This window comes from Cupriavidus sp. MP-37 (assembly GCF_020618415.1).
GTDB lineage: Bacteria > Pseudomonadota > Gammaproteobacteria > Burkholderiales > Burkholderiaceae > Cupriavidus.
Genome location: NZ_CP085344.1, coordinates 3,539,600 through 3,597,270 on the forward strand (window position 1 = coordinate 3,539,600; position 57,671 = coordinate 3,597,270).

The 57,671-nt window shown below is 69.1% G+C and carries 43 protein-coding genes (1 of these 43 cut by a window edge); 27 read left to right on the forward strand and 16 right to left on the reverse strand.

Annotated features, from left to right (window positions below):
- Positions 1–495, reverse strand: partial view of a phosphoenolpyruvate--protein phosphotransferase gene (gene ptsP, locus LIN44_RS16315; protein ID WP_227312954.1) — the start only. The gene continues 2,103 nt to the left of window position 1, outside the view; the window shows 495 of its 2,598 coding nt (coding positions 1–495); its start codon is at positions 493–495; the stop codon falls past the left edge of the window.
- A 390-nt stretch (positions 496–885) separates the two neighbouring features.
- Here ptsP and LIN44_RS16320 point away from each other — a divergent pair, with 390 nt between their 5' ends.
- Positions 886–1,608, forward strand: coding sequence for a GntR family transcriptional regulator (locus LIN44_RS16320; protein ID WP_227312955.1), 723 nt, complete (start codon positions 886–888; stop codon positions 1,606–1,608).
- On the opposite strand, the gene LIN44_RS16325 is transcribed toward LIN44_RS16320, so the two are convergent.
- The 3 genes from LIN44_RS16325 to LIN44_RS16335 form a co-directional block, all read right to left on the reverse strand.
- Positions 1,590–1,778 carry a hypothetical protein gene (locus LIN44_RS16325; protein ID WP_227312956.1) on the reverse strand — a complete coding sequence of 63 codons (189 nt, stop codon included), beginning with the start codon at positions 1,776–1,778 and terminating at the stop codon, positions 1,590–1,592. The genes LIN44_RS16320 and LIN44_RS16325 overlap by 19 nt on opposite strands.
- A 77-nt stretch (positions 1,779–1,855) precedes the next feature.
- On the reverse strand, positions 1,856–2,497 hold the full coding sequence (locus LIN44_RS16330) for a LysE family transporter (protein WP_227312957.1): 642 nt from the start codon (positions 2,495–2,497) through the stop codon (positions 1,856–1,858).
- An 88-nt stretch (positions 2,498–2,585) separates the two neighbouring features.
- Positions 2,586–3,188, reverse strand: a complete 603-nt coding sequence (locus tag LIN44_RS16335; RefSeq protein WP_227312958.1) for a hypothetical protein — start codon at positions 3,186–3,188, stop codon at positions 2,586–2,588.
- A 248-nt stretch (positions 3,189–3,436) separates the two neighbouring features.
- Here LIN44_RS16335 and LIN44_RS16340 point away from each other — a divergent pair, with 248 nt between their 5' ends.
- The 3 genes from LIN44_RS16340 (at position 3,437) to LIN44_RS16350 (ending at position 6,782) form a co-directional block, all read left to right on the forward strand.
- The gene (locus LIN44_RS16340) at positions 3,437–3,871 is read left to right on the forward strand and encodes a thioredoxin fold domain-containing protein (RefSeq protein WP_227312959.1); all 435 of its coding nucleotides are present in this window, start codon (positions 3,437–3,439) and stop codon (positions 3,869–3,871) included.
- 105 nt (positions 3,872–3,976) lie between these two features.
- Positions 3,977–4,510 carry a TlpA disulfide reductase family protein gene (locus LIN44_RS16345; protein ID WP_227312960.1) on the forward strand — a complete coding sequence of 178 codons (534 nt, stop codon included), beginning with the start codon at positions 3,977–3,979 and terminating at the stop codon, positions 4,508–4,510.
- A gap of 175 nt (positions 4,511–4,685) precedes the next feature.
- A complete protein-coding gene (locus tag LIN44_RS16350) occupies positions 4,686–6,782 on the forward strand; it encodes an ATP-dependent helicase (RefSeq protein ID WP_227312961.1) in 2,097 nt (698 codons plus the stop codon).
- Positions 6,783–6,894: 112 nt separating this feature from the next.
- On the opposite strand, the gene LIN44_RS16355 is transcribed toward LIN44_RS16350, so the two are convergent.
- Positions 6,895–8,007 carry an IS481 family transposase gene (locus tag LIN44_RS16355; RefSeq protein WP_227312018.1) on the reverse strand — a complete coding sequence of 371 codons (1,113 nt, stop codon included), beginning with the start codon at positions 8,005–8,007 and terminating at the stop codon, positions 6,895–6,897.
- A 265-nt stretch (positions 8,008–8,272) separates the two neighbouring features.
- Entirely contained in the window at positions 8,273–10,129 is a 1,857-nt protein-coding gene (locus tag LIN44_RS16360; RefSeq protein ID WP_227312962.1) for a phosphoenolpyruvate carboxykinase (GTP), read from the reverse strand.
- 530 nt (positions 10,130–10,659) lie between these two features.
- Between LIN44_RS16360 and LIN44_RS16365 the strand changes: the two genes are divergently transcribed.
- The 17 genes from LIN44_RS16365 to LIN44_RS16445 all read left to right on the forward strand — a co-directional run bounded on the left by LIN44_RS16365 (position 10,660) and on the right by LIN44_RS16445 (position 35,091).
- Positions 10,660–11,685 (forward strand): D-2-hydroxyacid dehydrogenase family protein, encoded by a 1,026-nt coding sequence (locus LIN44_RS16365; protein ID WP_227312963.1) that lies wholly within the window; start codon positions 10,660–10,662, stop codon positions 11,683–11,685.
- Positions 11,686–11,999: 314 nt separating this feature from the next.
- A complete protein-coding gene (locus LIN44_RS16370) occupies positions 12,000–13,172 on the forward strand; it encodes an MFS transporter (RefSeq protein ID WP_227312964.1) in 1,173 nt (390 codons plus the stop codon).
- A gap of 164 nt (positions 13,173–13,336) precedes the next feature.
- Positions 13,337–13,975: an MOSC domain-containing protein gene (locus LIN44_RS16375; RefSeq protein WP_227312965.1), complete on the forward strand. Its 639-nt coding sequence runs from the start codon at positions 13,337–13,339 to the stop codon at positions 13,973–13,975.
- 261 nt (positions 13,976–14,236) lie between these two features.
- Positions 14,237–15,472: an efflux RND transporter periplasmic adaptor subunit gene (locus tag LIN44_RS16380; protein WP_227312966.1), complete on the forward strand. Its 1,236-nt coding sequence runs from the start codon at positions 14,237–14,239 to the stop codon at positions 15,470–15,472.
- Between the two features lie 3 nt (positions 15,473–15,475).
- Positions 15,476–18,682, forward strand: a complete 3,207-nt coding sequence (locus tag LIN44_RS16385; protein WP_227312967.1) for an efflux RND transporter permease subunit — start codon at positions 15,476–15,478, stop codon at positions 18,680–18,682.
- Between the two features lie 409 nt (positions 18,683–19,091).
- The gene (locus LIN44_RS16390; protein ID WP_227312968.1) at positions 19,092–21,371 is read left to right on the forward strand and encodes a TonB-dependent hemoglobin/transferrin/lactoferrin family receptor; all 2,280 of its coding nucleotides are present in this window, start codon (positions 19,092–19,094) and stop codon (positions 21,369–21,371) included.
- Positions 21,372–21,391: 20 nt separating this feature from the next.
- A complete protein-coding gene (gene cobN / locus LIN44_RS16395) occupies positions 21,392–25,408 on the forward strand; it encodes a cobaltochelatase subunit CobN (RefSeq protein WP_227312969.1) in 4,017 nt (1,338 codons plus the stop codon).
- A 39-nt stretch (positions 25,409–25,447) separates the two neighbouring features.
- A complete protein-coding gene (locus tag LIN44_RS16400) occupies positions 25,448–25,957 on the forward strand; it encodes a MotA/TolQ/ExbB proton channel family protein (protein ID WP_227312970.1) in 510 nt (169 codons plus the stop codon).
- Positions 25,954–26,301: a DUF2149 domain-containing protein gene (locus LIN44_RS16405; RefSeq protein WP_092315451.1), complete on the forward strand. Its 348-nt coding sequence runs from the start codon at positions 25,954–25,956 to the stop codon at positions 26,299–26,301. Before LIN44_RS16400 ends, LIN44_RS16405 begins: the two co-directional genes overlap by 4 nt.
- A 40-nt stretch (positions 26,302–26,341) precedes the next feature.
- Positions 26,342–27,148 carry a ChaN family lipoprotein gene (locus tag LIN44_RS16410; protein ID WP_227314420.1) on the forward strand — a complete coding sequence of 269 codons (807 nt, stop codon included), beginning with the start codon at positions 26,342–26,344 and terminating at the stop codon, positions 27,146–27,148.
- Positions 27,149–27,733: 585 nt separating this feature from the next.
- On the forward strand, positions 27,734–28,702 hold the full coding sequence (locus LIN44_RS16415) for a tripartite tricarboxylate transporter substrate binding protein (protein ID WP_227312971.1): 969 nt from the start codon (positions 27,734–27,736) through the stop codon (positions 28,700–28,702).
- 264 nt (positions 28,703–28,966) lie between these two features.
- Entirely contained in the window at positions 28,967–29,440 is a 474-nt protein-coding gene (locus LIN44_RS16420) for a tripartite tricarboxylate transporter TctB family protein (RefSeq protein WP_227312972.1), read from the forward strand.
- A gap of 28 nt (positions 29,441–29,468) precedes the next feature.
- Positions 29,469–30,983, forward strand: coding sequence for a tripartite tricarboxylate transporter permease (locus LIN44_RS16425; RefSeq protein ID WP_183284855.1), 1,515 nt, complete (start codon positions 29,469–29,471; stop codon positions 30,981–30,983).
- A 114-nt stretch (positions 30,984–31,097) separates the two neighbouring features.
- Positions 31,098–32,156, forward strand: a complete 1,059-nt coding sequence (locus LIN44_RS16430) for an AbrB family transcriptional regulator (protein WP_227312973.1) — start codon at positions 31,098–31,100, stop codon at positions 32,154–32,156.
- Between the two features lie 52 nt (positions 32,157–32,208).
- The gene (locus LIN44_RS16435) at positions 32,209–32,622 is read left to right on the forward strand and encodes a PaaI family thioesterase (protein ID WP_092315439.1); all 414 of its coding nucleotides are present in this window, start codon (positions 32,209–32,211) and stop codon (positions 32,620–32,622) included.
- A 17-nt stretch (positions 32,623–32,639) separates the two neighbouring features.
- Complete coding sequence (locus tag LIN44_RS16440; RefSeq protein ID WP_227312974.1) at positions 32,640–33,536, forward strand: patatin-like phospholipase family protein; 897 nt, start codon at positions 32,640–32,642, stop codon at positions 33,534–33,536.
- A gap of 67 nt (positions 33,537–33,603) precedes the next feature.
- The gene (locus LIN44_RS16445) at positions 33,604–35,091 is read left to right on the forward strand and encodes an NAD(P)/FAD-dependent oxidoreductase (RefSeq protein WP_227312975.1); all 1,488 of its coding nucleotides are present in this window, start codon (positions 33,604–33,606) and stop codon (positions 35,089–35,091) included.
- 178 nt (positions 35,092–35,269) lie between these two features.
- Here LIN44_RS16445 and LIN44_RS16450 read toward each other — a convergent pair whose 3' ends face one another.
- Both LIN44_RS16450 and LIN44_RS16455 read right to left on the reverse strand, forming a co-directional pair.
- Positions 35,270–36,727 carry a sensor histidine kinase gene (locus LIN44_RS16450; RefSeq protein ID WP_227312976.1) on the reverse strand — a complete coding sequence of 486 codons (1,458 nt, stop codon included), beginning with the start codon at positions 36,725–36,727 and terminating at the stop codon, positions 35,270–35,272.
- A 1-nt stretch (position 36,728) separates the two neighbouring features.
- On the reverse strand, positions 36,729–37,403 hold the full coding sequence (locus LIN44_RS16455; protein ID WP_115663486.1) for a response regulator: 675 nt from the start codon (positions 37,401–37,403) through the stop codon (positions 36,729–36,731).
- 200 nt (positions 37,404–37,603) lie between these two features.
- On the opposite strand from LIN44_RS16455, the gene LIN44_RS16460 reads away from it, so the two are divergent.
- Entirely contained in the window at positions 37,604–38,806 is a 1,203-nt protein-coding gene (locus LIN44_RS16460; RefSeq protein WP_370641587.1) for an ABC transporter substrate-binding protein, read from the forward strand.
- A gap of 15 nt (positions 38,807–38,821) precedes the next feature.
- Here the strand turns inward: LIN44_RS16460 and LIN44_RS16465 are convergent, their stop codons facing one another.
- Positions 38,822–39,565 carry a TetR family transcriptional regulator gene (locus LIN44_RS16465; protein ID WP_227312977.1) on the reverse strand — a complete coding sequence of 248 codons (744 nt, stop codon included), beginning with the start codon at positions 39,563–39,565 and terminating at the stop codon, positions 38,822–38,824.
- A 618-nt stretch (positions 39,566–40,183) separates the two neighbouring features.
- On the opposite strand from LIN44_RS16465, the gene LIN44_RS16470 reads away from it, so the two are divergent.
- The 3 genes from LIN44_RS16470 to LIN44_RS16480 all read left to right on the forward strand — a co-directional run bounded on the left by LIN44_RS16470 (position 40,184) and on the right by LIN44_RS16480 (position 46,149).
- Positions 40,184–41,434, forward strand: coding sequence for an efflux RND transporter periplasmic adaptor subunit (locus LIN44_RS16470; protein WP_227312978.1), 1,251 nt, complete (start codon positions 40,184–40,186; stop codon positions 41,432–41,434).
- A gap of 72 nt (positions 41,435–41,506) precedes the next feature.
- On the forward strand, positions 41,507–44,659 hold the full coding sequence (locus LIN44_RS16475; RefSeq protein ID WP_227312979.1) for an efflux RND transporter permease subunit: 3,153 nt from the start codon (positions 41,507–41,509) through the stop codon (positions 44,657–44,659).
- A 2-nt stretch (positions 44,660–44,661) separates the two neighbouring features.
- The gene (locus LIN44_RS16480; RefSeq protein WP_227312980.1) at positions 44,662–46,149 is read left to right on the forward strand and encodes an efflux transporter outer membrane subunit; all 1,488 of its coding nucleotides are present in this window, start codon (positions 44,662–44,664) and stop codon (positions 46,147–46,149) included.
- A gap of 115 nt (positions 46,150–46,264) precedes the next feature.
- On the opposite strand, the gene LIN44_RS16485 is transcribed toward LIN44_RS16480, so the two are convergent.
- The 7 genes from LIN44_RS16485 to LIN44_RS16515 all read right to left on the reverse strand — a co-directional run bounded on the left by LIN44_RS16485 (position 46,265) and on the right by LIN44_RS16515 (position 54,558).
- Complete coding sequence (locus LIN44_RS16485) at positions 46,265–47,104, reverse strand: OmpW family protein (RefSeq protein WP_227312981.1); 840 nt, start codon at positions 47,102–47,104, stop codon at positions 46,265–46,267.
- A gap of 81 nt (positions 47,105–47,185) precedes the next feature.
- Complete coding sequence (locus tag LIN44_RS16490; RefSeq protein ID WP_227312982.1) at positions 47,186–48,460, reverse strand: DUF2957 domain-containing protein; 1,275 nt, start codon at positions 48,458–48,460, stop codon at positions 47,186–47,188.
- A 36-nt stretch (positions 48,461–48,496) separates the two neighbouring features.
- Entirely contained in the window at positions 48,497–49,855 is a 1,359-nt protein-coding gene (locus tag LIN44_RS16495) for a DUF2957 domain-containing protein (protein ID WP_227312983.1), read from the reverse strand.
- A 149-nt stretch (positions 49,856–50,004) separates the two neighbouring features.
- The gene (locus LIN44_RS16500; RefSeq protein ID WP_227312984.1) at positions 50,005–50,934 is read right to left on the reverse strand and encodes a DUF1571 domain-containing protein; all 930 of its coding nucleotides are present in this window, start codon (positions 50,932–50,934) and stop codon (positions 50,005–50,007) included.
- A 177-nt stretch (positions 50,935–51,111) separates the two neighbouring features.
- Positions 51,112–52,074, reverse strand: coding sequence for a TetR/AcrR family transcriptional regulator (locus tag LIN44_RS16505; protein WP_227312985.1), 963 nt, complete (start codon positions 52,072–52,074; stop codon positions 51,112–51,114).
- Positions 52,075–52,349: 275 nt separating this feature from the next.
- A complete protein-coding gene (locus LIN44_RS16510; protein ID WP_227312986.1) occupies positions 52,350–53,945 on the reverse strand; it encodes a GMC family oxidoreductase in 1,596 nt (531 codons plus the stop codon).
- A gap of 7 nt (positions 53,946–53,952) precedes the next feature.
- Complete coding sequence (locus LIN44_RS16515) at positions 53,953–54,558, reverse strand: hypothetical protein (RefSeq protein WP_227312987.1); 606 nt, start codon at positions 54,556–54,558, stop codon at positions 53,953–53,955.
- Positions 54,559–54,683: 125 nt separating this feature from the next.
- Here LIN44_RS16515 and LIN44_RS16520 point away from each other — a divergent pair, with 125 nt between their 5' ends.
- Positions 54,684–55,775, forward strand: a complete 1,092-nt coding sequence (locus tag LIN44_RS16520; RefSeq protein ID WP_227312988.1) for an AraC family transcriptional regulator — start codon at positions 54,684–54,686, stop codon at positions 55,773–55,775.
- A gap of 257 nt (positions 55,776–56,032) precedes the next feature.
- The gene (locus tag LIN44_RS16525; protein ID WP_227312989.1) at positions 56,033–57,628 is read left to right on the forward strand and encodes an NAD(P)/FAD-dependent oxidoreductase; all 1,596 of its coding nucleotides are present in this window, start codon (positions 56,033–56,035) and stop codon (positions 57,626–57,628) included.
- Positions 57,629–57,671 lie beyond the last annotated feature (43 nt).

Here is a 57,671-nt window from a genome sequence, read left to right on the forward strand (position 1 = left end):
CGCCGCGGTTTGTGCCAGGTCGGCTGTCCGCACCTGCAGCACCGCGGGGCCGCCGGCCTCGGCCAGGCCGGCATCGGCGCGCGCGGCGACGGCGAAGGCATTGCCGTTGGCCACCACCATCACCGTCACCAGGCTGCGCGCCTGGCACGCCACGCGCTCGACCTCGAAGCGGATCAGCGGGTCGCCCCGGCGCACCGCCGCCCCCTGCGCCACACACGGCGCAAAGCCGTCGCCGCGCAGCGACACGGTATCGATGCCCACGTGCAACAGCACCTGCGCGCCGCAGGGCGCCTGCAAGGTCAGCGCATGGCCGGTCGCGGCCAGGTGCAGCACGACGCCGTCGCAAGGCGCCAGCAGGGTGTCGCTCAGCGGATCGATGGCGACGCCGTCGCCGAACAAACCTCCGGCAAAGACCGGGTCCGGCACTGCCGCGAGAGGCAGCAGCACGCCGCGCAACGGAGCGTGCAGCAACAGGGTTTCGCTCGTCTCAGCCATTCTGCTTCCAGGATTCGCTGCGGCCAGTGCGGGATGCGGCGGCGCCAGCGTGAGGGGAAAGATAAACGGCTCAAGACAACAAGCATACCAGTGTAAACCACTAAGATTTAAAGGTATTAAATTGGCATGCAATGAGCGCGCGACGGCAGTATCACATGCATGCCACCGGGCAAAGTTTGATCCAACACATAGGTTGCTTGGGAATGGCATTTTCCGACCGGCCTGCCACGCCCGTGCGCCGTACTGGTGCCTCAACCTTTGCCATACCAATTGGCGGAAATGCTCCGCATGACGTACGCGTTACCCGCTCCGCACAATTTCCCCGCGCGGGCGTGCAGATGTCCTAAAGTGGTATCATCAGCACCTGATTTGGTACCTATGAGGAGTCGCATGGATCAACGGCTGCAGGCCCTCCGGCCGGATGAGGCGGACGCCACGCCGATCTACCTGCAGGTGGCGCGCAAGCTCACCGCCGCGATCCAGGCGGGGCAATGGCGCGTGGGCGATGCGCTGCCGTCGGAGCGCACGCTGGTCGATTCGCTGGGGATTTCGCGTGTCACTGCGCGCCACGCGCTGCAGGTGCTGGCCGAGGAAGGCACCATCACGCGCAACCGCGGCGCGGGCACCTTTATCGCCCCTCGCCCCGAACCCAGGCCGGCGCGGCTGGACAACTTCAGCGAACTGGCGCGCCGGCGCGGCATGACGCCGGCGAGCGAGCTGGTGGCGTTCGAGCGCCGCTGCGCCACAGCGCAGGAAGCCGCGGAACTGGCCCTGCCCGAGGGCGACGAGATCGTCAGGCTGACGCGGCTGCGCAAGGCTGACGGACAGATCTACTGGATGGATGTGACCACGCTGGCGCTGGCGGTGCTGCCCGACGCCAGCGCCATCGGCGAATCGCTCTACGCCTATCTGGAACGAATCGGCAAGCCGGTGCTGCGCGTCACCGAGACCCTGCGCGCGGTCGTCGCCAACGCGGAGCTGGCCGCGCGCCTGGGGATCGCGCCGGGCGAGCCGCTGCTGCATATCCGCCGCACCGGCTACACCCATGGCGACAAGCCGGTCGAACTGACCGACGCGTACTGCCTGAACGACTTCTACGAGCTCAAGCAATAGCGCCCGGCGGCGCCGGCCACGGGCGGCTCCACCGGCGGCGGGGGCGGGTCTTCCTCTGGCGGCAACGGCAGGTCGGGGGGCACGCCCGGCGGCGCTGGCTCTTCCACCGGGGGCACGGTATGGCGCGGCTGCAGGCGCGCACCGGCGAGGGGGTTCAGCGAGGCGGGCATGCGCGGTCTCCGTGGCGGGGTTTCCTCCTCATTGAAGCAAACCCCGCCCGCACGCGCCAGTGCGGATGCCGCCCCGCTCAGGCGTGCTGGCGGCGCACGAAGAACAGCGCCGCGCCCACCGCCATCAGCACGCTGCCGAAAAACCGGTTCTGCCACAGCACCGCGCGCGCATTGCGGAACAACCCCTGCATGCGCGACGCCAGCAGCGCATAGCCATGCATCACCACCAGGTCGACGCCGCACATGGTGGCGGCCAGGATCGCCAGCTGCGGCGCCAGCGCCCGGTTCGGGTCGATGAACTGCGGCAGCACCGCAACCATGAAGATGATGCCCTTGGGGTTGGTCACATTGGTCAGCAAGCCGGTGGCAAAGCGCCGGCGCCGGCTCATCACGGCCACGCGCGCGGGGCCGCCGTCCTGCGCGGCATCCACCTCCACCCGGGCGCGCCATTGCTGGATGCCGAGATAGATCAGGTACAGCGCGCCGATGGTCTTGACCACCATGAAGGCCTGCTCCGAGGCCAGCAGCAGCGCCCCCAGCCCGCCGCCGGCCACCAGCAGCACGATCACCAGCCCGGCCTGCAGGCCGAAGATGGTGGTGGTGGTCCTGCGCAGCCCGTACGACAGGCCATGGCTCATCGACAGCACCGCGCCCGATCCCGGCGACACGGCGATCACCCAGCACGCGGCGAAATAGGCCAACCAGACTTCCCAACGCATTGAAATTCTCCTTTGACGGCAACCATGCCCGGCAGCGCACTGCCCGGGGCACCTGTGATTCGCTGCGGCGCCGCGGCGCCGATGCGAATCAGAGCGGGTGGAACCCGCCCAGGAACTGCTCCACCTGCTCGGCCTGGCGCGCGTCGCGCGCGGCCGCGCCGGATTCCAGCACCACCGCCTGGAACACGCGCGTGCCCACCGCCACCAGCCGCGCGCTGAGCCGGCGCGGCGACTGGTCCTGCGGCGACACGCCGCTGGCCTGCACTTCCAGCCCGGCCAGCGGGCGGCCCGGCCGGTCCGCGCTCATGATGGTGACCGGCCGCGTGCGCGGCGCGCCCGACAGCGTGCCCAAGTTGGCCAGCAGGCCGGCCTGCATCGCCACCAGGGCCTCGCGCCGCAGCGCTTCATCGTCGGCGGGCAGCGTGACCACGCCCACGGCGAAGAGGGTGTCGTCGACGCGCGCCGCTTCCATCGTCATCGGCAGCTTGCGCCCGGCAATGGTCACGTCGCGCGCGGCGCTGGTGGGCTTGCCGGGATAGAGCGCGGCATAGCCGCCCTCGCCCGACTGGATGGTGCGCCAGTCATAGCGCGGCGAACAGGCGCACAGGGCCAGCGCGAGCAGCGCGGCGCAGCACGTCCGGGACCAGCGGGGCGCGGCAGGTTGGCTCAGCGGGGGCGGCACGGAACGCATGAAGAATCGGGGCGGAACGGCATGGGCGGGATCGGCGCGCGCGGCGCGATGCCGGCGCGCGGAAACCGGTATTATCCCGGAAGCGGCGCGCCAGTGCTTGCGGCGCCGCCTCCGCCGCACCAACCTCCGCCATGCCCGCCTCCTGCCCCGCCCGACCCGCCCGACCCGCCCGACCCGCCCGACCCGCCCGACTCGCCTTAGCCAGCACGCGACTGCCCTGGCTTGCCGCGGGCGCGCTGCTGGCCGCCGTGGCCGGCGTTTTTGGCGTCCCGGCCGCTGCCAGCCCGCCCCACCTGCCGCCGGCGACCGACCTCGCCGCCCACGGCGCCGACGCGGCGCGCCGCGGCGAACCGCTGGTGGTGCTGGTATCGATGCCGGGCTGCGGCTATTGCGACGCGGTGCGCCGCAACTACCTGGGACCGCAGGCCGCCGCCGGCGAGATCGCGGTGCGCGAACTCGACATGACCGCCGACACCCCGCTGCGCGCTGCAGATGGCAGCCTGACCACGGCCCGCGCCTGGGCCCGGGCGCACCAGGTCAAGGTGGCGCCCACGGTGCTGTTCCTGGACCGCCAGGGCCACGCCGCCGCGAGCCCGCTGCGCGGCATGCAGCCCGACTTCTACGGCGCCTACCTGGAACAGGCGCTGGCGCAGGCCCGCGCCGCCGTCGCCGCGCGCAAGTGACGCAAGCGCGGCGGCGGATTGCCGCAAGGCGGTTCCGCACAGCGCGCGAACGCCTGCCGCATTAGAATGTCCCACTGCTGACCGAACCTGCCGAGCCGCCTTCCCATGACCACGACCCCTGCCCCCAAGACCTCCCGCAAGCCCTGGCCCATCGTCGCCGCCGTGGTGGTACTGGCATTGCTGGGATGGTTCGGCTACCGCGCGCTGTCGCCGTCCGGTACCGCGCCGGCCGCCACCTTCACGCTGCTGTCCGGTGAAAAGGTCAGCACCGCCGACCTCAAGGGCAAGGTCTACCTGGTCAACTTCTGGGCCACCAGCTGCGCCACCTGCATCAAGGAAATGCCGGACATGGTCAAGACCTACGAGCAGTTCAAGGGCAAGGGGCTGGAGTTCGTCGCGGTGGCAATGAACTATGACCCGCCGATGTACGTGATGAACTTCGCCCAGACGCGCGGGCTGCCGTTCAAGGTGGCGATGGACACCGACGGCAGCGCGGCCAAGGCCTTCGGCAACGTGGGCCTGACGCCGACCACCTTCGTGATCGACAAGGAGGGCCGCATCCTCAAGCGCTACGTCGGCGAGCCCGAGTGGGACGCGCTGCACAAGCTGCTCGACGGCGCGCTGGCAAAGTCCGCGTAATACCGGCCGCAATACCGGCCGCAATACCCGGCGCTGCCAACAGACGATAAAAGGTGCTCATCGAGCACCTTTTTTTGTGGGATGGCGCGATCCTGCGCGTAGCGGGTTGCGCAGGCGGGCTGTATGGATATACAGTTGGCGCCAGTCTTTCCAAGCCCTTCCGCCCGCCCCGCCCGTGACCCTGGACCTTGCCCCCGCCACCGCAGCCACCGCAGCTGACGCCGAAGCGCTCCCCGCCTACCTGTCGCGGCTCAATCCGGAGCAGCGTGCCGCGGTCGAGCACGGCAGCGAGTCGCCGCTGCTGATCATTGCCGGCGCCGGCTCGGGCAAGACCAATACCCTGGCGCACCGGGTCGCCCACCTGGTGCTGGGCGGCGCCGATCCGCGCCGCATCCTGCTGCTGACATTCTCGCGCCGCGCGGCCGCGGAGATGGGACGGCGCGTCGAGCGCATCGTCGACCAGGCGCTCGGCACCAGTACCGGCGCGGGGCGCGCGGCGCTGCAGTGGTCCGGCACCTTCCACGCCATCGGCGCGCGGCTGCTGCGCGAATATGCCGAGACCCTGGGCCTGTCGCCAGCCTTCACCATCAGCGACCGCGGCGACGCCGCCGACCTGATGCATGTGGTGCGCCACGACCTGGGCCTGTCCGAGACCGCCAGCCGCTTCCCGAAGAAGGAAACCTGCCTGTCGATCTATTCGCGCGTGGTCAACACCCAGGCGCCGCTGGCAGACGTGCTCAGGCAGCAGTTCCCGCGCTATGCGATGTGGGCCGACGCGCTGCGCACGCTGTTCGCCGGCTACGTCGAGGCCAAGCAGAAGCAGCACGTGCTCGACTACGACGACCTGCTGCTGTACTGGGCGCAGGCCATGGCCGAGCCCGCCATCGCGCAGGACATGGGCGCGCGCTTCGACCATATCCTGGTCGACGAATACCAGGACACCAACGCGCTGCAGGCGTCGATCCTGCTGGCGCTGCGTCCCGATGGCCGCGGCCTGACCGTGGTCGGCGACGACGCGCAGTCGATCTATGCCTTCCGCGGCGCCACCGTGCGCAATATCCTGGATTTTCCCGCGCAGTTCACGCCGGCGGCGCAGCAGGTCACGCTGTCGCAGAACTACCGCTCGACGCAGCCGATCCTGCAGGCCGCCAACGCGGTGATCGGGCTTGCGGCCGAACGCTATACCAAGGACCTGTGGTCCGAGCGCCAGTCGGCCGAAAAGCCCGGCATCATCGTCGTCAACGACGAGGCCGACCAGGCCCGCTACGTGGTCGAGCAGGTGCTGGCGCGGCGCGAGGCCGGCCTGGCGCTGATGGCGCAGGCGGTGCTGTTCCGCGCCGCCGACCACAGCGCGCAGCTGGAGATCGAGCTGGCGCGGCGCAATATCCCGTTCGTGAAGTTCGGCGGCCTCAAGTTCCTGGAATCGACCCACGTCAAGGATGTGCTGGCGGTGGTGCGCTGGCTCGAGAACCCGCGCGACCGCATGGCGGGCTTCCGCACGCTGCAGCTGCTGCCCGGCATCGGCCCCAAGACCGCGGCACGCGTGCTCGATGCCATGGCGCTGGCGACCGAGCCGCTGTTCGCACTGCAGGAATTCGAGCCGCCGCCGGCCGCCGCGCCCGCGTGGGCCGAGCTGCTGGCGCTGGCACGCGCGCTGATGGCGCCGACGTCGCCGTGGCCATCGGAATTCGAGCAGGTGCTGGCCTGGTACACGCCGCACCTGGAACGCCTGCACGACGATGCCCCCGCGCGCCAGGCCGACCTGCAGCAACTGGAGCGCATCGCCGCCACCTACGGCGCGCGCGAGCGCTTCCTGACCGAGCTGACGCTGGACCCGCCCAGTGCCTCGAGCGATGAATCCGGCGTGCCCTCGCGCGACGAGGATTACCTGATCCTGTCGACCATCCATTCGGCCAAGGGCCAGGAGTGGAAGGCGGTGTACGTGCTGAATGCCGTCGACGGCTGCATGCCGAGCGACCTGGCCACGGGCACCACCGAAGAGATCGAGGAAGAGCGGCGGCTGCTGTATGTGGCGATGACGCGGGCCAAGGACCACCTCGACGTGATCGTGCCGCAGCGCTTCTACGTGCACCAGCAGGTGGGATTCGGCGACCGCCATGTATATGCGTCGCGCACGCGGTTCATACCGAACCGGGTGATGCCGAACTTCTACAGCCGCTCGTGGCCGCCGCCGATGCCGGGGGAAGGCGCGGTGAAGCCGGCGCTGGCGCCGGTGGACCTGGCGGGGCGGATGCGGAATATGTGGCGGTGAGGCTCGCGAAGTTCGCGCACCTGCCGGTTTTCTCCCCTCTCCCGCAAGCTGTATGGACCGGGGACATGGGTAACACATGTGCCAGGACATGGGTAACAGTCCAGTCTCCAGTTTAATTGGCCTCCTGTAGGTCTATTGTGGCCACCTTCTGATGGCAGAAGTAGACATCAAAGGTGCCGTCCAAATCCACGCGAGGGCGCAGCGCTACGGGCGTTCCGACCAAGGCTCGTCCGACCCGGAACGTCTTTCCTCGGAAGCAGATGCGCCCGCCGTCGCCTACCTTTCGCACGATGTCATCGCTGCCGTACTCGATAGGCGGGAGCTCGCGCGGCATCGTCCGTGGACTAGGCGCATAGCGGCTTGCGGGTGTCTCCATATCCAGGGCGTGGTGTGGGCGCTTGAAGTTGTACACGTGGCGCCAATGGCTGAAGTGATGCTGCGCATCGTCCAGATCCCGGAAGCGCTGGTTGGCCAACAGCTCTGCCTGCATGGTTCGATGGAAGCGCTCGTCCTTACCGTTGGTCTGCGGATGGCGAGGTCGGCTATGACTGAGCCGCACCCCCAGGCGGATCAGCCAAGCACCCAACGTGGTAAGTGCACGGGGCACTGGAGAACCCCAGGGCGGGCCGTTGTCTGCATTGATGCGCTCGGGCAGCCCATAGCGCGCAAAAGCCTTCTCTAACGCTTCCTGTACGGATTCAAACTGTTCGTTGCCCAAGGCCCTGAGCAGCACATTGAACCGGGAGTGATCGTCCAAGACCGTGAGTGGGTGGCACCGCTGCGTGTCGGTAGCGAAGTGGCCTTTAAAGTCAATTTGCCATAGTGCATTGGGCCGGTCGTGCTCGAAGCGCTGCCAGGCTGTAGCGGCCGAGCTGGCGGCCGGATCGATCAAGCCATGGCGGCGCAGCACCCAATTGACTGTGCTCGGGGCGATTTGGACGCAGTGGTCACGCTCCAGTACGCGTGCGATCTTGCGGGCGCCCCAGGCCGAATGTTCGGCTCGGATCGCTAGCACGCCCTCTTCGACGGCAGCTGGAGTTCGGCCGGGAGAGCTATGTGGCCGCCGAGTTCGGTCGTCCAGATCCTCTCGGTTCAACCACTTGTAACCGGTCTTGCGACTGATGCAGAAGCGGCGGCAAAGCTCCGCAATATTGGCGTCCGCCTGGCGTGCCAGGCGGACGAACTCTTCTCTTTGCTGCTTCACGGTGTTTTGGCTCCAGGGCAACGTTGTCCTCCCGCTGACTAAGCGGGAAAAGTGTTACCCATGTCCTGGCACACCTGTTACCTATGTCCCCGGTCTATACACTCATGGGGAGAGGGTCGGGGTGAGGGGTGGTCTAGCTAGGTGCCACATCAAGCGGGGCCTGCTGTTTTAACCCACCAGCGTCAGCCTTTGACCCTCCTGCCCTCACCCCGCCCCTCTCCCGCAAGCGGGAGAGGGGAGCAAACCGGCGCGATGCTGGCTGCTTCTCAGAAGCAGACCCCGCGCATCACCCCTCCAGCCGCTTGCCCAGCGCCGCGCGCGCTTCCATCAGCGCTTGCGGCAGGTGGTGCTTCAGCTGCGTGAACAGCTCGTCATGCAGCGCCAGCTCCTTCTGCCAGGCATCGCGGTCGATCGAGGTCACCTGCTCGAACTGCGCCGGCGAGAACTCGACGCCGTTCCAGTTCAGGTCCTGGTATCGCGGCGAGGTGCCGAACACGTGCTCGGCGCCCTGCCCCTTGCCTTCGACGCGGTCGATCATCCACGACAGCACGCGCATGTTCTCGCCGAAGCCCGGCCACACGAAGTTGCCGTCGGCGTCCTTGCGGAACCAGTTGACGCAGTAGATCTTCGGCAGCCTGGCGCCCGCGGCCTCGAGCTTCTTGCCGAGTTCGAGCCAGTGGCCGAAGTAGTCGCTCATGTTGTAGCCGCAGAACGGCAGCATCGCGAACGGGTCGCGGCGCACCACGCCTTGCTGGCCGGCCGCCGCCGCGGTGGTCTCGGAGCCCATGGTGGCGGCCATGTAGACGCCTTCGGTCCAGTTGCGCGCCTCGGTCACCAGCGGCACCGTGGTCGAGCGGCGGCCGCCGAAGATGAACGCATCGATGGGTACGCCGGCCGGGTTGTCCCAGTTGTCGTCGATCGACGGGCATTGCGACGCGGGCGCGGTGAAGCGCGCGTTCGGGTGCGCGGCCTTGGCGCCGGTGGCCTTGGCGATTTCGGGGGTCCAGTCCTTGCCCTGCCAGTCGATCAGGTGCGCGGGCGCTTCCTTGGTCATGCCTTCCCACCACACGTCGCCGTCGTCGGTCAGCGCCACGTTGGTGAAGATGACGTTTTCCTTGAGCGTCGCCATCGCGTTGTAGTTGGTCTTCTCGCTGGTGCCGGGCGCCACGCCGAAGTAGCCGGCTTCCGGGTTGATCGCGTAGAGGCGGCCGTCCTTACCCGGCTTGATCCAGGCGATGTCGTCGCCGATGGTGGTGACCTTCCAGCCCTCGAAACCCTTGGGCGGGATCAGCATGGCGAAGTTGGTCTTGCCGCAGGCCGACGGGAAGGCGGCGGCGACATGGTATTTCTTGCCCTCGGGCGAGGTCACGCCGAGGATCAGCATGTGCTCGGCGAGCCAGCCCTGGTCGCGGCCCATGGTCGAGGCGATACGCAGCGCGAAGCACTTCTTGCCCAGCAGCGCATTGCCGCCATAGCCCGAGCCGAACGACCAGATCTCGCGCGTTTCCGGGAAATGGACGATGTACTTGGTGGGGTTGCACGGCCACGCCACGTCTTGCTCGCCGGCGGCCAGCGGCTTGCCCACGGTGTGCACGCACGGCACGAAGGCGCCGTCGCTGCCCAGCACCTCGTACACGGCCTTGCCCATGCGGGTCATGATACGCATGTTGACCGCCACGTACGGCGAATCGGACAGTTCCACGCCGATATGGGCGATCGGCGAACCCAGCGGCCCCATCGAGAACGGCACCACATACAGGGTGCGGCCGCGCATGCAGCCGTCGAACAGGCCGGCCAGGGTCTGGCGCATCTCGGCCGGCGGGGTCCAGTTGTTGGTCGGGCCGGCATCTTCCTGCTTCTCGGAGCAGATGAAGGTACGGTCTTCGACGCGGGCCACGTCCGACGGGTCCGACAGTGCCAGGAAGGAGTTCTTGCGCTTGGCCGGGTTCAGCCGCTTCATGGTGCCGGCGGCGACCATCTGCTCGCACAGGCGGTCATATTCTTCCTGCGAGCCGTCGCACCAGTAGATATTGTCGGGCTTGGTCAGCGCGGCGATTTCCGCGACCCAGGCAATCAGCTTGGGGTGCTTGACCCAGGCCGGCGCATTGACGGCTGCCGTACCTTGCATCGTGGGGTGGTTCATACTGCAAACTCCAGGTTTGTAAAGGGAAGGAAGGGAAGGAATCCTTGCAAAGCCTGGCCGGCGGGGTTCGTCATGCGTGCCGGGGCCGGAAACCGCCATGCCGCAGTGTCACTGCAGGGACCGCATCGGCAGCGTCACATCCCGTTACAACTCCGCGGCGGCCCGGTTCGCGCAAAAGGTCGCGGCGGTCACGGCGGCTGCGCTACAGTGGCGCTTCGCCCGCGCGGCCGGGCCTGCAGTTGCCGGCCGGGCTTTGTCCGGAGGCAGCCGCGTGACGGGAGCAACGCTCGACCGACAATCCGCGGCGGCACCGGAGCGGGCAAGGATACCACTGGCGCACCCCCCTGTTTTTTGCTGCGCAACAATTGCCGGCGTGGGCTGGCGCGCGATTTGCGCCGTGCCGCGCCAGGGTTGCGGCACGCCGGTGCGGGTTCGCAAACGTTTCACAACAATACTGTCGGGCGGCGCGCGTCTCGGTGGGCGCGCGCACCAACTGGCACACAACGTCCCGAAGATAACCAGGGTTGCCGATGAAGATTGCCGTACTCGACGATTACCAGGATGCCGTGCGCAAGCTGCCTTGCTTCAGCCTGCTGGAGGGGCACGACGTCAAGGTGTTCAACAACACCGTCAAGGGCGTGGGCCAGCTGGCGGCGCGCCTGTCGGACGTGGAAGCCGTGGTGCTGATACGCGAACGCACCCGCATCACGCGCCAACTGCTGGAAAAACTGCCCAAACTTAAGCTGATCAGCCAGACCGGCCGGGTCGGCGCGGGGCCCGGCAGCCATATCGACCTCGATGCCGCCACCGACCGCGGCGTGGCGGTGCTGGAAGGCGTGGGCTCGCCGGTGGCGCCGGCGGAGCTGACCTGGGCCCTGATCATGGCCGCCCAGCGCCGCATTCCGCAGTACGTGGCCAGCCTGAAGCACGGCGCGTGGCAGCAGTCGGGGCTGAAATCGACCACGATGCCGCCCAATTTCGGCCTGGGCCAGGTGCTGCGCGGCCAGACCCTGGGGATCTGGGGCTACGGCAAGATCGGCCGGCTGCTGGCCGGCTATGGCCGCGCCTTCGGCATGAAGGTGCTGGTCTGGGGCCGCGAGGCGTCGCAGCAAGCCGCGCGCGCCGATGGCCTGGAGGTGGCGGCGTCCAAGGAGCAACTGTTCGCCGACAGCGATGTGCTGTCGCTGCACCTGCGCCTGAACGACGACACCCGCGGCATCGTCAAGCAGGCCGACCTGACGGCCATGAAGCCGACCGCGCTGTTCGTCAATACCAGCCGCGCCGAACTGCTGGAAGAAAACGCCCTGGTCACCGCGCTGAACCGCGGCCGCCCCGGCATGGCGGCGGTCGACGTGTTCGAATCCGAGCCGATCCTGCAGGGCCACGCGCTGCTGCGCATGGAAAACTGCATCTGCACGCCGCACCTGGGCTATGTGGAACGCGACAGCTACGAGCTGTATTTCCGCACGGCGTTCCAGAACATCCTCGATGTGCTGGACGGCAAGCACGACTGCATCGTCAATCCGAAGGCGCTGGCGCCGGTGCTGACGCGCTGAAGCGCTTCCATTACTGCGGGTTTGCTCCCCTCTCCCGCTCGCGGGAGAGGGGCCGGGGGAGAGGGCAGGCGCTGGCATACCGACGTGCGTCACGCCGTTGACGCTGCGGCCCTCTCCCCCACCCCTCTCCCACTTCGCGGGAGAGGGGAGCCCGGTTCGCATGGTGTTGGCTGCGGCTGGCGCCGATTTCCCCGCGAACGCGAATTTCCCGAAGCCGCTACACTCGGGACTTCCCTAACCGCCGGCTGCAATGGCCGCGGCAGCCCCTAAGAAAACAAGGCGCCCCCCGCGCCATTCCACTATCCAAGACCGGCATGGACCCCAGGCTCGTGACGCTCTGCGTCGGCAATTTCGTCATCGGCACCGGTGCCATGATCGTGACCGGCATGTTGAACGACATTGCCGGCGATTTCGGGCTGGGCGCGGCCAGCGCCGGGCAGCTGATCTCGGTGTTTGCGCTGGCCACCTGCGTGGGCGCGCCGCTGTTCGCCACGCTGGGCTCGCGCATCGACCGCAGGCTGTTGCTGGCCGGCTCGCTGCTGGTCTATGGGGTGATGCACCTGGCCGCGGCGCTGGCCCCGAGCTTTGCCGCACTGATGGCGATCCGCTTCCTGACCGCGATCGGGGCGGCCATCTATACGCCGCAGACCGCGGCCACGCTGCCGCTGCTGGTCAATGCGCAGACCCGCGGGCGCGCCATCAGCTTCGTGTTCCTGGGCTGGAGCGTCGCCAGCGTGGTGGGCGTGCCGCTGGGGACGTGGATTTCCAGCACGCTGGGCTGGCGCGTCAGCATGGCGCTGGTCGGGGTGATGGCGCTGCTGGTGGCGGCGGCGGTATGGCGCGCGCTGCCGCGCGGGCTGATGGTGCCGCCGGCCGGGCGCGAGGCCTGGGGCGCGGTGCTGCGCCACAAGCCGGTGATGCTGGTGGTGCTGACCACCATGATCTCGTCGGCGGGCATGTTTACGCTGTTTACCTATATCGCGCCGCTGATGCGCGACGTCTATGGCATCAGCGGCGGCGCGCTCAGCCTGATGTTCCTGGCCTACGGTGCCTGCGGGGTGTTCGGCAACGCCATGGCGGCGTCGCGCATGGACCGGGTCACGCCGAGCCGGATCGTGCAGGTGACGCTGCTGACCTCGATCACGGCGATGGTGCTGTGGCCGCTGGCCGGGCTGGGCAGCGTGGCGCTGGTGGCGCTGTTCATGCTGTGGGGCGTGGGCGGCTTTGCCACCAACAGCGCGCAGCAGGCGCGGCTGGTGCTGCTGGCGCCGGAGCGGGCCTCGGTGTCGATCTCGCTGAACTCCTCGTCGATCTACCTGGGGCAGGCCGCCGGTGCCATGGCGGGCGCGGCGATCTATACCCTGGCCGGCCCGGACACGCTGCACTGGGGCGCGGCGGCGCTGATGCTGGCGGCGCTGGCGGTGTCGCAGCGCGCGCGCCTGCTGGGCTGCCGCTGGCAGCCGGCGCACGCGGCGCGGCAGCTCTGATTCCGGTCTGGGGTTCCGGTCTGAAACGGGCGCCGCGATCCCCCGCCGGCGCCTTGTGAGGAACCGCACCAAGCACTTGTCCACAGCCTTATCCGCCCCGTTATCCTCAGGGATATCCGCAGCTTATCCACATCCCTTTCCACAACCACGAAGCGGGGGCGCACGTGAGCGATTCGAGACCTTGGCCGGGCCTTGCGCGCGTGCTGGCGGTCAGCCTGGGCAAGGCCATCCCGCTGGTGGTGGCGGGCGCGGGCACCGAGGCGGTGGTGCTGTCGGGCATCCGCAAGCATCCGGTCAGCACGCTGCTGCATCCGCTGCGGGTCCAGGTGCAGCCACTGGGCCTGGCGGGCGACGAGCAGGGCGACCTGACCGTGCACGGCGGCCTCGACAAGGCGGTCTACGCCTACCCGTCCGAGCACTACGCGTGGTGGAATGCCCGCCGCCGCGCCTGCGCGCAGCCTGACTCCGGCCCGCCGCTGCCCTACGGCGCGATGGGGGAAAACCTGACGCTGGAGGGTTTGCTGGAGTCCGCGCTATGGATCGGCGACCTGGTGCGGGTCGGCACCGCCCTGCTGCGGGTGGAAGCGCCGCGCCAGCCCTGCTACAAGTTCAACGCCGCGCTGGGCTACCGCCACGCGGTGCGCGACATGGTGCAGAGCGGCTACTCCGGGGTCTACCTCAGCGTGGTGCTGAAGGGCGAAGTGCGCGCCGGCGACGCGGTGATTGTGCAGGCCGGACCACGGGAATTGTCGGTCGACAGCGTAAATCAGTGGCGCCGCGATGGCCGGCGGCAGCTTTTCTGATAATGTTTGTCTAACCATACAAGCGCCCCGCTACACACATCTCCGGCCTCCCCTGTGGCCCGGACGGCGTTTGCCGGCGCCGGGCATTACCAGACCCTTGCACCTCTGTAACGGACTGTAATACGCGGCGCTGGCTCCGGCGGGCGAAGCGCGGTACTAGTAGAGTCTTTGCGCGACACGCACCGGCAACATCTGGGCACAACATGCCGGGCGGTACACGGGGAGTGGCGCTGAAGACGCGGGGCAGAGGGTCCACACAACATGAAATCTGACAGGATCGACCAGCCCAAGGGCTTCGTCGACAGCAACTGGAGGGCGGCCGCCGGGACCGGGCGCGGCCGCGTGTCGCCGTGGCTGGCGGTGGTCGTAGTGCTGGCCGTCGCCGGGTTGGGCTGGTTTGCGTGGCGCACGTGGCTGGCGCCGAAGCCCGCGCCCAAGCCGCCCGCGGCCGCCGTCGTGTCTACCGCGCCGGTGCAGCAGGGCGACGTGCCGCTGCAGGTCTCGGCCAACGGCAATGTCACGGCGCTGTCCACGGTGGAGGTGCGGCCGCAGGTGTCCAGCACCGTGCGCACCGTCCATATCAAGGAAGGCCAGACCGTCAAGCCGGGCGACCTGCTGTTCTCGCTCGATACCCGCATGGACGAGGCCAACCTGGCCAAGGCGCAGGCGCAGCTGCTGCGCGACCAGGCCGACCTGGCCGATGCGCGCCGCGCGCTGGCGCGCAGCCAGGAGCTGCTGCAGCGCAATTTCATTTCGAAGAGCGCGGTCGATACCGCGCAGGCGCGGGCCGACGGCCTGGCCGCCACCGTGCGCGCCGACCAGGCCGCGATCGAGGCCAGCCGCGTGGCGGTGAGCTATGGCGCCATCCGCGCCACCATCAGCGGCCGCACCGGCGTGATCAACGCCTTCCCGGGCTCGCTGGTACTGCCCAACAGCACCCAGCCGATGGTCACCATCGCCCAGGTGCAGCCGATCGCCGTCACCTTCAGCCTGCCCGAACGCCAGCTGGCCGCGCTGCGCGGGGCGCTGCGCGCCGGCCCGGTGCAAGTCACCGCGCAGCCCAACGACGGCAACCCGGCGCCGGTGACCGGCCGCATCAGCTTCGTCGACAACACCGTCGATCCCCAGTACGGCACCATCCGCGTCAAGGCGCAGTTCGACAATGAAGAACAGCGGCTGTGGCCGGGCACCTATGCCACCGTCAGCGCCGTGGTGCAGACCCTGAAAAACGCGCTGTCGGTGCCGCCGCAGGCAGTGGTGACCGGCCCCGAGGGGCGTTTCGTCTATGTGGTGCAACCCGACAGCAAGGTGGCGCGCGTGCCGGTGCGGGTGGTGACGACTACCGCCGCCGCGGCCGTGGTCGAGGGCGTGCAGCCCGGCGCCCGCGTGGTGGTGGAAGGCACGCAGAACCTGCGCCCCGGCGCGCTGGTGCGCGAGGCCGCGGCCCGCGGCGCCTCGGCCGCCGACGCTGCCCGCCCTGCCAGCGCGGGGCACTGAGCCATGACGCTCTCCGAACTCTGCATCCGCCGTCCGGTGATGACGGTGCTGCTGTGCCTGGCGGTGGTGGTCACCGGCATCGTGCTGTATCCGACCATTCCCATTGCGGCGCTGCCCAGCTTCAACTCGCCGGTGATCCAGGTCACCGCCACCCTGCCCGGCGCCAGCCCCGAGACCATGGCCGCGTCGGTGGCCACGCAGCTGGAGAAACAGTTCGCGACGATTCCGGGCGTGTCGGTGATCAGCTCGTCGAACACGCTCGGCAACTCCAGCATCACCATCGAGTTCAACAGCGACCGCGATATCGACGATGCGGCCGTCGACGTGCAAGCGGCGCTGTTCCGCGCGCAGCGTTCGCTGCCGATCGAGATGACGACGCCGCCGTCGTACCGCAAGGTCAACCCGGCCGACGCGCCGGTGCTGCTGCTGGCGATCAACTCGCCGGCAATGAGCCTGGCCGACCTGAACGCCTTCGGCGACAACCTGATCTCGCCGACGCTGGCAACGCTGCCGGGCGTGGCGCAGGTGCAGATCTTCGGGCAGAAGCGCTTTGCGGTGCGCGTGCGCGCGCACCCGGACGCGCTCGCTGCGCGCGGCCTGACGCTGGATGAACTGGCCACCGCGCTGAACCGCGCCAACGCCAACACGCCGGTGGGCACGCTCGACAGCGCGCGCCAGACCCTGACGATCCAGGCCAACCGGCAGCTGACCAGTGCCGACGCCTTCCGCAATATCATCGTCGCCAGCCAGCCCAACGGCGCGCTGGTGCGGCTGTCCGACGTGGCCGAGGTCGAGGACAGCGTCGAAACCATCAAGACCGGCAGCTGGCTCAACAACGAGCGCTCGATCGTGCTGGCGGTGCTGCGCCAGCCCGACGCCAATACCGTCGCCGTGGTCGACGCCATCCATGCCGCCCTGCCCCGCCTGATCCAGCAGATGCCGGGCTCGATCAACGTGTCGGTGGTCAACGACCGCTCGCGCTCGATCCGCGAATCGATCCACGACGTGCAGTTCACGCTGGCGCTGACGGTGGCGCTGGTGGTGATGGTGATCTTCCTGTTCCTGCGCCGCGCCGCGGCCACGCTGATCCCGACGGTGTCGCTGCCGATCTCGCTGATCGGCACGGTGGCCTTGATGAAAGCGTTCGGCTACAGCCTGGACAACGTCTCGCTGCTGGCGATCACGCTCGCGGTGGGGCTGGTGGTCGACGACGCCATCGTCATGCTCGAGAACATCGTGCGCCATATCGAGGAAGGCGTGCCGCCGCTGAAGGCGGCGCTGGTGGGCTCGCGCGAGATGGGCTTCACCATCCTGTCGATCTCGATCTCGCTGGTGGCAGTGTTTATCCCGATCTTCTTCATGCCGGGCGTGATCGGGCTGCTGTTCCACGAATTCGCCGCGGTGGTGTCGCTGTCGATCCTGGTGTCGGCGCTGGTGTCGCTGACGCTGATCCCGATGCTGTGCGCGCGCTTCCTGTCGGCCGAGAACGTGCCGGTGGACGAGTCGCACCACGCCTATGGCGACCACCCGCCGGGCCAGCCGGCCAAGCCCGCGGTGGCGCAGAAGCAGACCCTGGGCATGCGCTCGACGCAGTGGTTCGAGAACCTGTTCGAGTTCACGCTGCACCGCTATGCGCGCGGGCTGGACTGGTGCCTGGCGCACCGGCGCACCGTGCTGGTGGCGGCGGGCCTGACCTTCGTGCTGACCGCGGTGCTGTTCGTCGCCATTCCCAAGGGCTTCTTCCCGGAAGAGGATATCGGCCAGATCCGCGTCAACGCCGAAGGGCCGCAGGATATTTCGTTCGATGCCATGTCAGAGCGGTTGCGCGACGCGGCCGAGCGCATGCGCGCCAACCCGGCGGTCAAGAGCATCGTGGTGGCCATCGGCGGCGGCCCGTCGCCGGCCATCAACACCGGGCGCATGTTCGTCGAACTGAAGCCGCGCGGCGAGCGCGCCGCCATGCCCAAGGTGATCGAGTCACTGCGGCGCGACGTTGCCGGCGTGCCGGGCCTGGCGGTGTACTTCGCGCCGGTGCAGAACCTGCAGCTGGGCGGGCGCCAGAGCAAGAGCCGCTACCAGTACACGCTGCAGAGCGTGAAGGCCGGGCAGCTGCAGGATTACTCCGACCAGCTGATGGCGAAGATGCGCGCCGACAGCCTGTTCCGCGACGTCACCAGCGACTCGCAGCAGTCCGGCCTCGAAGCCCACCTGACCATCGACCGCGACAAGGCCAATGCGCTGGGCGTGCAGATGCAGGACGTGCGCACCGCGCTGTATTCGGCCTTCGGCGAGCGCCAGGTGTCGACCATCTACACGCCGATCGACAACTACTACGTGATCCTGCAGGCGGCCGATGTCGACCGCACCGACGAAAGCGCGTTCTCCAAGCTCTATGTGCGCAGCAAGACCGGGCAGATGGTGCCGGTGTCGGCCTTCGCCACCACCGAGCGCCGGGTCGGCCCGATCGCGGTCAACCACCAGGGCCAGCTGCCGTCGGTGACGGTGTCGTTCAACCTGGCCCCGGGCGCGGCGCTGGGCGACGCCTCGGCGCGCATCGACCGCTACAAGCAGGAGATCGCGATGCCGACCTCGATCTTCACCAGCTGGGGCGGCGACGCGGCGGTGTTCCAGTCGTCGCAGGCGACACAGATCGTGCTGCTGGTGGCGGCGATCGCGGTGATCTACACGCTGCTGGGGGTGCTGTACGAGAGCTACATCCACCCGCTCACCATCCTGGCGGGCCTGCCGTCCGCGGCGGTGGGGGCGTTGCTGACGCTCTTTATCTTCAACGTCGAGCTGTCGCTGATCGCGGTGATCGGCGTGCTGATGCTGATCGGCATCGTCAAGAAGAACGCGATCATGATGATCGACTTCGCGCTGGCGGCGCAGCGCGAACAGGGCATGACGCCGGCCCGGGCGATCCGGCAGGCGTGCCTGCTGCGCTTCCGGCCGATCATGATGACCACCTTCGCCGCGGTGATGGGCGCGCTGCCGCTGGCGCTGGGCCTGGGCGCCGGCGCCGAGCTGCGCCAGCCGCTGGGCCTGGCGGTGGTCGGCGGGCTGCTGTTCTCGCAGGTGATCACGCTGTTCATCACGCCGGTGATCTACCTGGCGCTGGACAAGTTCTCCGGCACCGGGCCGCTGCAGATCGACGCGGAAGGCAACAAGCTGCCGGAGAAGGTGTCCGCGGAGGCGGTGCGGCAGCACTGACGCCTTCCGTCGCCTGCCGGTTTGCTCCCCTCTCCCGCGAAGTGGGAGAGGGGCAGGGGGTGAGGGTAGGCGCTGGCATACCGACGTCCTGAACTTCGTCGGTACTCCGGCCCTCACCCCCACCCCTCTCCCACTTCGCGGGCGAGGGGAGCGTCCACCCAGGACGGCAGCATTCTCCAGCCCCTTGCCTGTTCCCACTTCCACCAGACCCTAGCGAATATGTGGCATCCCAGCCACATTCCCAGCGGCGTTGATCTAAGCCCTTTACCTATCAGACTTAAATGATAATAATTCTCGTTAACTAAAACGGCGTCACCCGCGGCTAGCCTGCCGGGCAGCGCCTCCACGCGAGCCAGCCACCCTTTACGGTTTTCCGCCAGCCAGCGTTCGATTTCTTTGGGGAGAATCCATGAAACGTCGCTGCCTGGCGCACCTGCGCGCCACCGTCCGGGTCACGCCAGTTGCCGCCGTCTGCGCGGCGCTGGGCGCGCCAGCCATTGCCGCGGACGGCGCTGGCAACACCACTACGCTGGCTGCACTGAATGAGGTGGTGGTCACCGCCACCCGCACCGAAGAACGCGCCGATGCGGTGGCGTCCACCATCACCACGCGCGATGCGCGCCAGATCCAGCGCGCACAGCCGGTCGACGAAGCCGGGCTGTTCGCCGACGAGCCGGACATCGACGTGCCGCGCGACCGCCGCCGCTTTGGCGCCGGCAGCATCAATATCCGCGGCATCGAGGACAACCGCGTGCTGCAGATGGTCGACGGCGTAAGGCTGCCGGATTTCTTCAACGGCGGCGGTCCGTCGAACATCTCGAGCTCGACCCGCGATGCGCCGGAGTTCTCGTTCCTGAAGCGGGTCGAAGTGCTGCGCGGGCCGGCGTCGAGCCTGTATGGCTCCGACGCGATCGGCGGCGTGGTGGCATACGCGACCAAGGATCCGTCGGACCTGATGCAGGGCCGCAAGGTCGGCGGCGAGCTGGGGCTGAACTGGAACGGCATCGACAATGGCTTCGGCCAGAGCGCCGGCGTGGCCGGCGGCAGCGACACCCTGCAGGGCCTGTTCATGTATGCGAACCGCAACGCGCATGAAATGAAGAACATGGGCAGCGACGATTCCAACTCGGTCAACCGCACCCGGCCCAACCCGCAGGACGTGCGCACGCAGGCCTGGCTCGGCAAGATCGTGCTCAACGCCAGCCCGGCGCACCAGTTCAGGTTTACCTACGAGCATCGCGACGGCAACACCGACACTGACCTGCTGCGCTTGTCCACGGCCTTGCCGCGCGTCACCGCCGCCAATGGCAATGAAGACCTGAGCCGCGACCGCGTCAGCCTGGACTACACGTGGAAGCCGGCCAGCGGCGTGCTCGACCGCCTGGCCGCGCAGGTCTACTACCAGGAGTCCGAGACCACCACGCTGACCAGCCAGGTGCGCAGCAACACCAGCACCGGCTGCTCGGCCACCACGCGCGGCACCAGCCTGTGCAACGTCTCGCTGGGCTTTGCCTTCAAGCAGGAGCAGACCGGCTTCAACCTGCAGGGCGACAAGTCGTTTGCCACCGGCGGCGTCGAGCACCGGCTGATCGGCGGCGTCGATTTCCTGCGCGTGCGCTCGTCGGAAGCGCGCGACGGCACGGTGCGCAACCTGACCACCGGCACCACCACCAAGTCGCTGGCCGGCGAGAATTTCCCGATCCACGACTTCCCTACCGGCGAGACGCGCCAGACCGGCCTGTTCGCGCAGGACGAGATGCGCTTTTTCGATGGCCGCTTTACGCTGACGCCCGGCCTGCGCTTCGACCATTACTCGCTGTCGCCCGATGGCGATGACTTGGTCTACAACAATGCCGGCGGCCGCCCGGCGGTCAGCAAGAGCGATTCGCACTTGTCGCCCAAGCTGTCGGCGCTGTGGCAGGCGAGCGACCGCGTCAACCTGTGGGCGCAGTACGTATTCGGCTACCGCGCGCCGAACTACCAGGAAGTCAACGGCAGCTTCCGCAATCCGGTGCAGGGCTATGGCGCCGCGCCCAATGCGAACCTGGATCCGGAGAAAAGCCGCTCGTTCGAGGTCGGTGCGCGCTATACCAGCGACAACGTGCAGACCAGCGTGGCGCTGTTCGACAACCGCTACCGCGACTTTATCGAACAGGTGCAGCTGGCCTGCCCGTCCGACCCCGCGTGCCTGCCCGGCCTGCGCGCGACCTACCAGTACCGCAACCAGACCAGCGTGCGCATCTATGGTGCCGAGTGGCGCGGGGTGTGGCGCTTCCTGCCGCAATGGCGCGTCGATGGCGCGGTGGCGTACGCGCATGGCAACAACGAGCAGACCGGCCAGCCGCTCAACAGTGTGTCGCCGCTGCGCGCCAGCGCCGGGCTGACGTGGGAGCGCGTGCAGGGACAGGGCGCCGCGATCCGCTGGCGCGGCGCGCGTCCGGTGACGCGCACCGACGATTCGTCGTTCACCTACTTCAAGCCCGCCGGCTACGGCGTGGTCGACCTGCAGGCGTGGTGGCGCTTCAATCGCTACGTCAGCCTGGCGCTGTCGGTCAACAACCTGTTCGACAAGAAGTACTGGCTGTGGGGCGACGTGCGCCAGACCGGCGTATCGGCCTCCGAGCCCGGCGTGGACTTCTACACGCAGCCGGGCCGCACCTTCGCCGCCAGCCTGAAGCTGTCGTTCTGAGCGGCAGCAAGGAGCTTCGCATGTCCCCACAAAACATGACCGGCCGCTGGCTCTGGGCGCTGCTGTGCCTGCTGGTATGGATGGGCGCGATATGGATAGGCGCGGCGCAGGCGGCAACGCCGCGCATCGCCATCCTGACCAGCTCGCCGGTGCCGGCGGGCAAGTTCGGCCCGCTGCGCGAACTGGCGCAGGCCCAGGGCATGACGCTGGAAGCGCAGTACCTGGAGCGCATGCCGGCGCAGGAGGTCGCACCGTTTATCCACAACGCCGACCTGCTGATCGTCGATGCGCCGCGCGACCATATCGTCAGCGCAATGCTGCAGCGCCTCGGCCCGTTGTGGAGCGAGGCGCGCGTGCCGCGCGTGCTGATCGCCACCGACCGTTATCAAGCGCATGGCGTCGACGACAAGCTCGCGGCCCGGCTGCATGCGTACTACGTCAACGGCGGCCGCGGCAACTTCGGCGCCATGATGCGCACGATCGCGGCACAGCAGTTCCGCTTGCGTGCCGATGCCACCATTCCCGCGCCGGTGGTGTTCCCCAAGGCCGCCTACTACCATCCCCGGCTCGCCGGCGTGATCACCACCTCGCCGCTGGAAGCGCTGGCCGCCTCCGGCAGCAGCGGCCCGGTGATCGGCATCGCCATCCACCAGGCCTATGTGTCGGGCCTCGACAGCGCCTTTATCGACGACCTGATCGCGCGGCTGGAAGCCCGCCACGCGCGCGTGCTGGCGTTCTACGGTCCGGTGATGGATGCCGACGGCATTACGCGCATGGCCATGCCCGGCGGCAAACGGCTGGTCGACGTGCTGGTCAACGGCCAGATCATGCTGAACCCGCACGGGCGCAAGGCCGAGTTCGAGCAGCTCGACGTGCCGGTGCTGCAGGTCATGCCCTACCGCAAGGGCGACGCGCAGGCGTGGCAGGACGACCTGCACGGCATCAGCCTGACCGATACGCCGTTCTACCTGGTGCAGCCCGAGCTGGCCGGCGTGATCGATCCCATCCTGGCCGCCGCCACGGCCAAGGGCGACGGCGCCATCGTCGGCCTGCCGGCGCAGCTCGATGCGGTGGCGGACAAGGCGCTGGCGCTGGCGCGGCTGCGCCACCTGCCCAACGCCGACAAGCGCGTGGCGATCCTGTACTACAACTATCCCGCCGGCGAGAAGAACCTGTCGGCGTCGTTCCTGAACCTGCCCAAGAGCCTCGCCAGCACGCTGGCGGCGCTGCGCGCGGCGGGCTACACCACCGAGGCCGCCGACGAAGCGCGGCTGCAGCGCGACCTGGGCGCGTTGCTGGCGCCGTTCTATCGCAGCGGCAGGCTGGAACCGCTGCTCGATGCCGGCCTCGCGGTGTGGATGCCGATGTCGCAATACCGCCGCTGGTACGACGCGCAGCCCGCGCCGTTCCGCGCTGCCGTGGCGCAGCGCTGGGGCAATCCGGAGCAATCGGCGATGGCGACCACGCGCCGCGGCGAAGCCGGCTTCGTGATCCCGCGGCTGCAGCTCGGCAACGTGGCGCTGATGCCGGTGCCGCCGCGCGGCGAGCGCAACGAGTCGGACGAGAAGGCGCTGTACCACTCCACCTCGACGCCGCTGAACCACTTCTACATGGCCGCCTACCTGTGGGCGCGCCAGGAGCGCGAGGCGCTGGTGCACTACGGCACCCACGGCACGCAGGAATGGACGCCGGGCAAGGAGCGCGGCCTGTCGGTCACCGACCAGCCCTACCTGGTGCTGGGCAATGTGCCGGTGATCTATCCGTATATCGTCGACGACGTCGGCGAAGCGATCCAGGCCAAGCGCCGCGGCCGCGCCGTGATCGTTAGCCACCAGACGCCGCCGTTCCGGCCGGCCGGGCTGCATACCGACCTGGTAGCGCTGCACGACCAGTTGCATGCGTACCTGCAGCAGGACGAAGGCGCGGTGAAGGACACCATCCGCCAGCAGATCCTGTCGCGCAGCGCGTCGATGCATCTGTTCGAGGACATGGGCTGGAGCGCGGCGCGGGCGCGCGCGGATTTCAGCGGCTATCTCGATGCGCTGCATATCCACCTGCACGAACTCGGCGGCGCGCTGCAGCCCTATGGCCTGCACACGTTCGGGCAATCGCAGGACGAAGGGCTGCGGCTTTATACGACCATGGCGATGCTCGGCAAGGACTGGCTCAGGCGCGTGTTCCCCGACGAGCCGGAAGAGCTGTTCGCGGTCGACTATGCGCAGCTGGCGCAGACACCGCCCTATGCGATGGTGCGGCGCTATGTGGCCGAGGGCGCCTCGCTGGACGAGCTGCGCGATGCGCGCCAGCGCGAAGACATGCAGCGCGCGCGGCAGCTCTATGCCAGCCTCGATGCAAGGCCCGAGAACGCGGGGCTGCTGACCGCGCTGGCCGGCCGCCACCTGCACTCGGGCACCGGCGGCGACCCGGTGCGCAACCCCGACACGCTGCCGACCGGACGCAACCTGTACGGCTTCGATCCCTCCAAGGTCCCCAGCCGCGAAGCCTGGAAGGCGGGCCAGGCCGCCGCCGAGGCGATGATCGCGGACTGGCGCAAGCGCCATGGCCGTTACCCCGACAAGCTGGCGTTCTCGCTGTGGAGCGTCGAGACCATGCGCCACCAGGGCATGCTCGAAGCGCAGGCGATGGCGGCGCTGGGGGTGCGGCCGAAGTGGGACGACGGCGGCCGCGTGGTCGGGGTCGAGCCGATTGCTGCCGCGGAACTTGGCCGACCGCGCGTCGACGTGGTGCTGTCGGCCACCGGTCTGTATCGCGACCACTTCCCCAACCTGATGAAGTGGCTGGCCGAGGCGGTAAAGCTCGCCGCCGCGCAACCGGAAGCCGGCAACGTCGTCGCCGCGAATACCCGCGCAGTCCGTGAGCGGCTAAGCAAGCTGAATGTCCCCGCCGAGCGGCTCGACGCGCTCGCGGTGACCCGCATCTTCGCCAGCGAATCGGGCAACTACGGCACCGGCCTGAACGATGCCGCGATGGCCACCGACACCTTCGGCAGCGGCCGCCAGGCCGATGCCAGGCTGGCGCAGCTGTATCTCGCGCGCATGCAGTACGCCTACGGCCCGGACGAGCAGCACTGGGGCGAGGCGCTGCCGCAGGTCAACCTGTATGCCGAGAACCTCAAGGGCGTCGATGGCGCGCTGCTGGCGCGCAGCTCCAACCTGTACGGCATGCTGACCACCGATGATCCGTTCCAGTATCTCGGCGGCATCGGCCTGGCGGTGCGGCACCTGACCGGCAAGGCGCCGGAGCTGCTGATCTCCAACCTGCGCGATGCCAGCCAGGCGCGCACCGAGACCGCCGCCGGCTTCCTCGCCAGCGAACTGCGCACGCGCTACTTCCATCCCGGCTGGATCGAGGGCATGAAGGCCGAGGGCTACAGCGGCGCGCTGAACGTGCTCGACACCGTCAACAATTTCTGGGGCTGGACCGCGGTCTCGCCAGAAATCGTGCGCGACGACCAGTGGACCGAGTTTGCCGAGGTCTATGTCAACGACAAGCACCAGCTCGGCCTGAACCAATGGTTCGAGAAGCACGCCCCGCAGGCCCAGGCGCAGGTGATCGAACGCATGCTCGAGGCCGCGCGCAAGGGCTACTGGAAGGCCGACAGCAAGCTGCTGCGGACGCTGGCGCAGCGCTATGAAGACCTGGCGCAACGGCACGATATCGTCAGCAACAACCGCGCGTTCAACCAGTATCGCGAGCAGCAGGCCCGCGCCGCCGCGCCGGGCTATGGCTTGCAGCCGCCCGCCGCGGCACCGCGCAAGGCGGCGGCACCGACGCCGCGGCAGGCTGCCGCCGCGGCACCCGCGCCCGAGCCCCCTGCCGCGCCCGCGCCGAACCCGCCCCAGCCGGTGCAAGGCATGGAGCTGGTGGAGCGCAAGCCGCCCGCGGCCGAGATCGTGCCGGTGCTGTCGTGGCTGGCCGGCGGCATTGCGCTGGCGGCGGCGATCGCGGGCGGCGCGCTCAGTGCGCGGCGGCGCCGGGTCGATGCCCGCGCCGGCTGGCTGCCGGAACGGCGCTGAGGCAAACGCAGATATCCATCGCATTCAACGAGACCAGACATGACACCCACCCTGCTCGAAACCCTGATGTACGACGTCGGCCAGCTGTTCCTGATACCGACGCTGGCGCTGATCGCGCTGCTGTTCCTGTACGCCTTCTGGGCGCTTGGCGAATTCGCCATGCAGGCCTGGCTGCGCGCGCGCCACCCGATCGCCAGCGGGCGCGGCTATGTGCTGGTGGCGTGGGCGCGCAAGCACCAGGTGGCCGATGCCGACGCGCTCGACGTCGCCGCGCACCGGCTGCTGGAGCGGCCCCGCATCGCCACGCGCGTGGCGCCGATGCTGGGGCTGGTGGCGACCATGATCCCGATGGGGCCGGCGCTGAAGGGGCTGTCGGGTGGCAACCTGGCCAATGTGGGCGAGAATCTCACCATCGCCTTCTCCGCGGTGATCCTGGCGCTGATCGCGGCCAGCATCACCTTCTGGGTGGTCAACGTGCGCCGGCGCTGGCTGGCCGAGGAGCTGGTGTGGCTGGGGCAGTCGCGGCCGCAATGGGAGGTGGACGCATGAAGTTCCTGGAAGAGAGCGAGGCCGACGATCCGATCCTGTCGGTGGTGAACCTGATCGACGTGTTCCTGGTGGTGATCGCCGCGCTGCTGGTGGCGATCGCGCAGAACCCGGCCAACCCGTTCACCCATGATGACGTGACTATCATCAAGAATCCCGGCAAGCCGAACATGGAGATCGTGTCGCGCCAGGGCGAGAAGGTGGTGCGCTACCAGGCCAGCGGGCAGGTTGGCAGCGGCGACGGCATCAAGGCCGGGGTGGCGTACCGGATGCAGGACGGATCGATGGTGTACGTGCCGGAACAGCCTGCGCCGCAGGCGTCGGTGCCGACTACTGAAACCAGATAAGGGAAACCGCGTGATCTCATTCCGCTTGTGCGCGGCCGCCATGCTGGCCGCTGTCGCTGTGCTGGCCGCCGGCTGTGCTGCGCGGGGGCCGGCGCCGTCCACGGTCAGCGCCGCCTTCGCCGGCAAGCCCTACGTGTTGCTGGGCGAGGTGCACGACAACGCCGCCGGCCAGCGGCAGCGGCTCGACGCGCTGACGCGCGCGCTCGAGCAAGGCTGGCGCCCGGCCATCGCCATGGAGCAGTTCGACCGCGAGCGCCAGGCCGATATCGACCGGGCCCGGCGCGAGCGCCCGCGCGATGCCGACTACCTGATCGCGCAGGCCGGCGGCGGCGCCTGGCAGTGGCCGCTGTACCAGCCCGTGGTGGCGCTGGCGCTGCAATACGATCTGCCGCTGGTCGCCGCCAACCTGTCGCGCGCCGACGCGGGCAAGATCGTGCGCGGCGGGCTGGACGGGCTGTTTTCCGCTGAGGAGCGGCACCGGCTTGGCCTGACCGGCGCCCTGCCGCCGGACCTGGTGGCGGCGCAGACCGCGGTGCTCGACCGCGGGCACTGCGGCAATTTCCCCAAGGCGATGCTGCCCGGCATGCTGGCGGCACAGGCCGCGCGCGACGCGGTGATGGCGCAGGCGTTGCGGCCGCATGCCGCGCGCGGCGCGGTGCTGATCGCGGGAAACGGGCATGTGCGGCGCGATGTGGGGGTGCCGCGCTGGCTTGCGGGCGAGGCCGGCAAGGTGATCAGCGTGGGCTATGTGGAAAGCGCGCCGGCCGATGGCGAGTTCGACCTGGCAGTGGTGGTGCCGGCGGTCGAGCGCAAGGATCCGTGCCTGCAGGCGAAGCCGGCGGGGTGAGGTGGTGAGTTCAGGACCGGTTGCCATGGACGCGCCTGCCCTCTCCCCCGCCCCTCTCCCGCAAGCGGGAGAGGGGAGCAAACCGGCGGTATGTGAAAGCGTTCGAGCCGGCTGCATCCCTGCGCCTGCGCCCCCTTCTTCCGCAAGCGGGAGAGGGGAGCAAACCGGCGGCGTGCGGAGCGTGTGAGCTTGCTGAGAACGCTCGCAAGCGCTCCCCTCTCCCGCGCGCGGGAGAGGGGTTGGGGGAGAGGGCCGGCGCCGCCACGAAGTCGCGCCGTCCGCATACCCGCCCCACCATCCACGTAAACCCCAACCCCAACGCCCCCGATTTGACAGCCTTTTGACAGTTTCCCCCGCCTAGAATCCGCCCCAAGACCAGCAGTTCCGGTCTGACGTTCACCAAATCCAAGAACAGTCCCGGCCAGCCCTTGCCGCGCCGGACAGGAGACCAGCCCGGTGCCGCGCCGCTGCGCACGCCCCCAGGCCCCAATCCCGTCCCGCAACGCCGAGGCCACCGGAACCCCCGGGTCGGATCGCGGCAGCCAACGCAGGCAAGCGATCACCGGCATTACCAAGGAGACCGCCATGCGCCGTACCTATTTCCGCTTCGCCCATGCCGTGATGGCATCGGCCACCCTTGCCGCCGCTGCCGTGGCCGCGCCTGCCTTCGCGATGGACAACGTCAAGGTCATGATCGGCGCCAACCCCGGCGGCGGCTTCGACCAGACCGGCCGCTCGCTGGGCGCGGCGATGATCGCCGCGGGCCAGGCCAAGGCCGCTTCGTACGACAACAAGGGCGGCGCCGGCGGCACCATCGCGCTGACCCAGTTCGTCAACACCGACAAGGGCAACCCCAATGCGCTGATGGTGGTGGGCGCGGTGATGGTCGGCGCGATCGAGACCAACAAGCCGCCGGTCACGCTGAAGAACGCCACCCCGATCGCGCGCCTGTTCGCCGACACCATGGTCATCACCGTGCCGGCCAGCTCGCCGATCAAGTCGATCAAGGACCTGACCACGCAACTCAAGGCCAACCCGGGCAGCGTCAGCTGGGGCGGCGGCTCCAAGGGCTCGATCGACCATATCCTGGCCGGCCTGGTCGCCAAGGAAAGCGGCGTCGATCCGAAGAAGGTCAACTACGTGCCGTTCCAGGGCGGCGGCGAAGCGTCGGCCTCGATCATGGGCGGGCACGTGACGGTGGGCATCGCCGGCGTGTCGGAATTCCTGCCCTTCATCAAGAGCGGCAAGATGCGCGCGCTGGCGGTCACGTCCAAGGACCGTGTCGCCGATATCCCGACGCTGAAGGAGCAAGGCCTCAACGTCGAGATCTATAACTGGCGCGGCGTATACGGCGCCCCGGGCACCACGCCGGAGCAGCGCAAGGCCATGATCGACGCCGTGGTCAAGGCCACCGAAAGCAAGGCCTGGAAGGACACGCTGCAGAAGAACGACTGGACCCCGTTCCTGCTGACCGGCGACGAGTTCGGCAAGTTCGTCGACAGCGAATCGGCCCGCCTGGGCGCCACGCTGCGCGAACTGGGCGTGGCCAAGTAACACTGTGGGCGTGCGGGGCCGCAGTGCCCTGCAATACCGCCTTGATGGCTTAACGCATTAACGCATCCCTCTCGCTTTACCTGTCGTGCCTGCCGACGCCGCCGGTGATCCCGGTGGCCGGAAACACGGCGCGGGGCCCGGTGTCCACCTGCGATACCGAAGACAACAACATCTGTCACTGGGCCCCGCCGCCGCGCGGGCAGCATCCGCCGGCGTCGCGCATGCCAGCCTCCGCGGCTGGCGACCAAGGCCCAAGGAGTCTCCATGAAACCCTCGCACCTCGCCATCGGCATCGCCGTGCTGGCGATCTCGCTGTTCTTCTTCCTCGGGCTGTCCGGCATCTCCGGCGACGAGGGCTACGCCGGCCTGTCGCCGCGCTTCGTGCCCACGCTGGTGGCGGTGGGCCTGGCGGTGTGCGGCGCGCTGCTGACCTGGCAGGGCGTGCGCGGCGGTTTCCGCAACATGCCGGAAGAGGATGCCGAGCTGCCCAACGCGCCGCACAACTTCGGCGGTTTCGTCTGGGTCGCCGCGGGCCTGGTGCTGAACATGGCGCTGATCGGCACGCTCGGCTTCGTGCTGGCGTCGACGCTGCTGATGGTCTGCGTGGCGCGCGGCTACGGCAGCCGCCGCGTCGTGCGCGACGCGATCATCGGGCTGTGCATCACGGTGCCGATGTGGGCGCTGTTCGAGTTCCTGCTCGGCATCAACCTGCCGCTGCTGCCCATCGCCGGCTTCTGAGCCCGCCCGTCCCGCAAGGAGTCTTCGCATGGATACCCTGAACCAGCTGATGCACGGCTTTGCCGTCGCGATCACGCCGATCAACCTGATGTGGGCCCTGGTGGGCTGCTTCCTCGGCACCGCCATCGGCGTGCTGCCGGGCATCGGCCCCGCGCTGACGGTGGCGATGCTGCTGCCGCTGACCGCCAAGGTCGAGCCCACCGCGGCGCTGATCATGTTTGCCGGCATCTACTACGGCGCGATGTACGGCGGCTCGACCACCTCGATCCTGATGAACACGCCGGGCGAGTCTTCCACCATGGTCACCGCCATGGAAGGCAACCTGATGGCCAAGAACGGCCGCGCCGGCCCGGCGCTGGCGACCGCGGCGATCGGCTCGTTCGTGGCCGGCACCATCGCCACCGTGATGCTGTCGCTGTTCGCGCCGGTGGCGGCCGACGTGGCGCTGCAGTTCGGCCCGGGCGAGTACTTCATGATCATGCTGCTGGCCTTCACCACGGTCTCGGCGGTGCTGGGCTCGTCGCTGCTGCGTGGCATGACCGCGCTGTTCCTGGGCCTGGGCATCGGCCTGATCGGCATGGACTCGCTGTCGGGCCAGACGCGTTATTCGATGAACGTGCAGGAGCTGTACGACGGCATCGACATCGTGGTGGTCGCGGTGGGCCTGTTCGCGGTGGGCGAGGCGCTGTTCAACGCGTTCTTTCCGCAGCCGCCCAGCACCTACAACAAGCTCAGCTCGACCCACATGAACCGGTCGGACTGGAAGCGTTCGCTGCCGGCGTGGATCCGCGGCACCTTCATCGGCTTTCCGTTCGGGCTGATCCCCGCGGGCGGCGCCGAGATCCCGACCTTCCTGTCCTATGCTACCGAGAAAAAGCTGTCGGACCACAAGGAAGAGTTCGGCAAGGTCGGCGCGATCGAAGGCGTGGCTGGCCCCGAGGCCGCCAACAACTCGGCCGTGACGGCGACGCTGGCGCCGCTGCTGACGCTGGGCATCCCCACCTCCAACACCACCGCGATCCTGCTGGCGGCGTTCCAGAACTACAACCTGCAGCCGGGCCCGATGCTGTTCCAGACCTCGGGCGACCTGGTGTGGGGACTGCTGGCGTCGCTGTATATCGGCAACGTGATGCTGCTGGTGCTGAACCTGCCGGCGATCGGGCTATGGGTGCGCATGCTGCGCGTGCCGACGCCGCTGCTGTACGGCGGCATCCTGATCTTCGCGGGGCTGGGCGCGTACGGCATCCGCCAGTCGTGGTTCGACCTGCTGCTGCTGTTCGTGGTGGGGCTGCTCGGCATGGTGATGCGCCGCTTCGACTTCCCCACCGCGCCGGTGATCGTCGGCATGATCCTCGGGCCGATGGCGGAGAAGCAGCTGCGCAATGCGCTGTCGATCGGCCAGGGCGACTGGAGCCTGTTCCTCAAGCAGCCGATTTCGGCCTCGATCCTGGCGCTGACCGTGGCGGTGGTGGTGATCCCGCGCCTGCTGCGCTGGCACGCCGGGCGCGGCACCGCGCATGCGCAGGCAGACAACGCCGCGTGATTGGCGTTAGCATGCGATAGTCTCTCCGGAGGCCCGGCGCCATGGCGTCGGGCCTCTTTGCTTCCCTTCGTCACAACAACAAGCGCCGACGCTCCCGTGCCAGGCCGCTGACCGATGCCGCTTGCCGCCAACCGCTGGCTGTCCGCGCTGCCCACGCTGGCGCTCGGGCTGGCCGCCGCCCTGCTCTGCACCCTGCTGCAAACGCCGCTGCCGTGGATGATCGGCCCGCTGCTGGCCGTCGCCGCCGCGCGCATGTGGGGCGCCGACCTGCGCGCGCCGGCGCAGGCGCGCAATGCCGGCCAATGGGTCATCGGCGCCTCGCTGGGGCTGTATTTCACGCCGGACGTGGTGGCGCGGCTGGTGGAGTACTTGCCGTACATCGTGGCCGGCTCGCTGTTCGCGCTGGCACTGGGCGCCGGCGGCGCGCTGCTGCTGCGGCGGACCACCGGCGTCGCTTTCAAGACCGCATTCTTCTCCACCGCCATCGGCGGCGCGTCGGAGATGGCCAACCTGGCCGAGCGCAACGGCGCGCGCATCGACCAGGTCGCGGCCGCGCATTCGCTGCGGGTGCTGATGGTGGTGGTGACGGTGCCGGCGATCTTCCAGTACGGCGGCATCCACGGGCTCGACCCGTATATCCCGGGTCCGCGCGTGGTCAGCGCGCCCGGGCTGCTGGCGCTGGTGGCGATTACGCTGGGCGTGGCGCTGCTGGTGAAGCGGCTGAACATGCCCAACCCGTTCGTGATCGGCACGCTGCTGGCGGCGGCGGTGCTGACCGCCTGCGGCATCGAGCTGTCGGCCATCCCAACCTGGATGAGCCGGGCCGGCCAGCTGCTGATCGGGGTGTCGCTGGGGGTGCGCTTCTCGCGCGAGTTCCTGCATACCGCGCCGCGCTTCCTGTCCGGGGTGGCGCTGTACACCGTGCTGGCGCTGGTAGTGTCGGCGCTGTTCGGCTGGGGGCTGTCGGCGCTGTCGGGCGCGCATCCGGCCACGGTGATCCTGGGCACCACCCCGGGCGGCATCGCCGAGATGTGCATCACCGCCAAGGTGCTCGAGGTCGGGGTGCCGCTGGTGACCGCCTTCCACGTGATCCGGATGGCGTTCGTGGTGCTGGCCACCGGGCCCCTGTATCATTGCCTCAAACATCGCGTCGCGCCGGAGGAGACGGAATAGCGGTCCGCCACAGGGGACCGCCATGGTGCGGCCACACAGAACCAGGAGCACCATGCCCGAAGCCCTGACCCTTGCCGACATCGACGCCACGCTCGAGCGCGTGCTGGCGCCGTGGGTACGCCAGCTCGGCCTGCGCGCCGAAGCCGTCGATGCCCAGGGCGTGACCCTGCGCCTGCCGTTCAGCGAATCGTTCCGCCATGCGGGCGGCGTGGTCTGCGGCCAGGTGCTGATGTCCGCCGCCGATACCGCCATGATCGTCGCCGTGGCCAGCGCGCTGGGCGCGTTCCGGCCGATGACCACGGTGTCGCTGACCACCAACTTCATGCGCCCGGTGATCGACGGCGACGTGCTGGTGCGCGCCAACGTGCTGCGCCTCGGCAAGACCGTGGTGTTCGGCGAGATCGAGCTGACCGGCACCGACGGCAAGCTGGCGGTGCAGGCCACCACCACCTACGCCCTGCTCTGACGCGCTCCGGCTCTCCCATGCATTGCGCTGACGCCAATCCCTTCGACCAGGTCGTCTTTGCCGGCGGCGGCAACCGCTGCTGGTGGCAGGCGGGCTGGTGGGACACGGTGGCGCCGGAACTGCAGCTGCGCCCGCGCGTGATCGCCGCGATCTCCGCCGGCGCGGCCACCGCCTGCATGGTCTATGCGCACGACTCGCACCAGACCATGGACTACTACCGCGCGGTGCTGGCCAGCAACCGGCGCAACGCCTACTGGGGCAACCTGCTGCGCAACGAGCGCGTGTTCCCGCACTACGGCATCTACCGCACCGCGCTGCTGACCATCTTTGCCGACGGGCGCCTGGCGCACCTGCAGCAGGCGCCCGAGATCCGCATCGGCGTGGCGCACATCCCGCGCTGGAGCGGCCCGCGCCTGGCGGTGGCCGCCGGGCTGCTGGCCTACAACATCGACAAGCACGTGCTCAAGACGCTGCACCCGCGGCTGGGGCGCAAGCTGGGGTTCCGGCCCGAGTTCGTGCGCGCGCAGGACTGCGCCTCGCCCGAGCAGCTGGCCGACCTGCTGCTGCAGTCGGCGTCGACGCCACCGTTTACGCCCGTGCTGCGCCGCGACGGCCGCCCGGTGCTGGACGGCGGGCTGGTCGACAACGTCCCGGTCGACGCGCTCGATGCCGCGCCCGGCAATGTGCTGGTGCTGGTCACGCGGCTGTACCCGCGCCCGCGCCGCTTCGTGCTGGAGCAAGGCGGCCAGCGCCGCCTGTACCTGCAGCCTTCGCAGCGCGTGCCGATCTCGAGCTGGGACTACACCCGGCCCGAGGCCATGACGCACGCCTATGAACTGGGCCGCCGCGACGGGGAAACTTTCCTGCGCGAATGGCCGTCGATCCTGAATACCGAACTGCGGCCCGCTGCCTAGTTTCCGTGTTGCCGGCGCTGGCCTGATGATTGTCGATGCGGCCCGCGTGCCGCGACAGGAGGCATGGATGACCAAACGCCAGACACCGCTTTCCATAGTGCAGGGAACCAGCGCGCCGCGGCGTGCCCGCGAGGTCAGCGCGGCGCCGCCGGTGCAGCAGGTGCCGCGCGCGCGCAGCGGCCGCAGCCGGCGCAACGACAAGGCGCGCACGGCCGACCTGGTGGTGATCGGCGGCGGCTCCGCGGGCGTGGCCTGCGCGCGGCGCGCGGCGGCGCACGGGGCGCGCGTGATCCTGGTCGAGCGCGACGCCATCGGCGGCACCTGCGTCAACCGCGGCTGCGTGCCCAAGAAGATGCTGTCCTACGGCGCGTCGTGGTCGGCGATCCTGTCGGGCTGCCTGTCGCACACCGGCGGGCACGAGGACTGGCGCGACGCCATCGTGCGCGTCAACGCCGAGGTCGCGCGGCTGAACGTGGGCTACACCCAGCGCCTGACCGATTCGGGCGTGGAAGTCCTGCACGGCGAGGCCCGGGTCACCGGCCCGGAGGAAGTCTGCGTCGGCGACGAGACCATCCATGCGCGCCGCATCCTGATCGCCACCGGGGCCCGGCCGCGCACGCTCGACGTGCCCGGCGGCGACCTGGCCGCGAGCTCCGACGACGTCTTCACCTGGCAGAGCCTGCCGGCGTCGGTTGCCGTCATCGGCGGCGGCTATATCGGCGTGGAACAGGCGTCGATCCTGTCGCGCTACGGCGTCAAGGTCGACCTGATCGTCGCCGGCGAACGGCTGCTGCCGCATTTCGACCATGACATCGCCGCCGCGCTGGCCGACACGCTCAACGCGCGCGGCGTGCGCCTGCACCTGAACGCGCGCGTGCACCTGCTGAGCCAGGCCAACGGCGCGGTCGAGGTCTGCTACCAGCCCACCAACGACCCCAGCCGCGCCGGCCAGACCGAGTCGGTGCGCGCGCAGGCCGCGCTGGCGGCGATCGGGCGCGTTTCCAATGTGCAGGGCCTGGGGCTGGAAGCGCTGGGCGTGGCCTTCGGCGAGCGCGGCGGCATCCGCGTCGACCGCCAGTTCCGCAGCAGCGTGCGCAGCGTCTACGCGCTGGGCGATGCCATCGACGGCCTGCACCTGACCCCGGTGGCTACCGCGCAGGGCCGCTGGCTGGCCGACCGGCTGTTCGGGCGGCGCGGCGAACGCGCGGATTTCGACTTCGTGCCCACCGCGGTGTTCTGCGAGCCGGCCATCGGCGCGGTGGGACTGACCGAAGCCCAGGCCATCGAGGCCGCCGGCAAGCCCGAGCGCATCCGCACCGTGATCAAGCGCTTTGTCTCGCTGGAGCATCGCTTTGCCGGGACGCCGCATCAGTCGGTGTTCAAGCTGGTGCTGAACGCGCGCAGCGGGCGCGTGCTGGGGGCGCACCTGATGGATAACGCGGCGCCCGAGATCGTGCAGACGCTGGCGGTGGCGTTAAGGCTGGGAGTGCGGGAGTCGCATCTGCAGACGACGGTGCAGGTGCATCCGACGGTGGCGGAGGAGTTGTTCGGGTAGTTGATGGCGGAGAAGCCGGCTTGCTGCCGGTTTGCTCCCCTCTCCCGCCTGCGGGAGAGGGGCAGGGGGTGAGGGCCGGCGCTGGCATACCAACAGGCATCACTTCGTCGACGCGCCCGCCCTCACCCCAACCCTCTCCCGCAAGCGGGAGAGGGAGACCACAATTGGTGGCAATGCGTTATTCGCCGACCGGCAGTTTCAGGACCGCCCGCACGCCGGTGCCCTGCGCACCCTCTCCCAACACCACCGTCCCCCCGAACCGCGCCGCCATCTCCCGCGAAATCGCCAGCCCCAGCCCCGAGCCCGGCTCCGCATTTCCCACCCGCCGGTAGAACCGCGCGAACACCTTCTCGCGTTCCTCGGCCGGAATGCCCGGACCATCGTCCTCGACCACCAGGCAGGCGTGATCGCCTGACCGCGTTGCCGACAGCGTGATGCGGCTGCCGCGCGGCGAATACTGGATCGCGTTGTGGACCAGGTTGGCCAGCGCCTCGCGCAGCAGCGCGGGGTCGGCGCGCACCGGCAGCGCCAGCCCCGGCACCGGCTCCCAGCCGAAGTCCTGCTGCTTGCCGCGCGCCAGCGGCAGGTAGTCCAGCGCCACCTGCTCGGCCACGGTGACGGCATCGATGATGTCGATGCCTTCGCCGGCTTCGCCAGGCTGCGCGGCGTCGGCGCGGTGCTGGCGTACCCGCGCCAGCGCCAGCAGCTGGTTGGTCAGCCGCGCGGCCTGTTCCAGCTGCGTGACGATGCCGCCCACGGCTTCGCCGGCGGCGGCGCGGGCGGCTTCGGGGTCGGGCGCGTTGAGTTGGCGCTGGGCGTATTCGGCCTGGGTCTTGAGGATGGCCAGGGGGGTGCGCAGCTGGTGCGCGGCATCGGCGATGAACTGTGCCTGCGACTGCGCCATCGCGGCCGAGCGCGACACGTGCAGGTTGACCGCGTCGACCAGCGGCCGCACCTCGGCGGGCACGCGCTCGAACGCAAGCGGGGTCAGGTCTTCGGGCGAGCGCGCCTCGACGTCGTCGCGCACGCGCGCCAGCGGGCGCAGCACATAGGTGACGCCGCCCACCAGGATGGCGGCGCTCAGCACGATCAGCAGCAGGTCGCGCGCCAGCGCGCTGCGCCACACCGAGCCGATCAGCGCGCTGCGCGGCTCGGCGGTCTCGGCCACCTGGATGATCACGCGCATGCGCGCGTCGGGCCGGTACACCGGCCGCGCCATCGCGGCAATGCGCACCGCCTCGCCCAGGTATTCGGCGTCGTAGAAGCGCGGCTGGTTGTTGACCAGCGGGCCGCGCGGCAGCGGCAGGTCGCTGTAGCCGGTCACGGTCTCGACCTGGCCGGCGCGCTCGGTCGAGACCCGGTAGAACACATGGGTCTGCGCCGCGGTCTCGAAGATCTCCATGGCGGCGTCGGGCAGGGTCAGCTGGACGTTGTCGCCGGCCATGCCGATGGCGTTGTCGATGGCGCGGATCGAGCCGTAGAGCGAGCGGTCGTAGGCGGTGTTGGCGGCGTCGCGCAGGGTGCCGTAGGTAAGCCAGGTGTCGAGCGCCATCATCGCCGCCAGCGCCGGCAGCAGCAGCAACAGCAATTGCCGGCGCAGGCTGCCGCGGCGCCACAGCAGCACCGGGTGCCGCATCTCAGCCCCTCGCCTCCGGCTCCAGCAGGTAGCCGAAGCCGCGCAGCGTGACGATGGTGACGCCATGCCCGGCCAGCTTCTTGCGCAGCCGGTAGACCAGTACCTCGATCGCATCGGGCGAGACATCGGCGTCGAGCGAGAACACCTTGTCGAGCAGCTGCGCCTTGGTCAGGGGCTGGCCGCTGCGCGCCAGCAGCGCGCCCAGCAGCGTCGATTCGCGCGGCGTCAGCGCCAGCGGCGCGCCGTCCAGCGTGAAGCTGCGGGTCTCGCCGTCGAACACCAGCGTGCCGCACTGCAGGCGCGGATGCGCGCGCCCGCGGCTGCGGCGGATCAGCGCCAGCAGCCGGGCTTCGAGCTCGGCGATGGCAAAGGGCTTGGGCAGGTAGTCGTCGGCGCCCAGGTTGAGGCCGCGCACGCGTTCGTCGAGGGTGTCCTGCGCGGTCAGGATCAGCACCGGGGTGCGGTCATCGCGCCCGCGCATGGACTTGAGCACGGCCAGCCCGTCCTTGCCGGGCAGCCGCAGGTCGAGCAGCACGGCGTCGTATTCCTCGGCCTGCAGGCGCGCCTCGGCCTGCAGGCCGTCGGCAACGTGCTCGATCACAAAGCCGCCCTGCTCCAGCGCGCGGGCGACCCAGCGCGCCAGTTCGACTTCATCCTCCACCAGCAGGATGCGCATGCCGGTCTCCTTCTGTGCCGGTTGGTTCTATGTTAGTTGCGGCGCGCACACGCGGGGAAAAGCGTGGAAAGCGCCCGCAAAACCGGGGGCAGCACCGATGGAGCGCGCCCGCCGCGGGCGCCTATAATACCCTCGCCCCGCCGCTCCCGGCGCGCTCGCCGCTCTCCGGCGGCATCGGCAGTCCCTCCGTCCCGAGCACCGTGTCGCCGCGTTCGTCCCAGCCGTCCCGACCATCCCAGCCGCGCCAGTCCGCCTGCGCTTCGCCCGCCTCGGCACAGCGCCGTCGCCTGCTGGGCGCCGCCCTGCTGGGCGGCGCCGCATGGCCCCTGCATGCCCAGTCCAGGCCGCCGGCACCGCCGCCGGGGTATCCGTCGGGGTACGACGCCACCATTGCCGGCGCGCTGCGCGAAGGCATGGTCACGGTGTACGCGTCGACCGACCTGGAAGTCGCGCGGCCGCTGATTGCCGCGTTCGAGGCGCGCTACCCCGGCATCCGCGTGCACTACCAGGATCTCAATACGGTCGAGCTCAACCAGCGCTTCCTGGCCGAGAGCGCCGCGCTGTCGGGCCGGCCGCCGCCGCCCAACGCGGTCTTTGCCGATGTGCTGTGGAGCACCGCGATGGACCTGCAGATCAAGCTGGTCAACGACGGCCATGCGCAGCGCTACGCCTCGCCCGAGCGTGCCGGCCTGCCGGGCTGGGCGGTGTGGCGCGACGAGGCCTGGGGCACCACCTTCGAGCCCGCGGTGATCGTCTACAACCGCCACCACCTGGCCGGCATGCGCCCGCCGCGCAGCCGCAGCGGGCTGGCGCGGCTGCTGCAGGAGCACGCGCCGCGCTGGCACGGCAAGGTGGTGACGTATGACGTGGAGCGCTCGGGGGTGGGCTACCTGCTGGCGCAGCAGGACGCGCGCATGGGCGCCGAGTTCTGGTACCTGGCGCAGGCGCTGGGCCGGGCCGGGGTGCAGCTGTCGGCGTCGACCGCGGAGATGATCGAGCGCATTGCCAGCGGCGAGCTGGTGATGGGCTACAACCTGCTCGGGTCCTATGCCTTGTCGCTGATGCAGCGCGGCGCGGCGATCGATGTGATTGCCCCGAGCGACTACACGCTGGTGATGTCGCGCGTCGCCTTTATCGCGCGGCGCGCGCCGCGGCCGAATGCGGCGCGGCTGTGGCTGGACTACCTGCTGTCGCGCGAGGGCCAGGCGCTGCTGGCCAAGTCGACTTCGCAGCTCTATACCATCCGCACCGATACCGACAGCGTGCACACCGCCGCGGCGCTGTCGGAGCGGCTCGGCTACGCGCTCAAGCCGATCAGCGTCGGCCCGGGGCTACTGGCGGCGCAGGACGCGATGCGCAAGCGCGCGTTCCTGGCGCGCTGGCGCGAAGCCATGCGCGGCTAGCGTTGCCGCCCGGGCTCAGGGAACCAGGTCGGGAGTATCGAGATTGCCGTTCTGCGCGCCGGCGCAGGCCTGCCGGCACAGCGTGGACAGCTCCTGGTCCAGCTCGGCCATCGGGCGCGGCACGTAGCCGTGGCGCAGCGCCGGAGAGAACTTCAGGGTATCGATGAAGGCGTCGGACAGGCGCTCGGCATTGGCGTCGAGGTTGAAGTCCTGCGGCGAGAACAGCCAGTGCGCCAGCACCCCGCCAACCGCGGCATGGAAGGCGTTGACGGCCAGGTCCAGGTCCAGGTCGGCGGGCAGCTGACCGCGCTCCACCGCCAGGCGCAGGTGTTCGCGCATCTTGACCAGGCCGTCCTGGTGCGACTGGCGCTGGCGCTCGAAGATGGCGCCGTTGTCCTGCACCATTTCGCACTTGTGGAAGATGATCTCGAAGACCCGGCGCCAGCGCGGGTTGATCACGGTCTGGCGCATCACATAGGCGCAGATGTCGCGGATGCCGCCGAGCGGGTCTTCCTGGCGCGCCAGCCGCTCCGGCTCGATCAGCGCTTCTACCGGCAGATGGACGCGGTCGCACATGGCGGCGAACACGTCGCTCTTGTTCTTGAAGTGCCAGTAGATGGCGCCGCGGGTGACCCCCGCCGCCTCGGCAATATCGGCCAGCGACGGGCGTGCCACGCCGCGGGCGTGGAACACGGCCTCGGCCGCGTCGAGTATCCGGTGGCGCGTTTCAAGCGCCTCTTCCTTGGTGCGTCTGACCATGATTGTCTCTGGTACCGGCGGCATGGCGCGATCTGCGCGCATGGCCGGCCTGGTTGTTCTCTCCCGGATGCGGCTGCCATGGCAGCCGCACATGCCGGCGGCGTGGGCCCGCGGCGGGTCGTTGTCATCACATGATGGGCATTGCCAAGCTTGCGAGCCGACACGACGGCGCGCATCCTAACCCGAGCCGGCGGTTCGCGCCCTGATCCCGGGTGGATTGCACGTATTTCGTACCGATCCGATCGATGGAGCGGCATGGTTTTGCGTCTTGCCGTGCCTTTTTGCGCAGGTTGTGCGTCGAAAGGCCCTTTCGCAACATCAACTTAACATACATGCTTGAATGTATATATAATATGCGCTTGCCCGGCATTCGGCCAGCCGCCCTCTGTGACCTACCCAGCACGGCGGGCGCCCCTGCCGCAGGCCAGCCGGTCAATTTATCCAGTCGTTACATAAAAGCCACCGTTCGTCGCAATCGTCACCGCGACGCCGCGATTTGTGGCTAGCATCACGCTTTTGCCCGCCGCAAAGCCTTGCGGCGCGCCATGTCGTACTCGTTTGTCCGATGACAGCCCGGGGCGGCACGGCGAATCTCAAATTGCCATCATGGGGTTATCGATGAGGAAGTCCCAACGTATCAGTTGCGTTGCAGCCTATGCACTAGCGGCCCTGTCGGCCGTGGCGCTGTCCGCCTGCGGCGACAAGAAGGCCGAGGGCGCTGCCCCGCCGCCGCCGGAAGTGGGCGTGGTCACCGTGACGCCGTCGCCGGTCGCCGTGGTCAATGAACTGCCGGGCCGCCTGGAAGGCGTGCGCACGGCCGAAGTGCGGGCGCGCGTCGAAGGCATCGTGCTGTCGCGCAACTACACCGAAGGCGGCGAAGTGAAGGCCGGCCAGGTCATGTTCCGCATCGACCCCGCGCCCTACCAGGCCGAGCTGGCGTCGGCCCAGGCCGCGCTGCAGCGCGCCGAAGCCAACGCCGTGTCGGCGCGCCTGAAGGCCGACCGCTACAAGCCGCTGGTGGCGGTCAACGCGGTCAGCAAGCAGGAGTACGACGACGCCGTCGCCGCCGCCGGCCAGGCCAACGCCGACGTGGCCTCGGCCAAGGCCGCGGTGCGCACCGCCCAGATCAACCTGGGCTACACCACCGTGACCGCGCCGATCAGCGGCCGCGCCGGCCGTGCGCTGGTGACCGAAGGCGCGCTGGTGGGCAAGGGCGAGGCGACCAAGCTGGCGCTGGTGGAGCAGGTCGACCCGATGTGGGTCACCTTCACCCAGCCCGCCTCCGAAGTCACGCGCCTGCGCCGCGCCATCGAGTCCGGCGCGGTCAAGGGGCTGAACGGCGGCGCCAAGGTGCATCTGTTCGTCGAGGACGGGCGCGAGTATGCGCAGACCGGCAAGCTGCTGTTCTCCGACATGACCGTCGACCCGACCACCGGCGCGATCACGCTGCGCGCGCAGTTCCCCAACCCGAACCGCGAACTGCTGTCGGGCACCTTCGTGCGCGTGAAGATCGAGCAGGGCGTCGATGAAAACGCCCTGACCGTGCCGCAGCGCGCGCTGATCCGCGGCGCCCAGGGCGCCAGCGTGATGGTGGTGGGTGCCGACGGCAACGTCGCGGCGGTGCCGGTCAAGGCGCCGCAGGCGATCGGTGACCGCTGGATCGTGACCGAAGGCCTGAAGGGCGGCGAGAAGGTGATCGTCGAGGGCCTGCAGAAGGTCAAGGTGGGCGCGCCGGCCAAGGCCGTGCCGTTCGTGCAGGCGGGTGCCTCGGCACCGGCCGCGACCCCGGCTGCGGCTTCCGCCGCTCCCGCCTCGGCGCCCAAGGCCGAAGCGAAGCAGGAAGGGAAGGCCGAGGGCAAGCAAGGCTGAACACCGCCGGGCCGCGGCGGCTGATGCCGGCCGCCGCGGCACACAGGGCTAGACAAAGAGGGAGCCAGTCTTATGGCCAAGTTTTTTATCGACCGGCCGGTGTTCGCGTGGGTGCTCGCGCTGATCATCGTGCTGGGCGGCATATTGTCGATCCTGCAGTTGCCGATCGCGCAATATCCGAACATCGCCCCGCCGACGATCTCGGTCACCGCCACCTATCCGGGTGCGTCGGCCAAGACGCTGGAGGATTCCGTCACTTCGGTGATCGAGCAGGAGCTTAACGGCGCCCCCAACCTGCTCTACTACAGCTCGACCAGCGAGTCGTCCGGCCTGGCCAGCATCACCATCGCCTTTGCGCCGGGCTCGAACGTCGACCTGAACTCGGTCGAGGTGCAGAACCGCCTCAAGCGCGTGGAAGCGCGCCTGCCGGCGGAAGTGCGCCAGCAGGGCGTGCGCGTCGACAAGGCCGGGAACAACTACATGATGTTCCTCACCGTGTCGTCCAAGTCCGGCACGGCCAGCGCGATCCAGCTCGGCAACTACGTCTCGGCGCAGGTGATCGACTCGATCCGCCGCGTGCCCGGCGTGGGCCAGGCCGACCTGTTCGGCACCGAGTACGCCATGCGGATCTGGCTGGACCCGGCCAAGCTGACCGGCTTCAACCTGACCCCGACCGACGTCACCGCCGCGGTGGGCGAGCAGAACATCCAGGTCGCCGTGGGCGAGCTGGGCGGCACGCCGTCGCCCAAGGGCACCGAGCTCAACGCCACCGTCACCACCGAAAGCCGCCTGACCACGCCGGAGCAGTTCGGCAACATCCTGCTGCGCACCAACCCGGACGGGTCGTCGGTGCGCATCAAGGACGTCGGCCGCGTGGAACTGGGCGGGGCCGACTACTCGACCCAGGCCCGCACCAACGGCAAGCCGTCGGCGGCCATCGCCATCAAGCTGGCCCCGACCGGCAACGCGCTCGCCACCGCCACCGCGGTGCGCGCCAAGATGGAAGAGCTGGCCAAGAACTTCCCGGCGGACTACGAGTACTCGGTGCCGTACGACACCTCGGCCTTCGTCAAGATCTCGATCGAGGAAGTGATCAAGACCCTGCTCGAAGCCGTGGTGCTGGTGTTCCTGGTGATGTACCTGTTCCTGCAGAACTTCCGCGCCACCATCATCCCGACGCTGGTGGTGCCTATCGCGCTGCTGGGTACGTTCGGCGCGCTGCTGGCGTTCGGCTTCTCGATCAACGTGCTGACCATGTTCGGCATGGTGCTGGCCATCGGTATCCTGGTGGACGATGCCATCGTGGTGGTCGAGAACGTCGAACGCATCATGAGCGAGGAAGGACTGTCGCCACGCGAAGCCACGCGCAAGGCCATGGGCCAGATCACCGGCGCCATCGTCGGCATCACGCTGGTGCTGACCGCGGTGTTCATCCCGATGGCGTTCTTCTCGGGCTCGGTGGGCAACATCTACCGCCAGTTCTCGCTGTCGCTGATCGCCTCGATGGCGTTCTCGGCGCTGCTGGCGCTGACGCTGACCCCGGCGCTGTGCGCGACGCTGCTCAAGCCGGTCGAGGCTGGCCATCACCACGAGAAGAAGGGCTTCTTCGGCTGGTTCAACCGCACCTTCGCCACGGCGTCGACCGGCTACCAGGGCGTGGTCGCGCGCATCCTCAAGCGCACCGGCCGCTACCTGATCATCTACGCGGTCATCATCGCCGGCGTGGTGGTGCTGTTCCAGCGCCTGCCGTCGTCGTTCCTGCCCGACGAAGACCAGGGCTACATGATCACCGTGGTGCAGCTGCCCAACGGCGCCACCCAGGACCGTACCATCGGCGTGCTCAAGCAGATCGAGGACTACTACCTGCAGAAGGAAAGCAAGGTGGTGGACCAGATGATCACGGTGGCGGGCTTCTCGTTCTTCGGCCGCGGCCAGAACGGCGGTATCGCGTTCGTGCGCCTGAAGGACTGGAAGGAACGCACCGGCGAGGGCGAGACCGCGCAGGACCTGGTCGGCCGTGCCTTCGGCGCGCTGTCGTTCATCAAGGACGCGATCATCTTCCCGCTGAATCCGCCGGCGATTTCCGAACTGGGCAACTCCTCGGGCTTTGACTTCCGCCTGCAGGACCGCACCGGCCAGGGCCACGCCAAGCTGATGGAAGCGCGCAACATGATGCTCGGCATGGCCGCGCAGAGCCCGGTGCTGATGGGCGTGCGCCCGGAAGGCCAGGAAGACGCGCCGCAGCTGCAGATCGACATCGACCGCGAGAAGGCCAAGGCGCTCGGCGTGAGCGTGGCGAGCATCAACTCGACGCTGTCGATCGCGTTCGGCTCCAACTACGTCAACGACTTCATCTATGAAGGCCGGGTGCGCAAGGTGATCGTGCAGGCCGAGGGCGCCGACCGCCGCCTGCCGGACGACCTGACCAAGCTGCGCGTGCGCAACAGCAACGGCGACATGGTGGCGTTCGCGGCGTTCGCGACCTCCAAGTGGGTGATGGGCTCGCCGCGCCTGGAGCGCTACAACGGCATGCCGGCGGTCAAGCTGGCGGGCCAGGCCGCGCCGGGCCGCAGTACCGGCGAAGCCATGCGCGTGATGGAGGAGAACTTCGCCAAGCTGCCGCCGGGCTTCGGCTTCGAGTGGTCCGGACAGTCGTACGAAGAACGCCTGGCCGGCTCGCAGGAACCGATCCTGTACACGCTGTCGCTGATCATCGTGTTCCTGTGCCTGGCCGCGCTGTATGAGAGCTGGTCGATCCCGTTCTCGGTGCTGCTGGTGGTGCCGCTGGGCGTGCTCGGTGCGCTGCTGGGTGTGACGCTGCGCGGCATGCCCAACGACGTGTACTTCAAGGTGGGCCTGATCGCCACCATCGGCCTGTCGGCGAAGAACGCCATCCTGATCGTGGAATTCGCCAAGGACCTGCAGGCGCAGGGCAAGGGCCTGATCGAAGCCACGCTGGAAGCGGTGCACCTGCGCTTCCGCCCGATCCTGATGACGTCGATGGCGTTCATCCTGGGCGTGCTGCCGCTGGCGATCGCCACCGGCGCGGGCTCGGGCAGCCAGCGCGCCATCGGTACCGGCGTGATGGGCGGAATGATCACGGCCACGGTGCTGGCGATCTTCCTGGTGCCGGTGTTCTTCGTGGTGGTGCGCAAGCGCTTCAAGGGCAGTGCCCGCCAGCGCATGCTGGACCAGAAGTGGCACGACCCCCAAGAGGAAATCTGAACATGACCAAGACTCTGACCACACTGCTGCTGGTGGCCGGCGTTCTGACGGGGTGCACGCTGGCGCCCCACTATGACCGCCCTGCCCCGCCGGTGGCAGACAGCTTCCCGACGGCGCCCGAAGGCTATGCCACCGCCGAGGTGAAGAGCGGCGAAACCCGCCGCGCCGCCGACATCGGCTGGCGCGAGTTCTTCCGCGACCCGCGCCTGCAGGCGCTGATCGCGACCTCGCTGGAAAACAACCGCGACCTGCGCACCGCGGCGCTGCGCATCGAGGAAGCGCGCGCGCTGTACCAGGTGCAGCGCGCCGACCTGCTGCCCACGGTCAACGCCAACGCCGGCTACACCCGCGCCCGCACCTCGGCCGCGCAGGCGGCCACGGCGCTGGGCCAGCCCGGCGTGACCGAGATCTACGAAGCGGGCCTGGGGATCTCGTCGTACGAGCTCGATTTCTTCGGGCGCGTGCGCAGCCTGTCCAATGCCGCGCTGGCGCAGTACTTCGCCACCGAAGAGGCGCGTCGCTCGGCGCAGATCTCGCTGGTGTCGGAAGTGGCCAAGGCCTACCTGGCCGAACGTTCCTACGCCGAGCAGTACGAGATTGCCCGCGACACGCTGAAGGCGCGCGAAAGCACCTATGGCCTGGCCAGGCAGCGTTTCGAGGCGGGCGCCACCTCGGCACTGGACCTGCGCGACAACGAGTCGCTGGTGGCCCAGGCCCGCGTCGCCGCGGCGCAGTTGGCGCGCCAGCGCGCGCAGGCGCACAACGCGCTCGAGGTGCTGGTGGGCAAGCCCATCGGCACCATCGAGAACCTGCCCGAGCCGATGCGCCTGTCGGACGAGCGCATCATCAGCGATATCCCGCCGGGGCTGCCGTCGGACCTGCTCGAGCAGCGTCCCGATATCCGCCAGGCCGAGCAGCTGCTGCTGTCGGCCAACGCCAATATCGGCGCGGCGCGCGCGGCGTTCTTCCCGCGCATCACGCTGACCGCCAGCGGCGGCACCATCAGCCCGACGTTCTCGGGGCTGTTCGATGCCGGCACACGCGCGTGGTCGTTCGCGCCGCAGCTGGTGCTGCCGATCTTCGACTTTGGCCGCAATATTTCCAACCTGGACCTGGCCAACGTGCGCAAGAACATCCAGGTCGCCAACTACGAGAAGACCATCCAGACGGCCTTCGCGGAAGTGGCCGACGCGCTGGTGGCGCGCGGCACGCTGGAAGACCAGGTGTCCGGACAGGAAGCGGTGCGCAACGCCGAAGCCGCGCGCTACGAGCTGGCGCGGCTGCGCTTCCGCAGCGGCGTGTCGAGCTACCTGGATGAGCTCGATGCACAGCGCCAGCTGTTCACCGCGGAGCAGGCGCTGGTGCAGGCGCGGCAACTGCGGCTGAACAATGCGATCGATCTGTACCGGTCGCTGGGCGGCGGGTTGCAGGAGAGCAGTGCGGTGGCGCAGCAGGGTACGGCGGCCGGGCAAGGAACGGTGACGCAGTAACGCGGCATCGCTTGCCGAGGGTTTGCTCCCCTCTCCCGCTTGCGGGAGAGGGAGTACACCCGCAGCGGTTTATGCGACTGAAGCCAGTGGTCTCGCCACTGGTTTTTTTTCGTCCTCAGAACTTGTACGAAGCCGCCAAAAAGAACACCAGCGGATTCGGCTCCAGCTTCGTCTTCGAAGTCGACAGCACCGTGCCGTTGGCCGCCTTGATCGTCATCGTCGACGTCGTCTTGAGCGGAATGTAGGTCACCGCCGCCGTCAGCCCCCAGTGTTCGTCGAAGTTATAGGTGCCGCCGATATTGAACACCGGTGCCCACGACGACGACGCATCGGCGCTGACCGAAGTCGGTCCCGGAATGCCCGCGCCCGCCGCCAGGATGGCGCCGAGGTTGTTGTTGACCGAGCTGGCGAAGGCCGGATTGACTTCGATGTTGGTAAAGAAGTTGTACGAGACCCCGAGCCCCAGGAACGGCCGGAAGCGCGTGCCCGGCTCCAGGAAGTGGTACTGCACCATCGCCGCCGGGCTCCACTGGCGCGCCTTGGTAATGATCGGGTTCAGCGACGGGTCGCCCAGGCTCTGGCGGCCGAGCGCGCCGGCCGGTCCGGGCGGGATCAGTTCGCCGTGGCCATAGAGCTTGAACTCGGGCGGGATGCCGCCCACCGCGGTGATGGCGATATGGTCTGTGACGAAGTGGCTGAAGGTCAGCCCCAGCGTATTGGCGTTGGACGAAGAGATGCTGCTGCCCGGCGCGGTGAAGCTGGACGGCAGCCCGAGCGGATAGTTGATCGGCACGTCCAGCAGCGAGGTGGTGAGCGGGTCGCTCTGGCCGTGGGTCCGGATATGGAACCAGCCGGCCGAGACCACGTTGTCGCCCTTCTTCTGGGCGTGGGCAGGCAGGGCGATGCTGGCCAGCGCGGCCAGCACCAGCGCAAGCGTCAGGTGCAAGGTCTTCATGTTGTGTCCCCGGGCAGTGAAGTCACTGGTGATGCATCGATGGAAGCGCCGGGGCTGCGATGGCCCCGGGCCTGGGCCGGCTTATTGCACGAACGCGCCGACGGTGAAGTACGGGCCGTTGTCGCGCTGCTCGAGGAAGCCGAACACGCCGCCGGTGAACATCAGCTTGCCGGTCGGCGCCGAGCCCGCCGGTGCCTCGCGGCGCGAGGTGCGGACCACGCCCGGCACCTGCTGCGAGAAGTCGAGCCGGTACGGGATCGCCAGCGACGCATCGGACGGCCGGAACGGATCCATCATGGTCGCGGCGGCGCCGACCAGCGCGGTCACGCGGTAGTTGAAGTTGCTGTCGACGCCGACGTATTCGCCATTGACCGTGCCCTCGGTGACCGCCACCGCGGGCGCCATCATGCCGATGCCGATCTCGTCGTCGGCGCCCAGCGGCCCGTTGGCGAGCGAGTCGTTGGCATAGCCCACGCGGATCATGATCGGCACCAGCTGGCCGCGCAGCTTGCCGACGATCAGGTAGGCCTTGCCGAGCGTGCTGCCCAGCGTGGGCGGCTGGCTCTCGGCCTTGTAGTTGGTCGACAGCAGTGCGCCGCTGGGCTGCGGCACGAAGTTGTTGCCCTTGCGCTCGCAGCTGTTGGTAGCGTTGTCGCAGACCGTGAACGAGCCGTCGGCGGCGAGCGCCATGCGGTAGTCCTGCGCCACCAGCTGGAACTGCTTGGACGGCACCTCGTGGAAGCCCAAGCCGTGGTATTGCCCGGCGATCTTCGACAGGTCGGTCTCAGTCTGCGCGAAGCCGATGAACTGGAAGTACGGGAAGGTGGTATCGGGCACCGCGCCGGCGCCGAGCACGCCGTTGAACTGGATCCGCGCACCCGGGATGGTGCCGCCCGCGACGCCTTCGCCGACGAACAGCTTGGCCGGACGGTTGGGATCGAGGCTGGCGCCGCTCAGCTCGAACGCGCACTGGTTCAGCTTCTCGGTGGGCAGGCCGGTCTCGGCCTTGAGCGTGCCGCGCATCACGTTGAGGCCGTTGGTGGGGTCGCTGCGCGTGGGCTGGACGGTGCCGGTCTGGCGCGGCACCGACGAATCGAGGAAGGTCACCTGCCAGGTCTTCTGGGTGGTGTCGATCTGCACCTTGACCAGTTCGCCGGAGCCGGTGCCGCCGGTGAAGGTGGTGTTGTAGTCCAGCGTGGCCGGGCATAGGCGCGTCTGCGCGGCCGTCGGCGTGGCCGGGGCGTCGTCGCCGCCGCCGCCACCGCCGCAGGCGGCAAGCATGGCGGTGGCGGCCACGGCCAGCGCGCGCGCCGGCACGGTCGATGGGCGCGGCAGGATCGTTCGATTGGGCTGCATGATTTTGTCTCCTTTATGTTTTTGTCAGCGCTGCAATCAGGGGGCCGCCAGCACGCCGACGCGGAAGGTCGGGTTCGCGCCGCCGGTGCCCGACAGGTGGCTGAACACGCGGCCGCTGGCGATCAGCGCGCCGGTGGTGCCGCTGTTGTCAGTGGTGGTGACCATGCCCGCTGCGGTCTGCGTGAAGTCGAGCTGGAAGCCGCCGGTCTGGTTCATCGTCATCGGGTCGAGCAGGTCGACGCGCGCGCCCTTGACCAGCGACGCCGTGTAGGCAAAGTCGCTGCCCGAGCCGATATAGCCGCCATCGAGCTGGCCGCTGGCGACGGTGGTGGCCGGCGCCATCAGTGCCAGCCCCGATTCATCGTCGACATTGACCGTCAGCGGCAGCAGCGAGATCTGCGCATAGCCGGTGCGCACCAGCAGCGGCACCAGCGCGCCGTTGAGCTTGCCCACCACCATCAGGCCCTTGGCGCGGCTGGCGTTGTTGGCGGTGATGGCCTGGCTCTGGAACGACGGATAACGCCGGCTGCCGTCGGCATTGCTGCTCTCGAACGCGCCGTCGGCGCTGCGCAGCTTCCAGTTGTTGCCGGTGCTGAGGCAGCTGCCGGCCGCGGCGGTGCAGCTGCCGTCGGCGTGCAGCGTCTCGGTGGTCTGCGCGGTGGCGGGCGTGAAGTGGCTCGACGCGGTCAGCGCGCCGCCGGACGGCACCTGGTGGTAGCCCAGCAGGTTGTAGGTGCCGGCCACCCTGGTGAAGTCGGTCTCGGTTTGCGCAAACGCCAGCACCGGATAGAACGGGAACGTGGTGGCCGGGATCGCACCGAGGCCGAGCACGCCCCCATAGGAGATGGTGGCGCCGGGGATGCCGCCGCCGGCAACGCCGTTGCCGAGGAAGATCACCGGCGGCCTGGCGCTGTCGATGGTCGCCTGCGAGACGCCGTCCGATGCCGTGGCGGTCTGCAGTGCCACCGCGCAGCGGTTCTGCTCGGCGGTGGGCAGCGAGGTCAGGTTGGCGAAGGTGCCGGTGAAGGTCACGCCGGCGCGCGTCGGGCTGACGCTGCCGGGCTGCTTCGGCACGGGGGATTCGATGATCTCGAGCTGGTACGTGCGCGCCGCGGTATCGAAGCGCAGCTTGACGAGCTCGCCCGCGCCGGAGCCGCCGGTAAAGGTGGTGCCGTAGTCCAGTGCCGCCGGGCACAGCGATCCGGGCGGGCCGCCGATGGTGACCGGCCCCTGCGCCGGGCACGTGCCGGTGTCCGCGCATTGCGGCGGCGCCTGCGTGCCGGCGCGCGGCGCGTCGTCATCGCCGCCGCCCCCGCCGCCGCAGCCGGCCAGCGCCGCAGTAATACTCACCCCTGTCACTGCCAAAGTCCTGCGAAAAAGCCTCGACATGGTCATTGCCTGTCTCCTGTTTTTCCTGCGACCCCTGTTGCCGGATCGGTCGTCCGGCTCTGCGTCCGGATCCTGCGGTGTGCGCGACTGTCGCCGCGCGCGTGTTCTGGCGTCAATAGAGCGCCCGTTCCAAACGGGCGCGGCACATGCACGCGTCAGAAGCGATACTCGGGATTGGCCGGGTCGAACACCGCGGCCTCGAAGGTCTTGCGCACCAGCTTGTCGAACACGATCTTCTCGACCATGTTGCCGTCGGCATCCCACGCGGTTTCCACGCGGATATACGGATGCTTAAGGTCCAGCATCAGCTGCACCCGCTTGGCGTAGTACTGCGGCGCGCCGGCCGGCAGGTCCCAGGTCAGCGCCACCATGCGCACGCCCTGCTCCTGCACGATCTCGGCCTTGCCGTATTTTTCCGACAGGCCGGCGGCGCGCAGCGATTTCGCGTCGCGCTCGAGCATCGACAGCACGTACTGGAAGCCCAGGTCGCGCACGGTGTGGTTGGACTGCGAACGCGCCAGCGAACCATCGAGCGCGATCCACATCGAGGTGAAGCCCAGCACGCCGCCCAGGTGGCCGTACATCTCGTCCTTGCGGCGGGTCTCGTCATAGAGGATTTCCTGGCCCGCCTGCGCGCCGCCAGGCAGCCATTTGGCATAGAGCTGGCGCGGCGCGTGCCGGTAGCGGATCTGCATCTTCGCGGGCTGTTCCTGCCACTGGCCGTTGAGCCGTTCCTGGCGCGACATCCAGTATTCGTATTCGGGATAGCGGTTCATCTCGGCGCGTGCCCATTTCAGCAGCGCATCGGGCTGCAGCGCCTGGAACACGGCCAGCACCTGTGCATCGGACAGGCGCGCGAGCTCGCCGCTGGCGACCTGGCGCGAGAACAGCGCGGCCTGCTGCGCCGAGGGCAGGCCGTCATAGGCCGTGCCTGTCGCGGCGGCGGCGCTGGCAGGCTGGGCCATGGCCACGGGCGGATACGCCAGCGGCGCGGCCAGCAGGCCGATCACGGCGGCCGCGGCGGCCGCGGCGACGGCAAGGTGGCGCGGTTTGATCGATGACTTGATTGATGCTCGGATTGACACGGCAGCTTCCTCCTCAAGACAGGCAGAGCGGAACAGGGTCACCGCAGCGCCCGCAGCAATGCGCCGGGCGCACGGGGTCCACGGGGCCGCGGCGCGGCCTCGCTGGGTGGATCGACGGTTCAGGTTGCGCGAGTGCTGCGGCGCCGTGCCGGCGGTAACCGGCGGCGGCGCGCGCCGCTAGGTCCGGGTGCGCATTCGCATCCAGTCATCCAGCGGGTTGCTGGGAAAGCTCACGGTGTGCTCGCGCGCGCGCACCGGCACGCTGGTCACGGCGGCACGCTTGGTGCCCGCATTGCGCACGATGCGGGCGCTGGTGCGGGCCTTGCCGAGGGCGGCGGCGGCATGGCTGGCCGCGTCGCCCATGCTGGCCGCGATCGCGGCCACGCTGGCATCCGGGTCATCGGCGGGACGGCTGTCGCGCTGCCCGCTGTGCTGTGGTTCCTCACCCAGCTCGAACACCGACTGCAGCGCCGCGAGCTGCTCCGCACCGGGCTGCGCCACGTTCAGCACGGCCTCGACCATCGCGGTGAGCTGGGCCAGCACGTGCGCATCGCTCATCTGCCGGCCCTGCGTGAAGGCGGGCAGCAGGCTGGCCAGTTCCTCGCCGGCGAGCACGCCGGCCAGCGCCTTGAGCGCGAACTGCAGGCGCCAGCCCAGCTCCTGCCGCGGCAGCGCCGGGATGGCGCGCGCGAAGGCATCGAAGAAGCGGCCGTACACCGGCGCGTAGTGCTCCAGCAGGTATTGCTGGATAAAGGGCGAGGTATCCGAATACACGCGTCCCAGCAGCCGCAGGAACGACGGCCCGCCCACCGCCGGGTCGCGCGCCATCTGCAGCGCGGGCACGAACAGCGCGCCCATCACGTGCTCGCAGCGGATGGCGTGGCCGGGCCAGCGCGCCTCGCACGCATCGAGCAGCGCCAGGCGCCGCGCGTTGAGCGGGTCCAGGCGCCGGCTCAGCACGGCGTGCATCATGATGTCCTTGCTGCGGAAGTGGTAGTTCACGGCGGCCAGGTTGACGATGGCGCGCGACGTGACCTGCCTGAGCGAGGTGGCTTCGTAGCCGACCTCGGTGAACAGCTTTTCCGTGGCGTCGAGAATCCGGGCCTTGGTGTCTCCTGCCGAGCTTTTGCCGGTCTTCATGGGGGCGCTTCTCTCTTCTGTACCGCGATAAACCCCTTTGCAATTGGCTGCGCTGTCCGCTCCCTGCTCTGACGGCATACGGATGCTTGAAACAGCTGTACGAAGCCTATCCACGGCTTCGGGCGTTTCACAAGACCTGAATTGGAATGGACATTCTAAAAGCGCCGGTTGTGTGGGGAATCGCACCACATTGTCCGCGGCGCCATGCAGCGGGCAGGCTTGCCGCATGGCTGGGCAGCCAGACAACCGGGGCTTGCCGGGCTCGTACAAATCCATCATGACGTGAGGTTTCGCGCCAGCGCATCGGCGTTCTGCGCGGTGAGCGCGAACACCGACAATTGCGGATTCGCGCCCACGCTGGTCGGGAACACCGAGCCGTCGAACACCGACAGGTTGGCCAGCTGGTGATGGCGGCCGCGGCTGTCGACCACGCCGCCGCGCGGGTCGTCGCTCATGCCGCAGCCGCCCATCAGGTGCGCGGTAAACAGCGCGGTGCGGAACGGCTTGAGCGGCAGTTGCGCGATGGCGTCGCGCGCTTCGGGCCAGCTGCGGTATTCGGCGGCATCCAGGTGCGCGGGCCGCACGTGCTCGGCGCCGGCGGCGAACTGCGCCTGCGCCATGCTCAGCCACGCGCGCCGCACGCCGTCCCAGGCGTACTCGTTCATCTCGTAGTCCAGCAGCGGGCTGCCGTCGGAGGCCAGGCGCACGCGGCCACCCGGGCTGTCCGGCACGAAGCCGTCGCGCAGCAGCGCCAGCATGGCGTTGGTGTTGGGCAGCTGCGCCATATCGCGGCGCAGCGCCTCGCCCACGCCGTTGACCACGCCCGCGCTGATGCCGGGGAACATCGGCGGCACCTCCAGCTTGTAGCCCATCGGCCCGGTCGCGCCGTCCTTCCATTGGAAATGGTCGGAGGCAATCGACTGTGGCGCTCCATAATACGGATCAATGCGCTCCGGCATCTTGGCGATGCTGATATTCACCGGATGGATAAAGGTGCGCAGTCCCAGCCGCTGGTGCGGGTCCGGCACGCGCGAGTGCAGCAGCAATGCCGGCGTGTTGATGGCGCCGCCGGCGGCGACTACGTGCCGGGCGCGCACGACCACGCTGATGCCGGTGGGCGTATATCCATCGGCGCCGAGCGCTTCGCCGGTGACCGAGCGCACGCGCTTGCCGTCGTGGTCGAGCGTGCGCACGCGCACGCGGTGCACCAGCGTGGCGCCGCTGGCCAGCGCCGCGGGAATGGTCGACACCAGCATCGACTGCTTGGCGTTGACCGGGCAGCCGAAGCCGCAATAGCCCGAATTCCAGCAGCCCTTCACATTGCGCGGGATCACGTGCCATTCCCAGCCGAGCGTCTCGCAGCCGCGCCGGAGCACATCGTTGTTGGGATTGGGCGCCATCGCCCACGGGGCGATGCCCAGGCGCGCTTCCACCTTGTCGAACCATGGCGCCATCTCGGCCTCGCCGTGGCCGGTGACGGCATGGTGCTTGGCCCAGTGCGCCAGCGTCTGCGGCGGCGTGCGGAAGCTCGACGACCAGTTGACCGTGGTGCTGCCGCCGACCGCGCGGCCCTGCAGGATGGCGATGGCGCCGTCGGCGGTGGTGCGCGCCGCGGCCTCCTGGTACAGCTCGCGGTAGGCGCGGTTCTCGTCCATGTCGCGGAAGCTGTCGGAGGTGCGCAGCGCGCCTTCTTCCAGCAGCACCACGCGCAGGCCGGCGCGGCTGAGGGCTTCGGCGCTGATGCCGCCGCCGGCGCCGCTGCCGACGATGACGACGTCGGCATCGAGCGTGCGCGGGGCGGTAAGTGTGCTGGCGTCCAGCACGTTCCAGCCGGCGGCGATGCCGGCGTCGTAGAGATTGTCGATGGCCATGTCGGGTTCAGGCGTGCAGCGCCCGGTAGACGGCCGCGTTGGGGCCGGGATAGCCGCAGCCGGCCCAGGCGGCCGGCAGCGCGTAGTAGCCCACGCTGGCAAGCTTGACCAGCACCACCGCGCCGGCATTGAGCGTGGCCAGGCGGCTGGCGCGCCAGCGCGCCAGGAAGGCCTGCACCTGCGCCGGCGTGGCGGCGCTCCAATCCTGGCGGATGCCGGTCAGCGCCCAGCGCAGCGGCGTGCTGGCGAGCAGGCCGAACAGCTTGCGCAGCTCGGCCTGCGCGCCCACGCCCATGGCGGCGCAGGTGGCGTCGATATTGCGCAGCGCGTCGTGCGCCAGCGCGGCCTGGCGTGGCGGCGGGGCTTCGGCCAGTTCGGTGATGATGGCCGGCAGCAGCGCGCGGAACAGCGCCACGTCGTCCGGGCGCAGGAACGACATGCCGGCGTGCGGGGCGGGATCGGCGGACGAGCAGCCGGCCAGCGACGGCACCAGCGCGGTACACGCCAGTGCGGCCGAGAAGCCAAGGCCCACCTTGAGGAAGCCGCGCCGCGTCAGCGCGTGCAGCGCATCGGCATCGGCCACCGCATGGCGGTGATGAGGGTTGGGGCGCATCGGGTCTCCTTGCGTCAGTCTCTTGTCTTTGCTCTGCGGTGCGGGCGGGCAGGCCCGCATTGACGCTGTCCGGAGTTTGGATAAAGATCGGTGCCCGGTCTTGATCCCGCATGACAGGTGATTTGATGCCACGCGCCACTCCGCCCGATGGCGGTGCCAGTGCCGGTGGTACGCAGGCCGGCACCGCATCCGGCACCACATCGGGCACCGTCTCGCTCGCCTACCTTCGCGCCGTGCTCGACCACGGCGAGCGCCAGGGCATCGCCCCGGCCGCGCAGCTGCGCGCCGTCGGCGTGCCGCCGGCGGTGCTGGACGCGGGCGCGCAGGCGCAGACCGCCACGCGCATTCCCGGCGCGGCCTACGTCGCGCTGCTGGACTGGCTGGCGCAAGCCACCGGCGATGCCGATGTCGGCCTGCGCGCCGGCGCCGCCTTCGCGCCGCGCCACTATGCCGAGATGGGCTACGTGGTGCTCACCACGCCCACCGTGCGCGACGCCATCGTGCAGGGCATCCGCTATGAAGTGCTGGCCAACGACATCGGTGCCACCCGCCTGATCGAAACGCCGCAGTCGGCGTGCATGACGTGGGAGGCGCGGCATGGCGCGCTGTCGCGCCATGCGCACGAGCTGCATATGGCCACATGGGTGGTGTTCGCGCGCTGGCTGATCGGCAGCCAGCATGTGGCGACGCAGGTCGAATTCCCGCACGCCGCCCCCGCCGACACCCGTTTGCATGCCGAGGTGTTCGGCTGCCCCGTGGTCTTCAATGCCGGGCGCCATGCCATGCATGTCGAACGCGCCCTGCTGGACCTGCCGTCGCTCCAGGCCGATGCCGGCATGCAGGCGCAGATGACACGCATCGCCGACTCGCAGCTGCAGCAGATCGTGCCCGCGGGCGCCGACGCGCTGGCGCAGGCGCGCGCCTGCATCCGCGCGCGGCTGCCGCAGGGCGAGGTGCCGATCGCCGACGTCGCCGCGCACCTGGGCCTGCCGGTGCGCACGCTGCAGCGGCGGCTGCAGGCGCAAGGGATCAGTTATTCACAGCTCGTGGATAACGTGCGGCAGGCGCTGGCCCGGCAGTATCTGGCCGAACCCGGCCTGAGCCTGGCGCAATGCGCGATGCGGCTCGGCTATTCCGAACAGAGCGCCTTCACCCACGCGTTCAAGCGCTGGACCGGTGAAACGCCGCATGGCTGGCGCAAGGGCCGGACTTCCTAGCGCCCTTTTGTTGCGGACACGCCTTCGTCATCGGCGAAGCCCCGAAAAAATCCTGCGGTTTCAAACGCACGTGGCAATCCCCGTGGCAAGGGACGATGCAGCCGCCCGGCACTGTTTTATGTGCGCCAGACGTCGCTGGAAAACACGAAAAATTAGAACCATTCTTCCATTCACGGCATTGACCACCCACGCCGCGCTTCCTACGATGACATCCATCAATGTCACAATAAACACTGTCGTAAAGGTGAGGAGCGCGCATGAATGCACCCGCGGAGTTGCCGCCGGCGTTGTCGCCGCAGTGGCCACCACAGGCACCCCCTGCCCCTGAGCACACCGACATCGCCATCATCGGCAGCGGCTTTGCCGGCCTGGGCATGGCGATCCGGCTGCGCGAGCGCGGCGAGCACGATTTCCTGGTGTTCGAGAAAGCCGGCTCGGTCGGCGGCACCTGGCGCGACAACCATTACCCCGGCTGCGCCTGCGATGTGCAGTCGCACCTGTATTCCTTTTCCTTCGCGCCCAATCCGGACTGGTCGCGCATGTTCTCGACCCAGCCGGAAATCCGCGCCTACCTGGAGGACTGCACCGACCGCTTCGGGCTGCGCCCGCACCTGCGGCTGCACCATGAGCTGCGCCACGCCGCCTGGGACGAGTCCGCGCAGTTGTGGCGATTGCAGATGGCCGACGGCAAGGTGGTGCGGGCGCGCGTGCTGGTGTCGGGCATGGGCGGGCTGAGCCGGCCTTCGTATCCCGACATCCCGGGGCTGGACACGTTCGAGGGCGAATGCTTCCACTCGCAGCACTGGAACCATGCCTATGCGCTGCGCGGCAAGCGCGTCGCGGTGATCGGCACCGGCGCCAGCGCGATCCAGTTCGTGCCGCAGATCGCCCCCCAGGTGGCGCAGCTGGACCTGTACCAGCGCACGCCGCCGTGGATCATGCCCAAGCCCGACCGCGAGGTCAGCGCCGCCGAGCGCTGGCTGTTCCGCCGCCTGCCGTTCACGCAGACGCTGGTGCGCACCGGCATTTACTGGATGCTGGAGTCGCGCGTGCTGGGCTTCGTGCTGCATCCCAAGGTCATGAAGGTGGTCGAGCGCGTCGCGCGCCGCCACCTGGCGCGGCAGGTACGCGACCCCGCGCTGCGCGCGGCGCTGACCCCGGACTACACCATCGGCTGCAAGCGCGTGCTGATCTCCAACGACTACTACCCGGCGCTCACGCGCGACAACGTCGACGTGGTCACCACCGGCATCGAACGCGTCGAGCGCGACGCGGTGGTGCTGCGCGACGGCACGCGCCGGCCGGCGGACTGCATCATCCTCGGCACCGGCTTCCACGCCACCGACCCGCTGCCGCGCGGCGTGATCGCCGGCATCGGCGGCGTCGACCTGGTCGATGCGTGGCGCGACGGCGCGCAGGCTTACCTGGGCACGACGGTGTCGGGGTTTCCCAACCTGTTCTTCGTGGTCGGGCCCAACACCGGCCTGGGCCACAGCTCGATGGTGTTCATGATCGAGTCGCAGGTGGCCTATATCGCCGATGCGCTGCGCCAGATGCGCCGCGACGGCGTGCAGGCGGTGGACGTGCGCGAGCCGGTGCAGCGCCGCTTCAACGAACGGCTGCAGGCGCGGCTGGGCCATGCGATCTGGTCCGCCGGCGGCTGCGCCAGCTGGTACCTCGACCCGCGCAGCGGCCGCAACACCACGCTGTGGCCGGGCTTCACCTGGCAGTTCCGCCGCGCCACGGCCAGCTTCCGCATGACCGACTACGACCTGTACCCGGTGCGGCGCGCCGTGCCGGACGAGGGCGCGCGGCAGCCGTCGGCGGACATCGCCAGCGCCGCGGGTGCATGACGCACGCGCCTTTCCCCTGCCTACACCCAGAACAACGACACAC

Bases quoted from the DNA above. Each gene is read 5' to 3' on its own strand.
- LIN44_RS16320 (WP_227312955.1), top strand. From the start codon at position 886: ATGGATCAACGGCTGCAGGCCCTCCGGCCGGATGAGGCGGACGCCACG.
- LIN44_RS16325 (WP_227312956.1), bottom strand. From the start codon at position 1,778: ATGCCCGCCTCGCTGAACCCCCTCGCCGGTGCGCGCCTGCAGCCGCGC.
- LIN44_RS16330 (WP_227312957.1), bottom strand. From the start codon at position 2,497: ATGCGTTGGGAAGTCTGGTTGGCCTATTTCGCCGCGTGCTGGGTGATC.
- LIN44_RS16335 (WP_227312958.1), bottom strand. From the start codon at position 3,188: ATGCGTTCCGTGCCGCCCCCGCTGAGCCAACCTGCCGCGCCCCGCTGG.
- LIN44_RS16345 (WP_227312960.1), top strand. From the start codon at position 3,977: ATGACCACGACCCCTGCCCCCAAGACCTCCCGCAAGCCCTGGCCCATC.
- LIN44_RS16360 (WP_227312962.1), bottom strand. From the start codon at position 10,129: ATGAACCACCCCACGATGCAAGGTACGGCAGCCGTCAATGCGCCGGCC.
- LIN44_RS16365 (WP_227312963.1), top strand. From the start codon at position 10,660: ATGAAGATTGCCGTACTCGACGATTACCAGGATGCCGTGCGCAAGCTG.
- LIN44_RS16370 (WP_227312964.1), top strand. From the start codon at position 12,000: ATGGACCCCAGGCTCGTGACGCTCTGCGTCGGCAATTTCGTCATCGGC.
- LIN44_RS16380 (WP_227312966.1), top strand. From the start codon at position 14,237: ATGAAATCTGACAGGATCGACCAGCCCAAGGGCTTCGTCGACAGCAAC.
- LIN44_RS16385 (WP_227312967.1), top strand. From the start codon at position 15,476: ATGACGCTCTCCGAACTCTGCATCCGCCGTCCGGTGATGACGGTGCTG.
- LIN44_RS16390 (WP_227312968.1), top strand. From the start codon at position 19,092: ATGAAACGTCGCTGCCTGGCGCACCTGCGCGCCACCGTCCGGGTCACG.
- cobN (WP_227312969.1), top strand. From the start codon at position 21,392: ATGTCCCCACAAAACATGACCGGCCGCTGGCTCTGGGCGCTGCTGTGC.
- LIN44_RS16400 (WP_227312970.1), top strand. From the start codon at position 25,448: ATGACACCCACCCTGCTCGAAACCCTGATGTACGACGTCGGCCAGCTG.
- LIN44_RS16405 (WP_092315451.1), top strand. From the start codon at position 25,954: ATGAAGTTCCTGGAAGAGAGCGAGGCCGACGATCCGATCCTGTCGGTG.
- LIN44_RS16410 (WP_227314420.1), top strand. From the start codon at position 26,342: ATGCTGGCCGCTGTCGCTGTGCTGGCCGCCGGCTGTGCTGCGCGGGGG.
- LIN44_RS16415 (WP_227312971.1), top strand. From the start codon at position 27,734: ATGCGCCGTACCTATTTCCGCTTCGCCCATGCCGTGATGGCATCGGCC.
- LIN44_RS16420 (WP_227312972.1), top strand. From the start codon at position 28,967: ATGAAACCCTCGCACCTCGCCATCGGCATCGCCGTGCTGGCGATCTCG.
- LIN44_RS16425 (WP_183284855.1), top strand. From the start codon at position 29,469: ATGGATACCCTGAACCAGCTGATGCACGGCTTTGCCGTCGCGATCACG.
- LIN44_RS16430 (WP_227312973.1), top strand. From the start codon at position 31,098: ATGCCGCTTGCCGCCAACCGCTGGCTGTCCGCGCTGCCCACGCTGGCG.
- LIN44_RS16435 (WP_092315439.1), top strand. From the start codon at position 32,209: ATGCCCGAAGCCCTGACCCTTGCCGACATCGACGCCACGCTCGAGCGC.
- LIN44_RS16440 (WP_227312974.1), top strand. From the start codon at position 32,640: ATGCATTGCGCTGACGCCAATCCCTTCGACCAGGTCGTCTTTGCCGGC.
- LIN44_RS16445 (WP_227312975.1), top strand. From the start codon at position 33,604: ATGACCAAACGCCAGACACCGCTTTCCATAGTGCAGGGAACCAGCGCG.
- LIN44_RS16450 (WP_227312976.1), bottom strand. From the start codon at position 36,727: ATGCGGCACCCGGTGCTGCTGTGGCGCCGCGGCAGCCTGCGCCGGCAA.
- LIN44_RS16455 (WP_115663486.1), bottom strand. From the start codon at position 37,403: ATGCGCATCCTGCTGGTGGAGGATGAAGTCGAACTGGCGCGCTGGGTC.
- LIN44_RS16465 (WP_227312977.1), bottom strand. From the start codon at position 39,565: ATGGTCAGACGCACCAAGGAAGAGGCGCTTGAAACGCGCCACCGGATA.
- LIN44_RS16470 (WP_227312978.1), top strand. From the start codon at position 40,184: ATGAGGAAGTCCCAACGTATCAGTTGCGTTGCAGCCTATGCACTAGCG.
- LIN44_RS16475 (WP_227312979.1), top strand. From the start codon at position 41,507: ATGGCCAAGTTTTTTATCGACCGGCCGGTGTTCGCGTGGGTGCTCGCG.
- LIN44_RS16480 (WP_227312980.1), top strand. From the start codon at position 44,662: ATGACCAAGACTCTGACCACACTGCTGCTGGTGGCCGGCGTTCTGACG.
- LIN44_RS16485 (WP_227312981.1), bottom strand. From the start codon at position 47,104: ATGAAGACCTTGCACCTGACGCTTGCGCTGGTGCTGGCCGCGCTGGCC.
- LIN44_RS16490 (WP_227312982.1), bottom strand. From the start codon at position 48,460: ATGCAGCCCAATCGAACGATCCTGCCGCGCCCATCGACCGTGCCGGCG.
- LIN44_RS16495 (WP_227312983.1), bottom strand. From the start codon at position 49,855: ATGACCATGTCGAGGCTTTTTCGCAGGACTTTGGCAGTGACAGGGGTG.
- LIN44_RS16505 (WP_227312985.1), bottom strand. From the start codon at position 52,074: ATGAAGACCGGCAAAAGCTCGGCAGGAGACACCAAGGCCCGGATTCTC.
- LIN44_RS16510 (WP_227312986.1), bottom strand. From the start codon at position 53,945: ATGGCCATCGACAATCTCTACGACGCCGGCATCGCCGCCGGCTGGAAC.
- LIN44_RS16515 (WP_227312987.1), bottom strand. From the start codon at position 54,558: ATGCGCCCCAACCCTCATCACCGCCATGCGGTGGCCGATGCCGATGCG.
- LIN44_RS16520 (WP_227312988.1), top strand. From the start codon at position 54,684: ATGCCACGCGCCACTCCGCCCGATGGCGGTGCCAGTGCCGGTGGTACG.
- LIN44_RS16525 (WP_227312989.1), top strand. From the start codon at position 56,033: ATGAATGCACCCGCGGAGTTGCCGCCGGCGTTGTCGCCGCAGTGGCCA.